At 77.1% G+C, this 42,387-nt stretch carries 32 protein-coding genes, 1 tRNA gene and 2 pseudogenes; 15 read left to right on the top strand and 20 right to left on the bottom strand.

What is annotated here, in order from left to right:
- Window positions 1-251 precede the first annotated feature (251 nt).
- Window positions 252-1,277, top strand: coding sequence for a S66 peptidase family protein (locus VER05_RS11775; protein ID WP_324845541.1), 1,026 nt, complete (start codon window positions 252-254; stop codon window positions 1,275-1,277).
- Between the two features lie 39 nt (window positions 1,278-1,316).
- Entirely contained in the window at window positions 1,317-1,595 is a 279-nt protein-coding gene (yidD, locus tag VER05_RS11770; protein WP_324845540.1) for a membrane protein insertion efficiency factor YidD, read from the top strand.
- 8 nt (window positions 1,596-1,603) lie between these two features.
- On the opposite strand, the gene VER05_RS11765 is transcribed toward yidD, so the two are convergent.
- From VER05_RS11765 to VER05_RS11755, 3 genes are all read right to left on the bottom strand, one after another.
- Complete coding sequence (locus VER05_RS11765; RefSeq protein ID WP_324845539.1) at window positions 1,604-2,311, bottom strand: VOC family protein; 708 nt, start codon at window positions 2,309-2,311, stop codon at window positions 1,604-1,606.
- 54 nt (window positions 2,312-2,365) lie between these two features.
- Complete coding sequence (ppk2, locus tag VER05_RS11760) at window positions 2,366-3,274, bottom strand: polyphosphate kinase 2 (protein WP_324845538.1); 909 nt, start codon at window positions 3,272-3,274, stop codon at window positions 2,366-2,368.
- 67 nt (window positions 3,275-3,341) lie between these two features.
- Complete coding sequence (locus VER05_RS11755) at window positions 3,342-4,706, bottom strand: glycoside hydrolase family 30 protein (protein ID WP_324845537.1); 1,365 nt, start codon at window positions 4,704-4,706, stop codon at window positions 3,342-3,344.
- A 96-nt stretch (window positions 4,707-4,802) separates the two neighbouring features.
- Between VER05_RS11755 and VER05_RS11750 the strand changes: the two are divergent.
- The 4 genes and pseudogenes from VER05_RS11750 to VER05_RS11735 all read left to right on the top strand — a co-directional run.
- Window positions 4,803-5,336 (top strand): annotated as a pseudogene (locus VER05_RS11750) (sulfurtransferase); the annotation flags it as partial.
- A 292-nt stretch (window positions 5,337-5,628) separates the two neighbouring features.
- Entirely contained in the window at window positions 5,629-7,659 is a 2,031-nt protein-coding gene (locus VER05_RS11745; protein ID WP_324845536.1) for a hypothetical protein, read from the top strand.
- Window positions 7,660-7,742: 83 nt separating this feature from the next.
- Window positions 7,743-8,798: a sensor histidine kinase gene (locus VER05_RS11740; protein ID WP_324845535.1), complete on the top strand. Its 1,056-nt coding sequence runs from the start codon at window positions 7,743-7,745 to the stop codon at window positions 8,796-8,798.
- Window positions 8,774-9,448 carry a response regulator transcription factor gene (locus VER05_RS11735; protein ID WP_324845534.1) on the top strand — a complete coding sequence of 225 codons (675 nt, stop codon included), beginning with the start codon at window positions 8,774-8,776 and terminating at the stop codon, window positions 9,446-9,448. Before VER05_RS11740 ends, VER05_RS11735 begins: the two co-directional genes overlap by 25 nt.
- A gap of 44 nt (window positions 9,449-9,492) precedes the next feature.
- Here VER05_RS11735 and VER05_RS11730 read toward each other — a convergent pair.
- Window positions 9,493-9,579, bottom strand: a tRNA-Ser gene (locus tag VER05_RS11730).
- A gap of 64 nt (window positions 9,580-9,643) precedes the next feature.
- Here VER05_RS11730 and VER05_RS11725 point away from each other — a divergent pair.
- The 3 genes from VER05_RS11725 to VER05_RS11715 all read left to right on the top strand — a co-directional run bounded on the left by VER05_RS11725 (window position 9,644) and on the right by VER05_RS11715 (window position 12,710).
- Window positions 9,644-10,540, top strand: coding sequence for a Sir2 family NAD-dependent protein deacetylase (locus VER05_RS11725; protein WP_324845533.1), 897 nt, complete (start codon window positions 9,644-9,646; stop codon window positions 10,538-10,540).
- Between the two features lie 218 nt (window positions 10,541-10,758).
- A complete protein-coding gene (locus VER05_RS11720) occupies window positions 10,759-11,736 on the top strand; it encodes a carbohydrate ABC transporter permease (protein WP_414647611.1) in 978 nt (325 codons plus the stop codon).
- Window positions 11,736-12,710 carry a carbohydrate ABC transporter permease gene (locus VER05_RS11715; protein WP_324845532.1) on the top strand — a complete coding sequence of 325 codons (975 nt, stop codon included), beginning with the start codon at window positions 11,736-11,738 and terminating at the stop codon, window positions 12,708-12,710. The genes VER05_RS11720 and VER05_RS11715 overlap by 1 nt, the downstream gene beginning before the upstream one ends.
- A 76-nt stretch (window positions 12,711-12,786) precedes the next feature.
- Here the strand turns inward: VER05_RS11715 and VER05_RS11710 are convergent, their stop codons facing one another.
- The 9 genes from VER05_RS11710 to VER05_RS11670 all read right to left on the bottom strand — a co-directional run bounded on the left by VER05_RS11710 (window position 12,787) and on the right by VER05_RS11670 (window position 27,902).
- Window positions 12,787-14,823 carry a hypothetical protein gene (locus VER05_RS11710; protein WP_324845531.1) on the bottom strand — a complete coding sequence of 679 codons (2,037 nt, stop codon included), beginning with the start codon at window positions 14,821-14,823 and terminating at the stop codon, window positions 12,787-12,789.
- Between the two features lie 68 nt (window positions 14,824-14,891).
- A complete protein-coding gene (locus tag VER05_RS11705) occupies window positions 14,892-15,542 on the bottom strand; it encodes a D-sedoheptulose-7-phosphate isomerase (RefSeq protein WP_324845530.1) in 651 nt (216 codons plus the stop codon).
- Window positions 15,535-16,647, bottom strand: coding sequence for an ROK family protein (locus tag VER05_RS11700; protein WP_324845529.1), 1,113 nt, complete (start codon window positions 16,645-16,647; stop codon window positions 15,535-15,537). Before VER05_RS11700 ends, VER05_RS11705 begins: the two co-directional genes overlap by 8 nt.
- A 385-nt stretch (window positions 16,648-17,032) precedes the next feature.
- Entirely contained in the window at window positions 17,033-18,085 is a 1,053-nt protein-coding gene (locus VER05_RS11695; RefSeq protein ID WP_324845528.1) for a LacI family DNA-binding transcriptional regulator, read from the bottom strand.
- A 32-nt stretch (window positions 18,086-18,117) separates the two neighbouring features.
- Window positions 18,118-19,983 carry an MBL fold metallo-hydrolase gene (locus VER05_RS11690; RefSeq protein ID WP_324845527.1) on the bottom strand — a complete coding sequence of 622 codons (1,866 nt, stop codon included), beginning with the start codon at window positions 19,981-19,983 and terminating at the stop codon, window positions 18,118-18,120.
- Window positions 19,984-20,108: 125 nt separating this feature from the next.
- Complete coding sequence (locus VER05_RS11685; protein ID WP_324845526.1) at window positions 20,109-21,704, bottom strand: FAD-dependent oxidoreductase; 1,596 nt, start codon at window positions 21,702-21,704, stop codon at window positions 20,109-20,111.
- Window positions 21,701-23,599: a hypothetical protein gene (locus tag VER05_RS11680; RefSeq protein WP_324845525.1), complete on the bottom strand. Its 1,899-nt coding sequence runs from the start codon at window positions 23,597-23,599 to the stop codon at window positions 21,701-21,703. The genes VER05_RS11685 and VER05_RS11680 overlap by 4 nt, the downstream gene beginning before the upstream one ends.
- An 86-nt stretch (window positions 23,600-23,685) precedes the next feature.
- Window positions 23,686-25,077 carry a GH1 family beta-glucosidase gene (locus VER05_RS11675; protein ID WP_324845524.1) on the bottom strand — a complete coding sequence of 464 codons (1,392 nt, stop codon included), beginning with the start codon at window positions 25,075-25,077 and terminating at the stop codon, window positions 23,686-23,688.
- Window positions 25,074-27,902 carry a glycosyl hydrolase 2 galactose-binding domain-containing protein gene (locus tag VER05_RS11670; RefSeq protein WP_324845523.1) on the bottom strand — a complete coding sequence of 943 codons (2,829 nt, stop codon included), beginning with the start codon at window positions 27,900-27,902 and terminating at the stop codon, window positions 25,074-25,076. The genes VER05_RS11675 and VER05_RS11670 overlap by 4 nt, the downstream gene beginning before the upstream one ends.
- Before the next feature lie 135 nt (window positions 27,903-28,037).
- Between VER05_RS11670 and VER05_RS11665 the strand changes: the two genes are divergently transcribed.
- Window positions 28,038-28,511 (top strand): DUF6234 family protein, encoded by a 474-nt coding sequence (locus VER05_RS11665; protein WP_324845522.1) that lies wholly within the window; start codon window positions 28,038-28,040, stop codon window positions 28,509-28,511.
- On the opposite strand, the gene VER05_RS11660 is transcribed toward VER05_RS11665, so the two are convergent.
- The gene (locus tag VER05_RS11660) at window positions 28,508-29,365 is read right to left on the bottom strand and encodes a helix-turn-helix transcriptional regulator (RefSeq protein ID WP_324845521.1); all 858 of its coding nucleotides are present in this window, start codon (window positions 29,363-29,365) and stop codon (window positions 28,508-28,510) included. The two genes, VER05_RS11665 and VER05_RS11660, sit on opposite strands and share 4 nt — an antisense overlap.
- A gap of 176 nt (window positions 29,366-29,541) precedes the next feature.
- On the opposite strand from VER05_RS11660, the gene VER05_RS11655 reads away from it, so the two are divergent.
- Window positions 29,542-30,474 carry an SDR family oxidoreductase gene (locus tag VER05_RS11655; protein ID WP_324845520.1) on the top strand — a complete coding sequence of 311 codons (933 nt, stop codon included), beginning with the start codon at window positions 29,542-29,544 and terminating at the stop codon, window positions 30,472-30,474.
- 32 nt (window positions 30,475-30,506) lie between these two features.
- Here the strand turns inward: VER05_RS11655 and gtfA are convergent, their stop codons facing one another.
- The 4 genes from gtfA to VER05_RS11635 are packed head-to-tail and all read right to left on the bottom strand — an operon-like array spanning window position 30,507 to window position 35,219.
- Window positions 30,507-32,042: a sucrose phosphorylase gene (gene gtfA / locus VER05_RS11650; protein WP_324845519.1), complete on the bottom strand. Its 1,536-nt coding sequence runs from the start codon at window positions 32,040-32,042 to the stop codon at window positions 30,507-30,509.
- On the bottom strand, window positions 32,039-32,761 hold the full coding sequence (locus VER05_RS11645; RefSeq protein WP_324845518.1) for an aspartate/glutamate racemase family protein: 723 nt from the start codon (window positions 32,759-32,761) through the stop codon (window positions 32,039-32,041). The genes gtfA and VER05_RS11645 overlap by 4 nt, the downstream gene beginning before the upstream one ends.
- A complete protein-coding gene (locus VER05_RS11640; RefSeq protein ID WP_324845517.1) occupies window positions 32,746-33,630 on the bottom strand; it encodes a hypothetical protein in 885 nt (294 codons plus the stop codon). Before VER05_RS11640 ends, VER05_RS11645 begins: the two co-directional genes overlap by 16 nt.
- The gene (locus VER05_RS11635; protein ID WP_324845516.1) at window positions 33,627-35,219 is read right to left on the bottom strand and encodes an FGGY-family carbohydrate kinase; all 1,593 of its coding nucleotides are present in this window, start codon (window positions 35,217-35,219) and stop codon (window positions 33,627-33,629) included. Before VER05_RS11635 ends, VER05_RS11640 begins: the two co-directional genes overlap by 4 nt.
- Before the next feature lie 76 nt (window positions 35,220-35,295).
- On the opposite strand from VER05_RS11635, the gene VER05_RS11630 reads away from it, so the two are divergent.
- From VER05_RS11630 to VER05_RS11620, 3 genes are read left to right on the top strand one after another with little or no spacing between them, the layout of a single operon-like run.
- Window positions 35,296-36,081: a DeoR/GlpR family DNA-binding transcription regulator gene (locus VER05_RS11630; protein WP_324845515.1), complete on the top strand. Its 786-nt coding sequence runs from the start codon at window positions 35,296-35,298 to the stop codon at window positions 36,079-36,081.
- Complete coding sequence (gene otnK, locus VER05_RS11625) at window positions 36,078-37,409, top strand: 3-oxo-tetronate kinase (protein WP_324845514.1); 1,332 nt, start codon at window positions 36,078-36,080, stop codon at window positions 37,407-37,409. Before VER05_RS11630 ends, otnK begins: the two co-directional genes overlap by 4 nt.
- Window positions 37,406-38,134, top strand: a complete 729-nt coding sequence (locus VER05_RS11620) for a class II aldolase/adducin family protein (RefSeq protein ID WP_324845513.1) — start codon at window positions 37,406-37,408, stop codon at window positions 38,132-38,134. Before otnK ends, VER05_RS11620 begins: the two co-directional genes overlap by 4 nt.
- A gap of 7 nt (window positions 38,135-38,141) precedes the next feature.
- Here VER05_RS11620 and VER05_RS11615 read toward each other — a convergent pair whose 3' ends face one another.
- Entirely contained in the window at window positions 38,142-38,387 is a 246-nt protein-coding gene (locus VER05_RS11615; protein WP_324845512.1) for an STAS domain-containing protein, read from the bottom strand.
- A gap of 259 nt (window positions 38,388-38,646) precedes the next feature.
- On the opposite strand from VER05_RS11615, the gene VER05_RS11610 reads away from it, so the two are divergent.
- On the top strand, window positions 38,647-41,682 hold the full coding sequence (locus tag VER05_RS11610) for an alpha-mannosidase (RefSeq protein ID WP_324845511.1): 3,036 nt from the start codon (window positions 38,647-38,649) through the stop codon (window positions 41,680-41,682).
- Window positions 41,683-41,738: 56 nt separating this feature from the next.
- On the opposite strand, the pseudogene VER05_RS11605 reads toward VER05_RS11610, so the two are convergent.
- Window positions 41,739-42,387: pseudogene (locus tag VER05_RS11605) on the bottom strand (hypothetical protein); the annotation flags it as partial.

The raw sequence follows: 42,387 nt of genomic DNA, 5'->3' as shown, positions 1-42,387 counted from the left end.
GGCATCGGCGTCGGCACACATGGTCGCCGCCATGGCCGCGGCCGAGCAGGCCTCGATGCAGGGCTGCATCGCGGTCATGTCCATCCCCGTCGTGCCCGCCGGCATCGACTTCATCATGTCCATCATCATGCTCACGGCAGTTCCACCTCTCGTGCGATCGGCTGGTGCTCCGGCACGGACGACGCTACGCCGGGGGCGCGCGGGGCCACCAGGGGGTGGCCCCGCACCCGTGCACTGCCAGACTGCGGCGCATGATCCGGTACCCGCCCCCGCTCGCCCCGGGCGACGTCATCGGGGTGGCGTCCCCGTCCGCGGGCGTCGCCGCCCGGCACGCCCGGCGGCTGGACGTCGCCGTGCGGCACCTCGCCGACCGCGGCTTCGACGTCCGGCTCGGCCCGCTCGTGCACGGCGACGGCGTCGCCAGCGGGTCCGCGGACGCTCGCGCCGCGGAGCTCACCGACCTGCTCACCGACCCGGCGGTGCGCGCCGTCGTCCCGCCCTGGGGCGGCGAGATCGCGCTCGACCTGCTCGACCGCCTCGACTGGGACGCGCTCGCCGCGGACCCGACGTGGTTCGTCGGCTACTCCGACATCTCCACGCTGCTGCTGCCGCTGACGCTCCGGACCGGCGTGGCGACGCTGCACGGCCAGAACCTGATGGCGACGCCGTTCCGGGTGCCGGCGCCGATGCTGCCGTGGCTCGACGTCGTCCGCGCCGAGCCCGGGGCCACGCTGGTCCAGGGCGCCGCCGCGCGGTACCGGTCGTCGGGCTTCACGGACTTCGCGGTCGACCCGGAGGCCACCGAGGAGCCGCTGGACGCGCCGGGCGGCTGGACCCGGCTCGACGACGGCGACGGCGACCTCCGCGTCACCGGTCGGCTCGTGGGCGGCTGCCTGGAGACGGTCGCGCACCTGGCGGGGACCCCGTACGGCGACGTCGGGGCCTTCGTCGCCGCGCACGCGCCGGAGGGCACGATCGTCTACCTCGAGGCGGCCGCCGCCGACGCGACCGACGTCGTCCGCCGGCTCCTGGGCCTGCGGTACGCGGGCTTCTTCGCCGGGGCGAACGCCGTGCTGCTCGGCCGGACCCGCGGCGCCGACGTCCCCGGGCTGACGCAGCACGAGGCCGCCCGGCACGCCCTCGCCGACCTGGGCGTGCCGGTGCTCGCCGACGTCGACTGCGGGCACGTCCCGCCGCACCTCGCGCTCGTCAACGGCGCGCTGGCGACGGTGGAGCACGGCGGCGGCCGGTCGGTGCTGACGCAGGTGCTGCGCTGACCGGTCGCCGACCCCAACGCCCGCGCCTACCGTGACGCGATGAGCCTCGCCGCCGTCGCCGCCGACCGCCTGATCCGGGTCTACCAGCGCCGCATCTCGCCCCGGAAGGGCTACTCGTGCGCGCACCGCGTCGCGCACGGCGGGACGTCCTGCTCCGAGGACATCCGGCGCACCGTCGTGGCGCGCGGGGTCCTGCGGGGCGTCCGGCCGACCGTCGCCCGGTTCGTCGCCTGCTACCAGGCCGCGGGGATGCTGGCGCAGTCGGACGTGCGCGGGGTGTGCTGCTGCGGCGGCATCCCGATCCCGTTCCGGTTCTGACCGGGACGTCAGCCGCCCGCCCCGGCGACGACCTCGCGCGCGTGGGCGAGGTCCGGCGCGACGGCCTCCGCCTGGGCGGCCGTGAGCGGCAGGCCCTCCGCGTCGGCCAGCGCGGCGGCGGCGTCCCCGGCTCGCCCCAGCCGGACGAGCAGCTCCGCGCGGTACGCGAGTGCCCGCGCCCGGTCGTCGGCGGGCGCGTCGTGGTGCCTGGTCAGCCCGGCGTCGAGAGCCACGAGCGCCTGCGCGTCGTCGCCGCGCGCGTCGCCCTGCCGCGCGGCGACCTCGACGGCGCGCGCCAGCCCGGTCGCCGCGGGCTCCGGCTCCCCCACGTCGGCCTCGCGGTAGAACCGGAGCCAGTTCCCGCCGACGTCCACCACCGTGAAGCCCGTGGTCGTGCCCTGCTTGCGCCGCGGCCGCAGGAGGCGCGGGACGCCGGCGGCCGGCAACCGCCCGAGGTGCGCGCGCAGCCCGTCGGCGAACTGCCGGTAGAGCGCCTCCGCGTCCGGCACGACGACGATCACGCTCGCGTAGGACGCCTCGGGGTCGAAGCCGTCGATGCCCGCGAGGTGGAGCTGGATGTCCTCGCACCGCACGACCGCGTGCGGGTTCGGCCGCCGCTGCCGGTACGTCGGGTGGAACCCGAGCGCCTCGTAGAACTCGACCGCGTCGTCGACGTCGGGGCAGGGCAGGATCGCGTACGTCCGTTCGCCGGCCATCCGACCAGGGTCCCCGACGGCGCCCGCCCGCGGCAACGTCCGCTGCCGACGCCCCTACTCGTCCGCCGGCTCGTTCTTGCTGCGGATGACCAGCAGCGGGTCGGGCCGCCCGACGACCTCGGGGTCCTTGCCCTCGTAGTCGAACTGGTTGAGGAAGAACCGCATCGCGTTGATGCGCGCCCGCTTCTTGTCGTTGGACCGGATGATCGTCCACCGGGCGTGCCGCTTGTCGGTGCGGCGGAACATCTCCTCCTTGGCCTGGGTGTACTCCTCCCAGCGGTCCAGCGAGGCCAGGTCCATCGGCGACAGCTTCCACCGGCGCACCGGGTCCAGCTGGCGGATCGCGAACCGGGTGCGCTGCTCCTTGCGGGACACCGAGAACCACAGCTTCGTCACGTGGATGCCGGAGTCGGCGAGCATCTTCTCGAACACCGGCGCCTGGGCCATGAACGCCTGGTACTCCTCGTCGGTGCAGAAGCCCATCACGCGCTCGACGCCGGCGCGGTTGTACCAGGAGCGGTCGAACATGACGATCTCGCCGGCCGTCGGCAGGTGCTGCACGTAGCGCTGGAAGTACCACTGACCGCGCTCGCGGTCGCTCGGCTTCGACAGCGCCACGACGCGCGACGTCCGCGGGTTGAGGTGCTCGGTGAACCGCTTGATCGTGCCGCCCTTGCCCGCCGCGTCGCGCCCCTCGAACAGGACGATCGCCCGCTTGTCGTTGTCCTCGAGCCAGTACTGGAACTTGAGCAGCTCGACCTGGAGGCGGTACTTCTCCAGCTCGTAGGCGTCCCGGTCCATCAGGTCGGGGTACGGGTACCCCTCCTGCCACGTCCAGACCGGGTTGCCCTCGGGGTCGATGAGGTCCGGGTCGGGCGTGTGGCCGTCCCGCACCGTGTAGCCGCTGTCGCGGAGGAACTCGATGTACTCGCGCAGGTCGCGAGGCGGGTTCACGACGGTCATGCGACCACTCTCGGGGCGCCCGGGCCGGCGCGCCAGTGCGTCCGCCGGCCCGGTTGCCCCGGGAGCCTCAGACCTCGAGGACGAACGTGTTCAGCGAGTCGGCGGGCAGCACCGGCGAGACGACCTGGTCGCCGACGAGCACCGACACCGGCATCTCCTCGGAGGTGTCGTTCTGCATGACGACGACCAGCGAGCCGTCGGGGTTGCGGAACGCGACCTGGTTCTCGTAGCCGGCGTAGCTCAGCGTCGGCACCAGGCGCGCGCCCGGGCGCACGAAGTGGCTGACGTGCTTCAGCACGTGGTACTCGTGCGTGTACTCGAAGGTGCGCGTCTCGGGGTCGACGACCACGAGCGAGTTCTGCGACCAGCCCCAGCGGCTCACGCCGCCGCGCTCCAGCGACAGGTTCCAGTACTGGTAGGCGTTCGCGCCGTTGTTGAGGAAGTCGCGCATCAGGCGCCACGCGTAGCGGGCGTACCGCCAGTCGTTCTTGCCGTCGCCGCACTCCTGCTCAGTCTGGTAGAGCCGGAGGTCCGGGTGGTCCTTCCGCAGGAACGGCACGATCGACTTGCCGTGCCACTGCACGCCGATGCCGGTGACCGCATCGGCGGCGGCCGGGTCGGCCAGGACCTCGTCGACCAGGGCCTCGTTGGGCCGCTCGACGGTGCCGAGGAACACCTCGACGCCGCGCTCGCGCATCTGCGGCCCGAGGTGCCGGAGGAACGCGGCCAGGCCGGCCGGGGTCCAGGTGCAGCTCGGGTACGGCTGCGCGGAGTTGAACTCGTTCTGCGGCATGACCATGCCGATCTCGATGCCGAGCGCGCGGTACGCGTCGACGAACCTGCCGAAGTACGCCGCGTAGGTGGCGAGGTGCCGCTCCTCCTGCGTGAACGAGTCGGTGCCCTCGGCCTGGACCTGGTCGGGCCGCAGGCCGTTCTCGACGCCGTTGATCCACGGCTGCACCGAGGCGTAGTGCCCGTTGGTCTTCATCCACTGCGGCGGCACCCAGGGCGACGCCCACAGCTTCAGCGACCCCTGGTGCTCCAGCGCGGACCGGATGTACGGCACGAGGGTCTCGTGGTCGTTCGCGATGCTGAAGTGCTCGAGGTCGAAGTCGCCCGGCACGTCGTCGTACGAGTAGTAGTCGCGGGCGAAGTCGTTCGCCCCGATCGGCATCCGGCCGATCGTGAAGCTCCCCCCGACGCCGGGGGCGTACAGCTCGCGGAAGATCTCGGCGCGCTGCTCGTCGGTCAGGTGGGCCAGCGAGGTCCAGCCGAGCTCGTTGAACGTCGCGCCGAAGCCCTCGATCTCCTGCCGCTCGTCGTCCAGCTGCACGAACACGTCGGGGATCCGGTCGACCGCACCGGGCTCGACGGTCCCGAGGTCGCTCCAGCGCTCGTGCTCGGTGGTGCTGGTCCAGCTCGCGATGCGCATCGCACACTCCACTTCGTCGTCCCGGGGACCACGGCGGCCCCGGGTCGCGGCAGGGGCGCGCGCCGGGACGGGCTGCTACCTACCGCTTACTAGGTAGTGCGAGGCTACCGTGATTTCCCGACCGACCGGACGGTATTGCCCCGGCGCACGCCGCGGCCGTCACACTCGTCCGCCCGCCGGGCCGCGCCCGTCGGACCCGCCGCGGCCGGACGCAGCGTCGCGGAGCAGCGCGCACCCGCGTCCCGGCGCGCGACCCCGCCCCGAGGAGGACCTCATGGTTCCCGCACTCCCCGCACTCGTCAGCCCCGAGGCGCTGGCCGCTGCGCTGGAGGCGCCCGCCGATCGCCCGGTCGTGCCCGACGCGTCCACCTCGCTGGTCACGCACGGCGAAGCGAGCCGTACACCGCCGGACCGCTGCGCGAGCACTACCTCGCCGCCCACGTGCCGGGCGCCGCGTTCGTCGACGTCACCGGCGAGCTGTCCGACCCCGCCGGCCCGTACCCGTTCACGCTGCTGGCGCCCGAGGCCCTCGCGGCGTTCGGCGCGATCGGCGTCGGCGACGACACGCACGTCGTCGTCTACGACACCGTCGGTTCCGCCTGGGCGACGCGGGCCTGGCGGCTGCTGCGCCGGCTCGGCCACGACCGCGTCTCGGTGCTGGACGGCGGGCTCGCCGCGTGGCAGGCGGCCGGGTTCGGCACCGCGTCGGGCGGGTTCGACGACGACACCGCCCGGGCGACCGCCACTACCCTGACCCCGGACGTGCGCCCCGAGCTGCTGGCGACGCTGCCGCAGGTCGAGCGGATCTCCTCGGGCACGTGGGCTGACGGGGCCACCGCACCACCCCTCGGGCGACTCCCCTCTTTCGGCCGTACCGGTCGGTCCCTTCGGCCGTACTGGCCCTCCCGGCCGCGGAGACATTGTGGATGTGTTCACAAAGTCCACCGCACCCGAGGAGCCGACCGAGATGCACGTCCGCCGCACCACCACCGCCACCGTCGCCACCACGCTCGCCCTCGCTGTCACCGGGGTGTTCGCCGGGGGCGCCGCCCACGCCGCCGAGGCGCCGGACACCACCGTCACCACCCCGGCCCCCAAGGCCGAGGCCGCCGTCACCGACCCGGCGACCGGCCCGGCCGACGCGATCGTGGCCCCGCTCCCGGAGCCCGCCGCCGACGCCGCGCCGGCCGGGTCCGACGAGGCCCCCGCGCCCGAGCCCGCCACCGACGAGGCCCCCGCGCTGGTCGAGCCCGCCCCGGCCGAGCCCACCCCGGCCGAGCCCGCCCCGGTCGCCGCCGAGGCGGGCGAGGCCGACGTGGTCGACGACGCCGCGCCGGTCGCCGACGCCCCGGTCGCCCCTCTCGCCCCGGCCACCGCCCTCGCCGCCGCGCCGGCCGCCGTCACCGCTGCTGCCGCCGACCAGCTCCGCGCCGCCGACGAGACCGCCCCTGCGTTCGACCAGTTCTGGATCGACAACGGGTGCGACTACTGGTACTTCCTCGAGACGCCCGGCGCCGAGTCCGGCCGGGCCTGGGAGGGCTGGAACGGCCAGCCGCAGATCCACTTCCTGTTCCACGAGCTGCAGGACGCCGACGGGGCCACGCGGATCGTGTACGACCGCGACATCATGAACTCCTGGTACCACCCGGGGACCGACGGGCAGGTGGACGAGAACGGCAGCTGGGTCCAGCTGCCGACCGTCGGCCGGGACGTCGACGGGATGCACTGGGAGAACGGTCCCGCCCAGCAGACCGTGGTCTTCAACGGCTACAAGGGCGCCGACGACGCGCTGGCGTTCTTCCAGCGCGCCGGCGTCGAGGTCCCCGAGGTCGTCTACAGCCCCGAGCTCCGGGACGCGATCCGCTCGTGGGGCTACACCGACGCCCAGATCGACCAGATGCAGCGGGAGGACAACCAGCGGGCCGTGGGTCGCGCCGCGTACGAGGCGACGCAGTTCGCGGTCTGGTACTTCTCGACCGGTCACGACGTGATGGGCCTGTTCTTCCAGGTCGACGAGGACGGCCACGTGCAGCTGACCGACAAGGCGCTGGAGCAGTTCGCCCCGGACGCCGACGGCACCGACTGGACCCGGAACTGGGGCGACAGCGAGGACCGGATGCCGACCCTGCACGCCGCCGCGTGGCTGATCGAGAACGCGCTGAGCACCCACGTCGTCGCGCCGCAGCCGGGGTTCGTCCCGGCGGGGTACACGACCGACGCCGACGGGTCGACCCGGTACGGGTTCGCCGTGACGCTGGTCGGCGGCGCCGGCAGCGTCGACGTCGAGCTGCGGACGGCCGACGGCAGCCCGCTGCCGGCCGGTGTCACCCTCGTGGACCGCGCGGGCGCGCCGGTCACGACCGCGCGGCCCGGTGAGCTGGTCTACGTGCGGGTGCCCGCGGGCGTGGACGTCGCGTCGCTGCCTGCCTTCCAGGTCTGGGGCTCCGCGGTCGGCACCCAGCAGGGGACGCCGGACTACTTCGTCGGCCAGGACCACAACCACCACAGCGTGTGGGACGAGGAGACCCAGCAGTGGGTCGAGGGCCCCGGCTCGCTGCACCACCTGATCGGCCTCGGCTCGCTGGACCAGCCCACCGTCGGCCGCGACTGGATCGCCGTCGACCTCCGGACCCAGGAGCCCGCCGACCCGACCGACCCCACGGGCCCGACCGACCCCACGGACCCGACCGACCCCACGGACCCGGTCGGCCCGACCGACCCCGCCCAGCCCGCCCGCCCGGTCCAGCCCGCGACCGACCCGGTCGTGGCCCCCGTCTCCGCGACCGCCGCGCAGCTCCCGGCGAGCGACCCGACCGACCCCGCCGATATCGGCGCGGCCTCTCTGGCCCGGACGGGTGCCGACGCCGGCGCGCTGATCGGGGTGTCGTTCCTCCTCGTCGCCGCGGGCGCCGCCGGCCTGGTGATCCGTCGCCGGGCGACCGCCACCCGCTGACGCGCGTCCGCACCACCCGCAGGGCCGCCCGCACCCGGGCGGCCCTGCTGCGCGCCCCGGACCGGGACCGCTACCGTCGGGTGATGCGGGTGACGCGCACCGATCTGGTCGTCGCCGCGTCCTGCGCCGTCGTCGGCCTGGTCCTGGTCGGTCTCCGCGCCGGCGAGGGCCCTGGGTGGGCCCCGGCGGGCGTCGAGGCTCTCGCGCAGCTGCTGGCCGCCGGCGCCGTCCTGCTCCGGCGCCGCGCACCCGTGCTCGTCCTCGTGGTGTGCGGCGGCCTGTCGTTCGTGTCCCCGGCCATCGCGACCCTCGCCGCGGAGCACGCGCTCGGGACTGAGGACCGGTCCGCCGTCCGGGGCGCGGTGGCGACCGCCGGGGCGGCGCTCGTCGCCTACCCGGCCCTGCTCGTCAGCTCCGCTCCGCTCAGCCCGGGCGCCGTGTGGCTGGCGCTGGTGCTCGTGGTGCTGGCGTACCTGGCCGGGCGGCTGCAGCGGACCCGCGCGCAGGAGGCCGAGCAGCGCGAGCACGCCGCGATCGGGCGGGAGCGCGAGCGCCTCGGCCGCGAGCTGCACGACGTCGTGGCGCAGCGGCTCAGCTACATCGTGATCGAGGCCGGGCTGATCGGCACCACCGCCACCGACCCCGAGGTCGTCGGCCTCGCGGGACGGGTCGCCGGCACCGGCCGGTCGGCGCTCGCGGAAATGCGCGCCGTGCTCGGGGCCCTCGACGGCGGCGCAACCCCCTCCCCGCCGGCCGCCGGACCGCGCACCGACCTCGCCGTGCTGGTCGCGCAGGCGCGCGCCGTGGACCAGCCCGTCGACGTGGACGTCCCGCCCGACCTGCGCCTCGACGGCGTCGCGGGCGGCACCGCCCTGCGGGTCATCGGCGAGGCCCTGACCAACGCGGTCCGGCACGCGCCCGGCGCCCGCACCCGGGTGCACGCGGCGGACGAGCACGGGACGCTCGTGGTGCGGGTGACCAACGGCCCGGCGGCACGGCGCCCGACCGGCCTCAGCGGCGGCGGCCACGGCCTCGACGCGCTCCGGCGCCGGGTGGGGCTGCTCGGCGGCCGGCTCGAGGCCGGCCCCGACGACGGCGGCTGGGAGGTGGCGGCGTGGCTCCCGAGCCCGACGAGGTGATCGGGGTCCTGGTCGTCGACGACGAGGCCCTGCTCCGCTCCGGCATCGCGGCGCTGGTCGCCGCCGCCCCCGACCTGCGGGTCGTCGGCGAGGCGGGCGACGGGCTGGAGGCGGTCGAGCGGGCCACCGCCCTGCGGCCCGACGTCGTGCTGCTCGACATGCAGATGCCCGTGATGGACGGGCTGGACGCGCTGGACGGCATCCGCCGGGCGTCGCCCGACACCACCCTGGTCGTGCTCACGAGCTACCTGACCGACGACTACATCCTGCCCGCCCTCCGGGCCGGCGCCTCCGGCTACCTGCTCAAGGACTGCACCCCGCAGGAGCTGCACGACGGCATCCGCGCGGCCGCCGCCGGCACCGTCACCCTGTCGCCCGCCGTCAGCCGCCTCCTGCTCGCCGCCGCCGGGGGCGACGCCCGGGGTCACCGCGCCGCCGCGGTCCGCCGGCTCGCGGTGCTCACCCCGCAGGAGCGGGCCGTCGCGGCCGGGCTCGCCGGCGGCCGGTCCAACGCCCAGATCGCCACGGCCCTGTTCCTGGCACCAGCCACGGTGAAGTCCTACGTCGCGAGCGCGATGGCGAAGCTCGGTGTCGAGAACCGCACACAGGTCGCGATCCTCGCGCACGAGGCGGGGCTGCGGGCGGGCTGAGACGCACGAGAGCCCCGCCGGACACCGGCGGGGCTCTCGTCGAGCGGTAGCGGTGGGATTTGAACCCACGGTGGACTTTCACCCACACACGCTTTCGAGGCGTGCTCCTTAGGCCGCTCGGACACGCTACCTCGGGCCAGAACAGTACCGGATGCGAGGCGGAACTCCCGCATCGGGAGTCGTACCGTGGTGCACGTGACACCCCCGCGCCTGCCGATCCCCCTCCACGACGCCGTCCGGCCGAACCCGGGGACGGTCGACGACGCGGTCCGGCTGCTCCGCGGCAGCCGCCTCACGGTGCTCACCGGGGCGGGCCTGTCGACCGACTCCGGCATCCCCGACTACCGGTCGCCGGACTCGCCGCCGCGCAACCCGATGACCTACCAGCAGTTCGTCGGCGACGCGGGGTTCCGCCGGCACTACTGGGCGCGGAACCACGTCGGCTGGCGGTACGTGCACCGCACGCACCCGAACGCCGGGCACCGCGCGCTCGCGTCGATGGAGGCGCACGGCGTCGTGCTCGGGGTGATCACGCAGAACGTCGACCTGCTGCACGAGCAGGCCGGGTCGCGCCGGGTCATCGACCTGCACGGCCGGTACGACCGGGTGGTCTGCCTGCGGTGCCACCGCACGGTGACGCGCACCGAGCTGGCCGAGCGGCTGGAGGCGGCCAACCCCGGCTTCGCCGAGTCGGTCGGCGCGGTCGGCGACGTGGAGATCGCGCCCGACGCGGACGCGGTCATCGAGCAGACGTCGCACTTCCGGGTCGTCGACTGCTGGCTCCCCGACCCCGACGGCGGCGACGGGCCGTGCGGCGGGATGCTCAAGCCGGACATCGTCTACTTCGGCGAGACGGTGCCCGGACCGCGGGTCGCGGAGGCGTACGCGCTCGTCGACGAGGCGGACGCGCTGCTGGTCGCCGGGTCGTCGCTGACGGTGCAGTCGGGGCTGCGGTTCGTCCGGCACGCGGCCGAGGAGGGCAAGCCGGTCGTCATCCTCAACCGGGGGGCGACCCGCGGGGACCCGCTGGCCACGCTGACCCTGGACGCGGGGGCGTCGGAGACGCTGACGGAGCTGGCCGACCGGCTCTGACCGCCGCGGGCGGCTCCCGCCGCACGGGAGGCGGCCGACCCCGGACCGTGCCACGCTCCGGACATATCGCCCGTGCAGGACAGCCGCGGGCACCGCGGGAGCCTTGCGGCGGCCGCACCCGACACCTATAGTCGCGGCATGTGGCATCGTTGCCACATCGTCGGGCGAGGGAGCTGGGCAGGCCTCCCGCCGGCGTCCACGGTCGACTGGAGGCCTCGATGACGCAGCTGAGAGCCGACGCCGCTCCGGCCGTCGCACCCTCGTCCCGCGCCGCGCGCAAGCGCCGCACGCCCAAGGTGCCCTACAACCGGCGCGAGGCGCTGGCGGGGTACCTGTTCATCTCGCCGTGGATCGTCGGGTTCCTGGTCTTCACGGCCGGCGCGATGATCTACAGCCTGGTGATCTCGTTCAGCCACTACAACCTGGCGACGAACACGGCCCGCCCGGCGGGCCTCGACAACTACGCGCAGCTGTTCTCCGACCCGCGGGTCGCGACGTCGCTGGCGAACACGCTGTTCTACGCGGTGCTCGCCGTGCCGCTCGAGATCCTGGTCGCGCTCGCCCTCGCCTCGCTGCTCAACCAGGCGGGCCGCGGCGCCGGCTTCTTCCGGACGGTCTACTACCTGCCCAAGATGACCCCCGCGGTCGCGACGGCGGCGGTCTTCTTCCTGCTGCTCAACGGCAACACCGGCGCGATCAACCAGTTCCTGCGGATCTTCGGCATCGAGGGCCCGCAGTGGCTGGTCGACCCGGCGTGGATCAAGCCGTCGATCGTGATGATGACCCTCTGGGGCGTCTCCGGCACGATGGTGATCTTCCTCGCGGCGCTCAAGAACGTGCCGCGCGAGCTCTACGAGGTCGCCGAGCTCGACGGCGCCGGCGTGTGGCAGCGGTTCCGGAACATCACGCTGCCGATGATCTCCAGCGCGATCTTCTTCAACGTCATCGTGCTGTCGATCGCCGCGTTCCAGGTCTTCGACCAGGCGTACCTGCTGTTCTGGCGCGACCAGTCGAACGCGTCGCCCGAGGCGTCGCTGTTCTACGCGATCTACCTGTTCCAGCAGGCGTTCCGGCAGTTCAACTTCGGGTTCGCCGCCGCCATGGCCTGGCTGCTGTTCCTCATCATCATGGTGATCACGGCCATCCAGATGAAGTTCGGCAACCGGTTCGTCTACTACGAGGGGGGCAGGGACTGATGGCCAGCACCGGCACCACCAGCACGCCCGTCCGCCAGGTCCCCGGCCTGCCGGAGGACGCCGCGGGGCAGGGCGACCGCCCGATCGACCCCAACCGGCCGCCCCTCGACGAGCGCCGCCCCGGCGGGCGCACCGGCCGCCGGGTCCGGCGCGGCCTCGTCATCGCGGCGCTGGTCGCGATGTCGTTGGTGTTCCTGTACCCGTTCGCCTGGCTGCTCGCCGCGAGCCTCAAGGGCCGCGGGCAGGTGTTCGACAACTCGCTGTGGCCCAGCGAGTTCCACTGGGGCAACTACGTCCGCGTGTTCGACGAGCTGCCGCTCGGGAACTGGATGATCAACAGCGTCGGCATCGCGGTGCTGGCGGCGGTCTCCGTCGCGGTGTCGTCGTCGCTCGTCGCGTGGGGCTTCGCGCACTTCCGGTTCCCGCTGCGCGGGTTCCTGTTCGGGCTCGTGCTGGCCACGATGATGCTGCCCGGCGCGGTCACGATGATCCCGATCTACCTGATCTGGAAGGAGCTCGGGTTCCTCGGCACCTGGGTCCCGCTGTTCGGCGCGAACCTGTTCGGGTCGGCGTTCTACATCTTCCTGCAGCGGCAGTTCTACCTGGGCCTGCCGCGGGAGCTGTTCGAGGCCGCGCGCATCGACGGGGCGAACCAGTGGCGCACGTACTGGCGGATCGTGTTCCCGCTGTCGCTGCCGTCGTTCATCATCGTGCTGCTGTTCGAGTTCCAGGCGTCCTGGAACAACCTGCAGGCCGCGCTGATCTACCTGAACGCGGGCAGCCCGGAGGACTTCACGGCGCCGCTCGGCATCGCGTACGCGATGACCCGGTACTCGCCGACGGCCGGCGGGCAGGGCGACTACCAGTACGTGATGGTCGCGGCGCTGCTCGTGACGCTGCCGATGCTCGCGCTGTTCGCGTTCGGGCAGCGGTACTTCATCGAGGGCGTGGCGACCCAGGGCCGCAAGGGCTGACGCCCGCGCGAGAGGGGCCGGACCGACGCGGTCCGGCCCCTCTCGTGTGCGCGGCGGGCGGCGGGGCGCGGCGCGGTCAGGCCGGGTCGGGCAGCAGCGCCGGGTCGGCCAGCGCCTGCTCGCAGGCCAGGAGCAGCGCTCCCCCGGTCCAGGCGTGGCTCAGCGTGAGCAGCATGCCCTTCGGCTGGAAGCACGCGGTCTGGTAGTACCGCTCCGAGGTCATGCCCCGGTACGCGTTGAAGTCGCCGTCGAACCGGGCGACCAGCTGCCGGAAGCAGGAGAGCGTCTCCGCGGCGCGGTCGGCGTAGTGCGGGTCGCCGGTCGCCGCGGACAGCTCCGCCAGCTCCTGCGTGCAGACCAGGCCGTAGGCGTGCAGGTGCTGGTTCGACGGCGAGGCGTTGTCGGCGCCCCGGGTCGCGAACCGGTACACGTCCAGCGGCGTCCCCTCGGGGAACCGGGTGTTGTACGCGTACCGGAACGTCAGCATCCAGTCCGCGGCCCGGCGGGCGAGGTCGAGCCACCGCGGGTCGCCCGTGCGCCGGTGCAGCGCGACGTAGGACATCACCGCGACGTACCCGTCCTCGGAGGTCGGGGCGAGGTCGACGTCCTCGGGCGCCCCGTGGATGAACTCGCGGTCCACGAAGCCGGCGTAGTGCTCCCCGGCCCGCACCGCGGCCGCGAGGTAGGCGCCGTCCGCGCCGTCGGGCCCGTCCCAGCGCTCGGCCTCGGCGAGCGCGGCCACCCAGGTCAGCCCGGCGGCGCCGTGCCAGGACAGCACCTCGCCCGTCTCGGCGTGGTGGGCGGAGCCGAGGTTGCCGTCCGGGCGCTGCCGGCGGACGACGACGTCGAGGTTCGACCGCAGGGCGGCGACCCAGCCGGGGTGCGCCGCGCGCACGTCCTCGCCCAGCTCGAGCGCCCGCGCCAGGAACAGCGACGCCTCCGCGAGCGTGCGGGAGTGCAGCGCGCCGCGGGTGCCCGACCAGCTCTGCGACCAGCCGTGCTCGGCGTACCAGACGCCCCAGAACGTGCCCGAGGGCGACAGGTGGTCGCAGATGAAGTCGACGACCCGGGCGGCGTCCGCGGCGACCGCGGCGGTGCCCCGGCGGCGCGCGTGCGCGAGCAGGGCGTAGGCCCACGGGATGCCGCTGACCCAGCCGACGTGCATCGCCTGCCGGTCGACGGACAGCCCGTCCCGGCCGGAGACCTCGCGGTCGAACCCGACGGTCTCCAGCAGGACGCCCGGCTCGGCGTAGTGCCAGCGGTGCAGCCCCTCGGCGGCCAGGTCGGCCGCCTCGGCGACCCCCACCCACGGCCGCAGCGGCGACCCCGCGCGGAGCCGCTCGTGCTCCTCGCGCAGGACGGGGGCGTAGGCGTGCCGGTCGGGGCCGGTCGCGTACACGGCGAACCGCAGCGTGACCCGCTCGCCCGCCGCCCAGCGGTAGGTCGTCGTCTCGGCGGGCCGCGGCGTCGCCGACCCGTCGTACGACACCGGCCCCTCCCGGAACGGGAAGGTCAGGTGCACGCTGCCGGCGCCGGTGGCGGCGTCGTGCGCGAGCCCGAGGCCGGTCATGCCCAGCGCGGTCGTCTCCGGGGCGACCAGCGCGACGCCGCCCGGGCCGGCCCAGGCGAGCACCGCCGGGGTGGCGGCGCGGTCCGCGCGGAGCTCCCAGCGGTCGCTGACCAGGCCGGCGGGGTCGTCGGCGCCCACCTCGAACCGCGGAAAGCGGCGGTCGCAGCCGACCGGCCGGTTCTCGCCGTAGAACGCGCCGGGCACCAGCCACCAGGGCGCCTCCGGCGCGGGCGGCAGGTGCACCCGGAACCGGATGCCGGCCTCGGTCGGCGCGTCGCCGCGGTGCTCGACGTCGAGCCGCACGTCGACGCGACCCGAGGGGGCCGGGGCCGCCCAGGTGGCGACGGCGCGGAACGGGCCGGCCTCCCCCGCGAGCGCACCGGGCCCGGCGGGGGTCGGCGGCGCCGGCAGCACGGTGCCGTCGGGGAGCACGACCTCGACGACGTGCGGCACGGTTGCCACCACGGGGCCGTCGTCGCCGGACCACGCCGGCCCCGCCGGCCGGAGCGACCCCGTCGGTCGCAGCAGGACGCCCTCGTCCACTCGGGTCCACCCTCCGCCGCGGTGCGGCCGTCGATCGGTTCGGCCGGGTCCGCCGGGTCGGCGGCCGGTCAGGCCGCGGGCGGCTCGCCGGCCGCCCAGGCGTCCACCATCTCGCTGATCACGTGGAGCACCAAGGTGTGCATCTCCTGGATCCGCGGCGTCGCCGCCGACGGCACCAGCAGCAGGTGGTCGGCGTGCTCGCGCGCGGGCCCGCCGTCGCCGCCGGCGAGCAGGAGGGTGGTCGCGCCGTTCGCGCGCGCGGCCGCCAGCGCGCGCACCACGTTCGGCGACCGGCCGCTGGTGGTGAACGCGACGACGAGGTCGCCCGGCCGGGCCAGGGCCTCGACCTGGCGGGCGAACACGTCCTCGTAGGCGTAGTCGTTCGCGATGCAGGTCATGGACGTCGGGTCGGTGCTCAGCGTGACGGCGGGCAGCGGGCGGCGGTCGCGCTTGTAGTGGCCGACGAGCTCGCCGGTCAGGTGCTGCGCGTCCGCGGCGCTGCCGCCGTTGCCGAACGTGTAGAGGGTGCCGCCGCGGGCGAACGTGTCGCGGACCAGCTCGCCGGCGGCGCGGATGCGGTCGGCGAGGCCGGTCATCGCGCCGGCGACGTCCGCGTGGGCGGCGAGGTGGGCGTGCAGCCAGTCGGCCGCGGGGGCGGGCGCGGCCGGCGCGGCAGGGGGCGCTGCCGGCGCGAGGATGGGGGCGGTGGGGTCAGACACGAGCGGCCTCCGTCGGCGCGTGGTCGTGCGGCGGGTGGGTGGGTGCGGGGGTGGTGCCCGCGGGCCCGGGAGCGGGCGGGGCGGGCGGGGCGGGCGCGGCCCCGGCGGGCAGCACGTCGAGCGCGATCGCCCCGGCCCCGACGACGCACACGACGTCCCCGAGCGCGGCGAGCCGCACGGTCGCGGCGCGCGCGGCGGGCGGCATGGCCTCCCGCGCGACGATCGCGCGCACCGGGTCGAGCAGCATCCCGCCGGAGCGGGTCACGCCCCCGCCGAGCACGACCAGCTCGGGCTCGAGGACGTTGACCAGGTCGGACACCGCGCTGCCGAGCAGGTCGACGGTCTCGGCCCAGACCCGCGCGGCCAGCGCGTCGCCCGCGGCCGCGGCGGCGCTGACGTCGGCCGCGGTCACGGCGGGCAGGCCGGCGAGCGACGAGGGCGCCTCGCCCGGGACCGGGTCCGCGAGGGCCTCGGCGGCGCGCGCCGCGATCGACGACCCGGACGCGTACGCCTCGATGCAGCCCCGCCGCCCGCACGAGCACGCCCGGCCGCCCCGGCGCACCGTGATGTGGCCGAGCTCGCCGCCGTTGCCGGCCGCCCCGCGGTGCAGCCGGCCGTCCAGGACGACGCCGCCGCCGACCCCGGTCGACACGGTCAGGTACACGAGGCTGTCGAGCCCCCGCCCGGCGCCGTAGCGGTGCTCGGCGACGGCGGCCGCGGTGGCGTCGTTCTCGAGCGCGAACGGGACGCCGAACGCGGCGGTCGCCAGCGGGCCGATCGGGATGTCGTCCCAGCCGGGCAGGTGGGGCGGCGACTGCAGCACGCCCGTGCGCGCGTCGAGCGGGCCGCCGCACGCGATGCCGACCGCGCCGACGGGCCCGAGCCCGGCCTCGGCGACCGCCTCGTGCCCCAGGGCGAACAGCCGCGCGATCACGGCGTCCGGCCCCTCCTCGCGGCGGGTCGGCCGGACACGCAGCCCGTGCACGGCCCCGTCGGGGGTGACCACGCCGACGGCGAGCTTGGTGCCGCCGATGTCGAGCGCGAGGACCGGCGTGCCGGTGGCCGTGCCGCCGCCCGCGGGCGCGGGCGAGCCGTCCGTCGTCATGCGTCCTCCAGACCCCCGGCGAGCGCGCGGCCGGGTGCGGCGGCGCGCGACGACCCCGGGTCCCCGACGGCGGCAGTGCCGGGGGATCGTCCTGGGATCGATTCCAGATCGAGCATAGGAGCGGGCGCGCAAGAGCGTCAAGCGCGGCGCGAGGAAACGATCCCTGGACGTGGGATCGAGTCCAGGTCCCGGGTCGGCTGGCCCGTGCTTGGCGGCCAGACAAGCCGTTCGCCGGCGGCCCGGCCGCCCGGTCGCCGCCGGGTCAGCCGCCCACGCCGGGCCCGTCGCGCCGAGCCGTCGGCCGGGAGTGGAGACGGGTGGAGCGTCCTGCCCGACACGCGCCGGCGTGTCGGGCAGGACGCTCCACCCGAGCGGTCGGCCGCGGTCAGGCGGCGGGCGGGGCCGCCGTCGAGCCGCGCTGCGCGATCGCCGCGGACAGCATCACGGTGCGCTTGGGCGAGTCCGGGCTCTCGATCCGCTCGAACATCTGCCCCACCGCGGCCTCGCCGAGCGCGACCGCGTCCTGCGCCACCGCCGTGACCCCGGGCGTCACCATCGTCATCCAGGGGGCGTCGTCGAACGACACCAGGCTGAGGTCGTCGGGGACCCGCAGCCCGAGCGCCTGCGCGGCGCGCCACACGCCCTCGGCGAGCACGTTGTTGGCCGCGAACACCGCCGTGGGCCGGTCGGGACCGCCGAGCAGGTCCCGCGCGACGCCGGTCGCGGCGCCGACGTCCCAGCCGCCCCGCACCACGAGGGCGTCGTCCAGCGGCAGGCCGGCGGCGAGGAACGCGGACCGGTAGCCGACCAGCCGGTCGCGCCCGGTCGTCCAGTCCATCTCGTCGATCAGCAGCGCGACCCGGCGGTGGCCCTGCTGGAGCAGGCCGGTGGTCACCCGCTCCGCGGCCGCCTTGTTGTCGACGACCACCGCGTCGCAGGCACCCTCGGCGAACTGCCGGTCGACCTCGATGACGGGGATCCGGTGCCGGCCCAGGTACTCGGTGACCTCGGCGGACAGCGGCGTGAGGATGACGCCGGCGACGCGGAGCGCGACGAAGGTCTCGGCGGCCTCGAGCTCGGCCTCGACCGACCCGGCGTCGTCGGCGAGCATCATCGCGTAGCCGCGCCGGCGGGACTGCGCGCTGACCCCGCTCGCGAGGTCGGCGTAGAACGAGTTGCGCAGGTCGGAGACGAGCACCCCGATGGACCGGCTGACCTGCTGGCGGAGGTTGCGCGCCATCGCGTCCGGCACGTAGCCGAGCGTCTGCGCGGCGCGACGCACCCGCTCGCGCACGGCCGGCGCCACGTAGCCGCGGCCGGTGAGCGCGCGCGAGGCGGTGGAGCGGGAGACGTCGGCGGCCTCGGCCACGTCCTTGATCGTGGCGCGGCGCCCTGCGGCGGTCACCGCGCCGCGCGTGCCCGGCGCGGCAGCCTCCATGCAGTGCTCCTCGTTCCCCGGGCCCGAGGGCCTCAGTCCGCCACGACGTCCACGAGCGCCTCGGCGTGCTGGCCGAGCCGCAGGTCGCCGATGCTGACGTCGACGGCCAGGCGCCGGCGGACCGCCGCGGGACCCGTGGGCACCACGTCCAGGTCGATCTCCGCGTGCCCGCCGGGCGGGAGCGCGACGACGGCCTCGTCGGGGTGCGCGCGCCAGCCTAGCGGCAGCACCGGGCGCACGGTCGCCTTCCGCTCCTCGGGCGCGGGGTTGCGCACCGTCACCGTGAACCGGGCGGGCCGGTCGGCGGGCACGGCCGACCGGTACGGGGCGATCCGCGCCATGCGGGTGTCCGAGCCGAGGTCGAGCTCGTCGAGCGGCAGCAGGTCGTGGTGGATCTGCACCAGCTCCTCGCCCTCGGCGTCGAGCATCGCGAGGTAGTCGTCGTCGACCCAACGCGGCTCCCAGTGCCCGGACACCATGACCCCCGGCGCCACCCGGCGGTAGAGCGCGGCGCTGTCCCGGTAGTCGGTGACCCGGAACAGGTTCCGGTACTGGTAGTTGAGGATCTCCCGCCGGTTGCCGGGGATGCCGAGCCCGTCCTGCTGGTCTCCGGTGACGAGCACCCGCACCCCGTCGACCTCGACCTCGAACGCCGCCGCGTACAGCGTGTGCCCGGGGAGCTCGTGCACGGTGATCTCGTACTCGTGCCACCGGACCGTCTCCCCCAGCGGCAGCACCCGGTCGACGGGGATCGGGTCGTACCACTGGCAGGGCAGGTCGTGCCGGAGCGGGTCCTCCAGGACGGGGGCGACGTTCGCCGGCGCCCACACCTCGGTGCCCTCGACCTCGCGCAGCAGGTTCATGCCCGCCACGTGGTCGTCGTGGTAGTGCGTGGGCAGCACCGCCTCGACCGTCGTGACGCCGAACTCCCGGCGCAGCGCCGGCAGCGACGCGAGCCAGGGCCGCCGGGACGCACGGTCGCCCCCGGACGCGAGCCCGGTCGTCATGTCGTAGCCGAAGTCCATCAGCATCGCGGCCCCGTCGCGGGACACCAGGACGTAGGAGCAGGCGTTGCTCGACAGGTTGAGCAGGAAGTGCTCGGTGATCCGCTGGAACGGCTCGGCCAGGCGCAGCCGCAGGTCCCACGGCTGCGGGCGCCGCGAGTCGACGTAGCCGCGCATCCGCGTCGCCAGCAGGCCGAGCGCGTGCTGCGGGTCGTCCATCGGGCACCCGTGCGAGGGCAGCAGCAGGTCCAGGCGCTCGGCCATCAGCAGGTAGCAGGACAGGACCGTCATCGCCGGCCCCTCGTTCTCGGTGTACGACCACTGGGTGGCGGCGAGCGACCACACCTTGCCGGGCGCGTAGACGAGGTCGCCGGTGAAGGCGAGCCGCCGCCCGTCGCGCTCGACGACGTAGGACACCGACCCTGTGGTGTGGCCCGGCGTCGGCACGACCTGCACCGGCACGCCGCCGTACACCCAGGTCCGGTACTCGGGCACGACGTCGGCGACCGGGACGGGGTCCAGCAGGGAGAACCGGTCCTCGCGCAGGTTGTAATCGTTGACCACCTGGCGGGTGCGCCACATCTCGTCGACCCGGTCGAAGAGGTCGCGCTCGACGGGCGGGACGTGGATCGCGATGCCCGCCGCGACGGCGCGGGGCAGGCCCTGGCCCTGGTCGCGGTGGTGGTGGGTCATCAGCACGTCGGTGATCCGGTCGACGCCCATGGCCTCGAGGTGGTCGAGCACGGCGCCGGAGCCGAAGTCGATCGCCACGGCGGTGCGGGTGCCGTCGGCGGCGGGCTCGGCGGCGCGGACGACGTAGACGTGGCAGGTGTCGGCGACGCGGAACACGCCGGGCGCGACCTCGGCGACCTCGGCGTCGGCAGTGGCGGGCATGGCTCTATGGTATCGATTCCAGATCGGGCGCCACAAGCGGTGAGACGGAAGAGAAGCGCTGCTCAGCAGCGGTTTCGGCCGCTATGCCGGGTTCGTCCCGCGCGGACGGGGTGCCGCGCGCGGCGTCACACCGCGAGGACCTGCCCCGCCGCCCGCAGGTCGTCCTGCAGCGCCGCCACGTCCACCGCCTGCACCGCCCGCCCGGACGCCGCCGCCCGCGCCGCCGCGAGCCCCGCGACGTGGCCGAGCATCTGGTACTGCGGCTCCATCCGGATCGACGAGAACGCGACGTGCGACGCGGACACGCAGACCGGCACGACCAGGTTGGTGCAGTCCGCCCACCGGGGCACCAGCGCGCGGTACGGGACCGGGTACGGCGGCACCGGCACCGAGTAGTACCCCTCGGTGACGACCATGCCGACCGGCCGCGGGTGCTCGTGCACCCAGCGCCAGGTGCGCTGCACCTCCCGCACGTCCAGGTGGTACGAGCCCATCGCCACGACGTCGTGCCACCGGGTCGGCCCCCGCAGGTCGCGCTCGGTCAGCACCACCTCGCCGACCATCCGGCGCGCCTCGCGGACGTAGAGCTGGTGCGGCAGGTGGCCGGTGTCGGCGAACTCGTCGGCGGGCAGCCCCCAGCCGGCGAGCGCCGCGCGCACCGGCGCCGGCACCTCGGGGTCGTGCGTGAGGAACCACAGCAGGTCCTGGGCGTGGTGCAGGTGGTGCCGGCGGATCTCCTCGCGCCGCTCCCGCCCCGCGGTCGGGTACTCCCACGCCGTCCCGTCGAGGACGCTCAGCGAGAACGGCCCGAGCGAGTTGCCGTCCGCCTTGCCGCCGGGCAGGTTCGGCTCGAGCCCGAGCAGCGACCCCGCCTCCGGGACGTGCCCCGCGCGGGCCCAGTACCGGAACAGCCGGCGGCCGAGCTCCCAGTGCGCGTCGTCGTAGCCCGGGCGGCGCTCGACCGGCACCCGGTCCGCCGCCGTCGTCAGGCAGAGCCGGTAGCCGTAGGACATGACGCCGCCGTCGCCCGACCCGACCGGCGCGAGGGGCACGTCGCGGACCTGCGGCAGCACGGCGCCGGCCGTCTCCCCCGACGGGTCGTCGACGAACGGCGACACCCAGCCCGGGAACGCGTGCCGGCCGGGGACGGGCTCGCGGCGGCCCGCGAAGGTCTCGCCGTGCAGCGTCCGGTCCTCGCGGCCGACGCGCCACGGCACGCCCGCGAGCGCCAGCAGGTCGCCCTCGTAGGTCGCGTCGACGAACGCGGCCCCGGCCCAGGCCCGCCCGTCCGCGGTGCGCACCGACCGGATCGCCCGGTCCGCCACGTCCGCCGACAGCACCGCCGCGCCGTGCTCCACCCGGATGCGCGGGTGGTCGAGCCAGCGCCGCAGGATCGCCTCCGCGACGTGCGGCTCGGGGCCGGCGTAGGCACCGACGGGCACGCCGTAGTGCGCCGCGACCTCCGCCCGGAACCGCGCCGCCATCCCGCCGAGCACCCGGAGGTCGCCCACGTCGGTGTACCCGAGGCCGCCGGACGTCATCCCGCCGACGTGGTCGCCGGGCTCGAGGAGCAGCACGGTGGCGCCGGCCTCCGCCGCGGCGACCGCGGCGCACACGCCGGCCGAGGTGGCGCCGACCACGACGACGTCGGCGCCGGCGGGCGGCGCGGCGGGCGCGGCGGCGGGCGGCACGGGTGCCGCGGACCCCGGGTCGGCGGTCACGCCCGCGACCCCGCGCGCAGCCCGGCCCGGTACGACGCCCACGACGCCGCCACCAGCGCCAGGTCCCCCGCGGTCAGCGGCTCGCCGGACCGGTCGACCCGCTCCGCGTAGTACAGCGCCGGCACGCCGCCCTCGGCCTGCGCCGCGACGTAGTCCCGCCACTGCGCCCGGTCGAGCATCGGCCACTGGTCGGTGTCGACGAGGTGCCCGGGCAGCGCGGCCCGCGCGATCGACCGGCGGACGCGCATCTGGTCGGCCAGCGGCACCACCGCGCCCGCCGTGTCCCGCTCCAGCACGTCGTTGAGCCGCACCATGTCGCACACGTCCGCGAACGCCGGGTGCGGGGTGTGCGTGACGACCAGCGCGTCGGGCTTGGTGGCCTTGGCGGCGCGGTACAGGTTGCCGAGCAGGGCGTGCAGCGCGGCGACGCCCCACGGCGCGTCGGCGGTCGACCCGCCGCCCGCCCCGCCCCCCGGGTGCCGGCGCACCGAGTGGCCCGCGGGCGCGCGCTGCGTGAAGTCGACCTTGAACCCGTCGGCGTCGACGCCGTCGGGCCCGAGCAGGTGCGCGACCGTGCGCCGGACCCGCTCGCGGTACGCGGGGCTCGCCGGGTCGACCGCGACGGGGCGCCCGGCGGCGTCCACCAGGCACTCCTCGGGCGGCAGCCCCTCGGGGTCCCAGGCCTTCCACCACAGCAGGACCCGCTGCCCCGCGGCGTGCCGCCCGGCCACCCAGGCGCGCAGGTCGGGCCAGCGGTCCGGGTCGACCTCGCCGGTGCCGTAGGCGCGCTGCCACTTGTCGTCGATCACGACCGTGCCGGGGACGACGTCGTGCGCGGCGAGGTGGGCCAGCAGCTCGTCGTACACGTCCTGCCGGGCGAGGTCGGGTGCGATCGGCAGCCCCGGCGGCACCACGGCCGGGCCCAGGTCCTGGAGGTGGTACGGGTGCGCGGCGGGCTCGCCCGGCAGCGGGGCGCGGGCGCACTGGGCGCCCCAGCCGCAGAACAGCGGCTCGGCCCACCAGTCCGCGGCCGGCGCGACCGGCCCCGCCGGCGCCCCGGCCGCCACCAGGTCCGCGCGGTGGTCCGCGAGCGCCGCCCACGGGTCGTCGGCCGGGCGCAGCACCAGCGCCGGGCTCCGCCAGGCGCCGTCGACCGCCGTGTGCGCGTCGTGGTCGAGCTCCAGCAGGAACCCGCCGTCGACGGGCTGGTAGCGCAGCTGGGTCAGCCGGAGGTCGGCGACGGGGGCGACCAGGCCGAGGGCCAGCCAGCCCGCCCCCGCCGGGACGTCGAGCGCCGACGCCCCGGGCTCCCGGCCCAGCACGAGGCACAGCGGCGGCGGCGAGAACACCGCGTGCAGCCGCCCCGGGGACGCGTCGCCCACCACCCCGAGGGTCGCCGCCGAGGCCGCGGGGCGGACCAGGTCGACCGGCTCCGTGGGGTTCGGCACGAACACCGACCGGTGCTCGGTCGACGACCGGAACGTCCCGCCCGCGCCGTTGCGCAGCACCGCCCGCCCGCCGAGCAGCCGGACGTCGGTGAGCACGCCCGCGCCCTCGACCTGGACGGTGAGCTCCAGCCGGTCGGGCAGGCAGCGCAGCGTGGTCCGCCGCCGGCCCCAGGCGGTGCTGCCGCAGTCGAGCCGGACCTCGGCGACCCGGGTGTCGAGGGGGTCCGCGCCGACCGGGGCGCCGGCCGCGTCGTGCACGGTCGGGGCCCCGACGTCGTACGACTCGTCCGCAGTGCCGACCACGTCCACCGAGGCCAGCAGGCTCAGGTGCGACCAGATGCGGCCGTCGGGGTCGGCGAGCACGGCGCGCGGCGGGTCGGCGCGGACCTCGAGCAGGTAGGCGTCGGCGTGGATCGTGCGGGTGCCGGGGGCGGCGGTGATGCGCATGGGTCCTCGGGGGTGGCGTCGGCGGCGCAGGGGCTGTGCGGGGGCTGTGCGGGGGTTGTGCGGGGAGCCGAGCGGGCGGCGGGTCGTCAGCCGAACGGGGCGATCGCGGGCAGGGCGTCGGGCAGCGTCCCGGTGCGGGCGATCTCCGCGTACACCCGTCCCGAGTCCTTCACCGTGCGCCGGCCGGTCGCGTAGTCGACGTGCACCAGCCCGAACCGCGGCCGGTAGCCGAGCGACCACTCGAAGTTGTCGAGCAGCGACCAGTGCAGGTAGCCGACCACCGGCGCGCCGGCCTCGATCGCCTCGTGCACCGCGCGCAGGTGGCCCAGCAGCAGGTCGGTGCGCCGGACGTCGTGCACCCGGCCGTCGTGGGTGGGCGCGTCGCCGAACACCCCGCCGTTCTCGGTGATCATCAGCGGGGTGCCCGGGTAGTCGCGGTGCAGCCGGAGCAGCAGGTCGCGCAGGGCGTCCGGCACGATCTCCCAGCCCTCGTCGGTGCGCCGCACGTCGCCCGCCGGCGGCACGACCTGCCACGGGAACGGGCGGTCCGGCCCGGCGGGAGCGGCCGCCATGACCCGGCGGGTGTAGTAGTTCACGCCGATCCAGTCCTGCCGGCCGCCGATCCGGTCCTCGTCGCCGGGCCGGATCACGTCGTCCAGCGACCGGCCGAGCGCGCGCTCGTAGTGGGCCCGCGTGTCCTCGGGGTAGCCGAGGCCGGCCAGCGGGTCGAGGTACCAGCGGTTCACGTAGCCGTCCGAGCCCCGCGCGGCCGCGGCGTCCTCGGCGGAGCCGGTCGCCGGGTCGCACGGGAACAGGCTGAGCGCGCACCCGGTGCGGGCGCCGGGCGCGTGGGCCCGGATCGCGTCCGCCGCGGCGCCGTGGCCGAGCAGCACGTGGTGCCCGGCGGCGACCGCGGCACCCAGGTCGGCGACGCCCGGCGCGTGCAGGCCGAGCTGGTAGCCGAGCAGCGCGATGATCCACGGCTCGTTCTGGGTGACCCACCACGTGACCCGGTCGCCCAGCCGCCCGGCGACCGCGTCGGCGTACTCGGCGAACGCGTCGACGGACGACCGCCCGGCCCAGCCGCCGTCCGCCATCAGCGCCTGCGGCATGTCCCAGTGGTTGAGGGTCAGCACCGGCTCGACGCCGCGGTCCAGCAGGGCGTCGATGAACCGCTCGTAGTGGTCGAGGCCGCGGGTCTCGACCCGCCCCCGGCCCTCCGGCACGACCCGGGACCACGCGACGGAGAACCGGTAGGCCCGCAGGCCGAGCCCGGTCACCAGGTCGACGTCCTCGCGCCAGCGCCGGTAGGAGTCGCAGGCGCGCGAGCCGTCGCCGCCGCCCTCGACCGCGCCGGGCCGGGCGGCGAACTCGTCCCAGACGGAGCGGCCACGGCCGTCGGCGTCGGGGCTGCCCTCGACCTGGTAGGCCGAGGTGGCGGCGCCCCAGAGGAAGCCGGGCGGGAAGGTGACGGTCACGGGCGGGCCTCCGGGGCGGTGCGGGGGGTGGGGACGGGGACGGGGGTGGGGCTCGGGCCGGGTGCGGACGCGTCGACGACCACGGCCGGGAGGTTCCAGGCCTCGAGGGCGAGCCGGCGGTCCGGGGTGGCGTCCCCGCTCGGCGGGTGCCAGCGGGCGCGGAGCGTGCGGGTGGCGCCCGGCAGCAGCGGGCGGGGGTCGCCGTCGAGCACCGCCCACCCGGGCGCGCCGGCCGGCCGCGCGTCCAGCAGCGCGAGCCCCACGACCGCCGGGCCGCCGCCGTGCGCGACCTCGACCACCACCGCGTCGGGCCCGTCGGGCCGCACGGCGACGGCGACCGCCGCGGGCGGGAGGTCGAGCAGCGGCGCGAGGTCGGCGGACGACGTCGCGACGACGACCTCGTGGTCGAGCTCCGCCCCGTCGGCCGCGGTCCACCGGACCTCCCACAGCAGCACGGCGGCCCGGGGCAGCGCCGGTACCGGGTGCCGGAGGTCGCCGACGGGGCGCGGCTCGCGCACGGGGTCGGGGACGACCCACCGGCGCTCGGCCAGCACCTCGCCGTCGGCGGTCCGCAGCCGCGCGACCACGGCCGACCCGGCCGCCGCTCCCCCGTCGGACCACAGCCAGACCTCCGCGGCGGCCTGCACCCGGCCGCCCCACGCCGTCGTCGCGGTGCGCAGGGTCGCGCGGTCGCGGGCGAAGGCGCGGGCGACCGCGTGGAACGCCGGCTTCGGGTCGCCGAGGTGGTCGACGACGGCCGTGCACCAGGTGTTCGGGTACGACTCGGCGAGCTGCCAGGGCAGCACCAGCGAGCAGCGCGGCCAGCGCCGCCGGTCCGCCTCGACCGCGTACGCCAGCCCGGTCGCCTGCAGGTGCTGGCTCGCGCGCCGGTAGCCGTCGACGTCCGCGAGCCGGCCGCCGAGGCACCGCTGCACCAGCGGCGCGTTGTCCCACCACTCGCCGAGGTGCCGGTGCACGGGGTTCGACCGGTCGAGCGGCCACACCCGGTCGGCGGGGACCAGGTGGTCGAGCAGCCGGCGGTTCGCCATCCCCTCGACGCCGAACTCGCTGTGCGCCAGGCAGGTCCCCGCGTCGGCGAGCGCGTGCTGCCCGGTCAGCCCCTGGTGCTCCCACGGGCCGTGCACGTCGTGCTGGTCGTCGGGGGCGGCGGCGATGACGTCGGCCCGGTGGTGGAACGCCGGACCGGTCGGGGACGTCGGCAGCCAGGCGCGGCCGGGGTCCAGCCGGGCGACCTCGTCGCGCAGCGCGGCCAGCACCGGCGACCGGTCCTCGTCCAGCGGGACCCCGTCGAGGTCGAGCTCGTTGCCGCCGCCCCACAGCAGCAGGCTCGGGTGGTGGGTGCGCGGCGGGACCACGACCGCGGCCTCCCGGCGCATCAGGTCGACGAACTCCCGGTCCGCCGCCGGCGCGCTCTGCATCCCCGACGACGACTGGGACAGCTCCTGCCACACCAGCAGCCCGGCGCGGTCGCAGGCGTCGAAGAACTCCTCCGTCTCGACCAGGCCGCCGCCCCACACCCGCAGCAGCGCGGCCCCGGACGCGGCGGCGAGCCCGACCAGGTGCTCGACGCGCTCGCGGGTGACCGTGCCGTGCTGCGCGTCGGCGGGCGCCCAGTTCCAGCCGACGAGCGGGAGGCGGACGCCGTTGACCTCCGCGGTGTAGCCGCGGGCGTCGCCGGGCGCGCCGGCGTTCGGCACCAGGCGCGCGGCGCGGAACCCGACGGTGCCGCGCCAGAGCTCGCGCCCGCCGGGGGCGGCGGCCACGCGGACGGTGTACGTCGTAGGGCTGCCGAGGCGGCGGGGCCACCAGAGGTCGGGGGCGGGGACCCGGAGGGCGACGTCCAGCGGCCGGGCCGCGGGCGCGCCGGGGGCGGCCGGGCCGGGGGCGCTGGCGAGGTCGACCCGCCGGGCGGCCACGACGGCGCCCGCGGCGTCGAGCACCTGGACCTCGACCGCGGCGTCCCCGCCGTCCCCCACCTCGACGGCCGCGCGCACCCGCACGACCCCGTCGGCCGCGGCGCCGAGATCGGTGCTCCCGGCCGAGATCGGTGCGTCTGACCACCGATCTCGAGCCGAACCACCGATCTCGCCGACCCCCGCGGCGCCCACGAGGTCCGCGCGCACCGTCACGTCCGCCAGGTGCACCCGGTCGACCACCACCCGCGCCGGGCGCCACAGCCCCTGGTGCGGCAGCCGCGGGCAGAAGTCCCAGCCCTCGGTCATCCGCGGCCGGTGCACGCGGACGCGCTCCGTCCGCCCGACCTGCGGCTCGTTCGCCGGCACCGGGTCGACGACGACGGCCAGCCGGTGCTCGCCCGGCGCCGCCGCGGCCGCCGGGACCTCCGCGCGCAGCCGGTGGTACAGCCCCTCGACCCGGCCGACCGGCTCCCCGTCCCAGAGCACCGTGCCCGACGGGTCGACGCCGTCGAGCTCGAGCACGGCCCGCTCGCCGGGCCCCAGCCGGGGGAGGTCGACGGTGCGGCGGTAGACCCAGTGCCGCGCGCCGGTCCACTCGGCCGCGCGGCTGTTCCGGTCGCGGTACGGGTCGGGCAGCTCGCCGGCGCGCGCCAGGTCGGCGACCACCGAGCCGGGGACGGCGGCGGGCCACCAGCCGGGGGTCGCGGCGGCGGCGCGGGCGGCGTCCGCGGCGTTGTTCCGGGCCGTGACCGGCGCGTCGACGTACCACCGCCAGGTGTCCCCGAGCGCCTCGCGGACCAGCCAGCCGGGGCCGGTGAGGTCGAGCACGCGCCCGCCCAACCCGCGTGCGGGGGCCGGGGCGTCGTCGCAGGTCGGCGGATGTGGCATCGATGCCATACGACTACGTAACCACACCCCGGCGCGGCGGGGCAACGCGCGGGCAGCCGGATCGCGTCGCCGGAACGCCCGCGCGCGCGGCCGGCGCGCTGCCACACTCGGCAGCACGACCGACGAGGGGGCGCGATGGCGGACGCACGGCTGGACGACGACCAGGGCGCCGCGCCCCCGGCGCCCGCGCCCGACGACCCCGGGGCCCGCGCCGCGCGCGACCGGCGCCGCTCCGACCGCGCCCGCGTCGTCGAGGTCGTCGCCCTGCTCGGCGGCGCGGCGCTCGTCCCGGTGCTGTTCTGGCAGTACCTCGACGTGTACCTGGCGTTCTTCGGCGAGCAGGCCGTCGCGAGCGCGGAGGACGGCACGCGGTACGTCGTCACCGCGACCGCGTGCGTGGTGCTGCTGCTGGTCGGCACGGGCGCGGCGATCGTCGGCGAGCACACCGGGGCCGTCGTGGCGGGCACGGTGCTGCTGGTCGTCGGGCTGGTCGCCGCGGTGCTGTTCGCCGTGCCCTCGGACCGGTTCGCCGTCGACCCGCCCGACAACCGGCCCGGGCCCGACTACGTCCCCTGCTACAGCGGCAGCGGGGACTGCCTGGGCGGCTAGCCCTCCGCGGGCGCGCCCAGCTGCTGCCGTCCCACGACCGCGAGCAGCCGCAGCTTCTCCGCGCTCTCGCTCCCCGGCACGGCGGTGTACACGAGCAGCAGGTGCGACTGGTCCGGATCCACCAGCGTCTGGCAGGCGACCTCCAGCGCGCCGACCTCGGGGTGCACGAACCGCTTGGTCGCCCGCGGCCGGAGGCCGACCTCGTGCCGCTCCCACAGCTCCCGGAACTCGGCGCTGCGGTCCAGCAGCAGCTCGGCGTACCGCGCCGCGCGCGAGCCGGGGCCGCGCCGGGTCAGGACCTCGCGCAGCCCGGAGGCGTACAGCCGGGACAGGAACGCGTGGTCCTCCGGCTCGTACCGCGCGCGGGCGCCCGGGTCGGCGAACCACCGGTAGCCGAGGCTGCGCGACGGCCCGGTGAACCGGGTGGTGTCGCCGGTCAGCGCGACGCCGGCCGGGGTCTGGCGCAGGGTCTCGCCCGTCTCGGTCACGACCTCGGCCGGGGTGTCCTGCAGCCGGTCCAGGATCCGCAGCAGCGCCGGGCCGACGTGCTCGCCGCTGGCGCCGCGGGCCGGCGGGTGGTGACCGGCCAGCCGGAACAGGTGGTCCCGCTCGCCGAGCGACAGGTGCAGGCCCTGCGCGATCGAGGCGATCATCTGCTCGGACGGCTGCGGGCCGCGCTCGCGCTCGAGGCGGGCGTAGTAGTCGGTCGACATGTGGCAGAGCACCGCGACCTCCTCGCGGCGCAGCCCGTCCGTGCGGCGGCGCGGACCCCGCGGCAGGCCGACGTCCTCCGGCTGCAGCGACTCCCGCCGCCGGCGGAGGAACTCCGCCAGCCCCGCCCGGTCGATCTCCATGCGCCGCCCTCCCGCGGTCCGGGACGGCGCGTGCGCGCGGCCCCGCCGTCGTTCCTACCGTGCCCGGCGCCCCGGAGCCACGGCCCGGCGATCCGTGGATCGGCGCGCCCTGGACCGGCCCGGCGGACCCGGCGACGGTGGGCGCACCACCACCCGCCGCACCCCGAGGAGCCACCGTGTCCCGAGACGTCGACATCACCGTCCCCGACCAGTCCGGCCGCCGCGCCGTCGTGACCGGCGGGAGCGACGGCATCGGGCTCGGCATCGCGACCCGGCTGGCCGCGGCCGGCGCCGAGGTCGTGCTGCCGGTCCGCAACCCCCGCAAGGGCGAGGCCGCCCTCGCGGCGATCCGCGCATCGGCCCCGGGCGCCGACGTGTCCCTGCGCCCGCTCGACCTGTCGTCGCTCGACTCGGTCGCGGCGCTCGGCCGCACGCTGCTCGACGAGGACCGCCCCGTGCACCTGCTGATCGGCAACGCGGGCGTGATGACGCCGCCGGACCGGCGCACCACCGCCGACGGCTTCGAGCTCCAGCTCGGCACCAACCACCTCGGCCACGCCGCGCTGGTGCTGCACCTGCTGCCGCTGCTCCGCGCCGGGCGGGCGCGCGTGGTGTCGCAGATCAGCATCGCCGCCGCGCGCGGCACCGTGCACTGGGCGGACCTGAGCTGGGAGCGGTCGTACGACGGGATGGCGGCGTACCGGTCGTCCAAGATCGCGTACGGCCTGTTCGGGCTGGAGCTGGCCCGGCGGAGCGAGGCGGCCGGCTGGGGCGTGACCAGCGTCCTGTCCCACCCCGGCGTCGCCCCGACCAGCCTGCTCGCGGCGCGGCCCGAGGTCGGCCGGGCGGCGGACACCCGCGAGGTCCGGCTCATCCGCCGGCTGTCGGCGTGGGGCGTCGCCGGGACGCCCCGGACCGCCGGCCTGCCGGCGCTGCACGCCGCCACGTCGCCCGACGTCGCGAGCGGGCGGCTGTACGGGCCGGGCGGGCTCGGGCACCTCGCGGGCGCCCCGGCCGAGCAGCGGCTGTACCGGTCGCTGCGCAGCGCCGACGAGGCCCGCCGGGTGTGGGCGGAGACGGAGCGGCTGGTCGGGGTGCGCGCGGCCTGACGGCGCGGCGGCCGGGCCGCGCGGCCCCCGGCTCAGCCGCGCGCCGCCCCGCCGGCCGCCCGGTCCGCGAGCGCCGCCAGGTCGGCCACCGACGCGTACCGCGCGGTCCCCTCCGGCCCGCCGGCGACCTCGACCGCGAACGCCGGCGCCCCGGGCGCCAGGTCCACGGTCAGCACCGCGGTCGCCCCCGCGCCGTCGTCCCAGCCGAGCACCAGCCGCCCCGGCCCGTCCTCCCGCGCGGCGAAGGTCCCGCCGAACGCCGGGTGGTGCGTGCGGAGCGCGACCAGACCGAGCTGCGCCCGGGTCACCTCGCCCGCGAGCGCGGCGGCGAGCTCGGCCGCGTCGTAGGCGTGCCGGTTCACCTCGCGCCCCTGGCCCGTGCGGGCGAACCGGTCCATGTCGTCGGTCCCCGCGAGCAGGCCGACGTAGTAGATCTGGGGCCGGCCCGGCACGAACAGCTGGACCGCCCGGGCGAGCAGGTACGCGGCCGGGTCCTCGCCCAGCACCGAGTAGAACGTCGCGTTGACCTGGTGCGGCATGGCGGCCCAGGCCGGCGTGGTCGACGCGAGCGCCGAGCGGCCCGCGGTCCGGCGCGCGGCCTCGGCGAACACCGCCGCCATCTCCTCGGTCGACAGCAGGCCGGGGCGGTCGCCGGACGGGCCCGCGTCGATCACGCCGATGCCGTCGTGCGTGTCGAGGACGGTGATCGCGTTCCGCGGCCGGATCGCCAGCCAGTGCGCGAGCCGCGCGGTCTCCCCCGTCGCCAGACCGTGCAGCAGCAGCGGCGGCAGCGCGAAGTCGTAGACCAGGTCCACCAGCGGGGCGATCGCCGCCTGCTGGCTGTGGTGCGCGTGCACCTCGACCAGGACCTGGAGCCCCTCGGCGTGCGCGAGCGCGGTGATGTCCTCGACGAACGCCAGCGTCTGCTCCGTCATGAACGAGTCGGTGCCCGGCGTCTTCACCGCGTAGCCGACCGCGTCGAGCCGCACCGTCCGCACCCCGCCGTCGGCGAGCGTCCGCAGGGTCCGGCGCAGGTAGTCGCGCGCCGCCGGGTGGTGCACGTCCAGGTCGACCTGCGTCGGCATGAACGTCGTCCACACCAGGCGGCGGGTGCCGTCGGCCCGCTGGTACGGCGTGAACGGCAGGCCGAGCCGGGGGCGGTAGAACGCGGTGATCTCCCGCTCTCCGGCGCCGTCGGGGAACACCGCGTCGTAGGTGAGGAACATCCCGTCGGCCGGCGACCCGGCGCCGCGCGCCAGCCAGTCGCGGAACTCGGCCGAGTCCGCCGACACGTGGTTGACGATCAGGTCCGCGGTCACGTGCACGCCGTCGGCCGCGAGCGCCCGCACGTCGTCCCAGGTGCCGAGGCGCGGGTCGACGGCGTTGTGGTCGACCGGGTCGAAGCCGGCGTCGTCGCCGTCGAACGGCACGAAGAACGGCAGCAGGTGCACCCCGCGGAACGCGGCCAGCGGCCCGTCGCGGAGCAGCGCGCGGACGCCCGCGAGGTCGCGGCCGAGCCGCTCGGTGTACGCGAGCAGGTGCACGCCGTGGTCGTCGTCGCCGGTCACCGCGCGCCTCCCGCCAGCGCGCCGACGAGCGCCGCGAGCCCGCCCGCCGGCGAGGTCAGCACCGGCACGGCGGCGTCGGCCCGGGCCGCGGCGCCGGCCATCGACGCCTGCGCCAGGACCACCGCGTCGGCCCCGGCCGCGGCCTCCGCGACCGCCCGGGCCACGAGGTCGTCGGCCCGGTCGCCGTCGCCGGACTCGCGCGCGGCGGCGGCCCCGTCGACCACCCGGGCCTCGACCCGGACCGCCGCGCCCGCCTCCGCCGCGGCGCGCTCCACCAGCCGCCCGGTCGGGCCCAGCGTCGAGGCGAGCGTGGCCAGCACCGCGACCCGGCCCCGGGCGCCCGGCGCCGCCGCGCGGGCCGCGGCCTCCCGCGCCATCGGGGCGTCGACCCGGAGCACCGGGACGTCGACGCGCTCCGCCGCGGCCTCGGCCGCCTCCCCGACGGAGGAGCAGGTCACGAGGACGGCCGACGCCCCCGCGGCGGCGAGGTGCCGCACGTGGGCGAGCACCGCCGCCTCGACCTCGGGGGTCACGCCGGACGCGACCGCGGTGGCGAGCAGCCAGCCGTCGACCACGTGCAACCGGCGCAGCCCCGGCGCCGCGGCGTCGAGGTCCGCGTCGAACCGGGCGGCGAGCGCCGGGACGGTGTGCAGCAGCCCGGCGGTGCCGGCCGCGCCGGGAGCCCCGCCCGGCGCCGCGCCGGTCACGCCGCGGTCCACGGCCGGGCCTCCGCGTCGACGATCTCGACCAGCCGCTCCAGCCGCGGCACCGACACCTCGGCCAGCGCGGCCGGGACGTCCGGGCGGCCGACGACGTCGCTCCACAGCGCCCGCCCAGCCAGGAACCCGCTCGCCCCGCCCCGGCACGCCGCGCGCACGGCCCCGGCGAAGTCGTCCCGGTGCACGCCCTGCGAGAGCACGACCCACGGGCCGGTGATCGCCTCACCGAGCGTCGCGCACGCCCGCTCGAGGTCCGCGGGCGCCGCGCGGCCGCCCAGCGGGACCTGCACCTTGTAGAGGCTCGGGCCGAGCGCGGACAGCTCGCGGGCGGCCTCGGCGATCGCGGCCTCCGTGTCCCAGGTCCCCGCCGCGGTCTCGTCGGGCGTGGCCCGGACCACCGGCTCCAGGACCGACAGCACCCCGCGGGCGGCGGCGACCTCGACGAACCGGCGCGCGAGCTCGACCCGCTGCTCCCGGCGCGCGTCCCGGCGCCAGATGACCAGCAGCTTGATCGCGACCGCGCCGTGCAGGTCGGACCCGGGGGCGACGACCACCTCGTCCAGCCCCGTCTCCTCGACGGGCCCGCCCGGCTCCTGCTCCAGCGCGTCGGCGGCGAGGATCAGCCCGCACGACGGCGGCAGCAGCGGGGCCGCGCGCTCGACGCCGTACTCGCGGTCGATCAGGAACCCGGAGGCCAGCGGGCCGAGCGCGCGGGCGACGTCGAGCTTGAACGCCACCATGCGCTCGTCGTCGACGCGGCCCGCGCCGGCCTGGTCGAACATGTGGCGCAGGCTCTCGCGCTGGTCCATCGCGACCATCGCGAGCCCGCCGGACGGGCGGGCGATGGCGTCGAGCGTCGGTGCGGTCACGGGTGGCCTCCAGAGGTCGGTGCGAGGGAGTCGGGGTCGCGGGCGGCGCGGACGAACCGGGCCAGCGCCGCGTCGGCGCCGGGGCGCGGGGCCGGCAGCGGCTCCCCGCCCGGCAGCCCGGGCAGGGCCGGCAGCACCGGCGGGTCGTCGGGGTCGAGCAGGCCGGCGCGGTGCAGGGCGAGCAGCGCGGCGCCGGCCGCGACCGGCTCGGCGCAGTCGACCAGCCGCACCGGCACCGGGCTCAGCTCGGCCTTGGCGCGCATCCACCCGGCGTTCCGGGTCGCCGGGCCGCCGAGCACGACGAGCCGGTCCGGGCGGAGCGCGGGGTCGGCCGCGCGGCCCAGGGCGAGCTGCGCGTCGAGCATCCACCGCGCCTGGAGCGCCAGGCCGTCGACCATCGCGGCGGCGAGCGCCACCGGGTCGTGCGCGGCGCGGTCGCCGAGGACGCGGACCCGGGCGGCCGGGTCGGGGTCGGGGGTCTGCCGGCCGGCGACGTACGGCAGCACGACGGGCCCGGCGGCGCGGTCGGGGCGGGCCGCGTCGGGCAGCGCGGCGACGGCGGCGAACAGGTCCTCCGCGGTGCGGCCGGCCGCCTCGTGCTCCAGCCACCAGCGCACCATCGCCCCGGCGCTGGAGGACCCGGCGAGCAGGGCGGGCCGGCCGGCGACGGTGCGGACCAGGCTCATCCCGGCGCGGGCGACGTCGGCGCGCACCGGGTCCGCGGGCAGCACGGTGCACAGCGCCTCGGCGGTGCCGATCGAGTCGGCGGTGCTCCCGGGGTCGCGGACGCCCGCGGCCCAGGCGCCGACCGCGTGGTCGTGGCCGGCGACGGAGACCGGGGTGCCCGCCCGCAGCCCGGCGGCGACCCACGGCTCGGGCCGCACGGTCCCCGCGACGGCGCCGGGCGCGGCGACCCGGGGCAGGTGCTCCGGCCGCAGGCCGACCTCGGCGAGGAGGTCGGCGTCGAACGCGGCCGGCAGCGCGTCGCCGGCCGGCGGCAGGCGGTAGGCCATCGAGCGGCCGGCGAGCGTGTGGTCGGTGACGAGGTCGCCGGTCAGGCGCAGCGCCGCGAGGTCGGCGACCCCGGACCAGCGGGCGAGCACCGCGCGCCGGCCGGGGTCGTGCGCGGCGAGCCAGGCCAGCGTCGCGAGCGGCACCTTCGCGCTGGGGCGGACCCCGGTCGCCTCGAACAGCGCCGTGGCGCCGAGCCGGTCGGCGAGCGCGGCCGCCTCCGCCGCGGCGCGCCGGCCGTCCCAGCGCAGCCAGGGTCCGACGGGGCGGCCGTCGGCGTCGAGCGGGACCCCGGTCTCGGCCATCGAGGCGACGCCGACGGCGAGGGGCGCGCCGACGCGGGCGCGGGCGCCGGCCGCGGCGCCGGCGGCCGGGGCCTCGGACCGGGCGGCCGCCGCCAGCGCGCGCGTCGTCAGCTCCCGCAGCACCCGGTCGAGCGCGGCGGGTCCCGGGGTCGGCGCGGACGCCACCGCGAGCAGCGCGACGGTCCCGTCGGCGGCCGACCTCGGCGCGGCGACGAGCGCGACCTTCGTGTTCGTGGTCCCGACGTCGATGCCGAGGCCGAGGAGGCGGCTCACGGGAGCAGTCTTTTCGGCGTCGAACACTTTGGTCAACCGTGTGCGCTCGTTGACATCTGCGGCGGACGACCGTTGGATGGCGACCGTGCGCTACTCCGCCGCCCCCCGCCGCCGGGACGAGCTGCTGCGCCGGCTCGAGGAGTCCGGCTACGTCTCGTCCAGCACCGCCGCGGCCGAGCTCGGCGTCTCGGAGATGACCATCCGCCGCGACCTCGGGCAGCTCGCCGCCGAGGGCCGGGTGCGCCGCGTCGTCGGCGGGGCCTCCCTGGTCGACGGCAGCACCGCCCCGCCGTTCGAGCTCCGGCGCGCCGAGGCCGCCCGGGAGAAGGACGCCGTCGCCCGCGCCGCCCTGCCGCTGCTCGCCGACGCCGGGGTGGTGGCGCTCGACGCCGGGACCACCGTGGCGACCCTCGCGCGCCGGCTGCCGCAGGGGCTGACGGTCGTGACGCACTCGGTCCCCGTCATCACCGCCTGCACCGGCCGGGACGACCTGGAGGTGGTGGCGCTCGGCGGGACGTTCCACCGCGCCACGCGGTCGTTCGCCGGGCCGGCGACGCGCGCCGGGCTCGCCGACCTCGCCGTCGACGTCGCGGTGCTGTCCGCGACCGCCGCCGGCCCGGGCGGCGTCTACTCCGCGGACCCGTGGGACGCCGACACCAAGCGGGCGATGGCCGCGATCGCCGACCGCGTCGTGCTGCTGCTCGACCACCGCAAGCTCGCGGCCCGCGCCCCGATGCGCGTCCTCGGGCTCGAGGAGGCGCACGCCGTGGTGGTCGACGACGAGGCCACGCCCGCCCAGCTCGCCATGCTCCGCGAGCGGTGCGAGCGGGTCGTCGTCGCGGACACCGGGTCGGCGGCGTGACCGGGCCGCGGCTCGGGGTCGTCGCCGACGACGTCACCGGTGCGTGCGACCTCGCCGACGCCGTCCGGGACGCGGGCGGGTCGGCCGTCGTGGTGCTCGGCGCCCCGGGCCCCGGTGTCGACCTGCCGCCGTGCGACGCCGCCGTCGTCGCGCTGCGCACCCGCGCGGCGCCCGTCGCGCGGGCGGTCGCCGCGTCGGTGGCGGCCGCGTCCTGGCTCCTCGACCGCGGGGCGGCGGCGGTCTACCAGAAGTACTGCTCGACGTTCGACTCCACCGACGAGGGGACGATCGGGCCGGTCGCGGACGCGCTGCTCGACCTGCTCGGGCCGGGCGCCGTCGCGGTCGGGACCCCCGCGACGCCGCGGGCGGGGCGGACGCAGTACCGGGGGCACCTGTTCGTCGGCGACCGCCTGCTCTCGGAGTCACCGCTGCGCCACCACCCGCTGACGCCGATGACGGATCCGGACCTGGTCCGGGTGCTCGGGCGGCAGACCGCGCGGGCCGTGGCGCTGCTGCCGTGGGAGGCGCTGCGCGGGGCGGACCCGGCCGGGGCGCTGGACCGCGTCGTCGGCAACGGCGCGACGCACGTGCTCGCGGACGCGCTGGCCGACGAGGACCTGGACGCGCTGGCGCGGGCCGTCGGGGCCGGCGGGGCCGGGGGCGCCTCCCCGGGGGCCGGCGGGCCGCGGGTCGCCGGGCGGCCGGCGCTGCTCGGCGGGGCCGCGGGGTTCGCCGCGGCGCTCGCCCGGGCCTGGCCGCGGGGCGCGGCGGGGCCGGGGCCGCGGCCGGAGGACGCCGTCCCGCGGGGCGGCGGCGGCCGGGCGCTGGTCGTGTCCGGCTCGTGCTCGGCCCGGACGCGCGAGCAGGTCGACCGGTTCCCCGGGCCCCGCGTGGCGCTGGACGCCGACGCCCTCGCGGCCGACCCGGGCGGGGCGCTCGACGCCGTGCTCGCCGCACTGGCCGCCGCCTACGCCGACGGGCCCGGCCCGGTGCTCGTGTCCTCCTCGGCCGACCCCGACGCGGTGCGCGCGACGCAGCAGCGGCTCGGCGTCCGGCGGGCCGCGGAGGTGCTGGAGCGTGCCGCCGGCGAGGTCGCCGCGCGCGCCGTCCGGGACCTCGGCGTCGGGCGGCTGCTGGTCGCGGGCGGCGAGACGTCCGGGGCGGTCGCGGCGGCGCTCGGGCTCGGCGTGCTGCGGGTCGGGCCGGCCGCGGCGCCGGGCGTGCCGTGGATGACGCCCGTCGACGGGCCCGCCGTGGCCGTGCTGCTGAAGTCGGGCAACTTCGGGGGCCCGGACCTGTTCACGACGGCGTGGGAGACGTGCCCGTGACCGCGGGGCCCGGCGCGGGCGCGTGGGACCCGTGGGCCGTGGCGCCCGGCCCCGTCGGCCTCGAGCTCGAGCTGCTGACGATCGACGCCGCCCGCGAGCCGCTGGTCGCGGCGTGCCGGCACCTGGCCGGCCGGGGGCTGTCGCCGGGCGGGTCCGGCAACGTCAGCGTCCGGGTCGGGTCGACGCTGCTGATCACGCCCACCGGGTCGAGCCTGTCGCGGGTGCGCCCGGCGGAGCTCGCCGTCGCGACGGTCGAGCCGGGGCCCCCGAGCGCGGACCCCAGCGACCCCGTCCCGTCGAAGGAGCTGCCGCTGCACCGCGCCGTGTACGCCGCGCGGCCCGACGCGGTCGCCGTGGTGCACCTGCACTCCCCCGCCGCGGTCGCCGCGTCCTGCCTGGAGCCCGCGGCGCTGCCGCGCGAGACGGCGACCGGCCCGCTGCCCGCGGTGACGCCGTACCAGGTGATGCGGCTGGGCGACCTGCCGGTCGCGCCGTTCGCCCTGCCCGGCTCGGCGGACCTGGCCGCGGGGGTCGCGGCGCTGGCCGCGGACGCGCCGGCGATGCTGCTGGCCAACCACGGCTCGCTCGTCGCGGGGGCGCACCTGCCGGCCGCGCTCGACCTGGCGGAGGAGCTGGAGGCGGCCGCGCAGGTCGTCCTGCTGCTCGCGGGCGTGCCGCACCGCCGCCTCACCGCCGCGCAGGTGGCGGCGCTCCGCGCGCGCTGACGCCGCGTCAGGCCGGCAGCCGGACCTGCCCGCCGAACTCGCGGCAGTGCCGCTGCACCGCCTCGAGCGTGCGCCGGCCGGCGTCGTCGACGACGTGCACCGCGGTCGCGTCGACCGTCAGCTCCTCGCCCGCCGCGCCCAGCAGGCAGTGCAGCGCCTCGCGCAGCGCCGACGCGCTGTGCACGTCGAGGTCGCCGCGCACCGCGATCACGGACGGCTGCGCCGGTCGCCCCAGGTCGATCGTGACGTCCACGGTCCCGCCTCCCGGACTTCGCGCGGGCCGCCGCTGCTGCACCCCGCGCTGCGAGGGTAGAAGCGGTTCACCCGCCGCGCGCGGGGAAGTGGTCCCCGGCTCGTCGTCACCACATCGGCGCGACCCCTGGTGTGCGAACTCGCACATCCTCTAGTGTGGCAACGTTCCTACATCCGTCCGGCGTCGCACGGTGCCCGCGCGCGGCCCGCCCCTGGGCCGCGCGCGGGGGAACCGCTGCGGCACCACGCCGAGGAGAGCCGTGCACCGCACCCTGTCCGACCTCACCGCCCGCATCGACCGCGTCCTGACGGACCGCGTGCTCCCGGTCGTCCACACGCACCGCGCCCCGCTGGAGGTGACGGTCGCCCACCTGCCCAGCGAGCCCGTGCCGTTCGCCGAGGCCGTCCGACTGCCGTTCGCCCCCACGGCCGTCGGCGAGCCGTGGGGACGCGCCTGGTCCACCAGCTGGTTCCGCCTGCGCGGCGTCGTCCCGCCGGAGATGGCCGGCCGGCGCGTCGAGGTGCTCGTCGATCTCGGGTTCCGCACCGGCGGGCCCGGCTTCGAGGCGGAGGGGCTCGTCTACACGCCCGACGGCGTCCCGCTGAAGGGGATCGAGCCGCGCAACCTCTACGTCCCGGTCGCGGACCCGGCGCGCGGCGGCGAGGTGGTCGACCTGTACGTCGAGGCCGCGGCCAACCCGTCGATCGGCGGCTCCCCGACCACCGACCTCGGCGACCTGGCCACGGTCCCGGACGTGCTGCTGTACCGGCTCGCCCGCGCCGAGGTCGCCGTGCTGGACGAGGAGGTCCAGGCGCTGGCGCTCGACGTCCAGGTGCTGCACGAGCTCGCCCTCCAGCTCCCCGGGAACGACCCGCGCCGCGAGCGCGTCCGGGCGGGGCTGGAGCGGGCGGTGGACGCGCTGGACGTCCGGGACGTGCCGGGCACGGCCGCCGCCGCCCGGGCCGAGCTCGCGGAGCTGCTCGCCGCCCCCGCCGCGCCGAGCGCCCACCGGGTCTCGGCCGTGGGCCACGCGCACATCGACTCCGCCTGGATGTGGCCGGTGCGGGAGACCATCCGCAAGTGCGCGCGCACGTTCTCGAACGTGGCCTCGCTCGCGGACGCCTACCCGGACCTGCGGTTCGCCTGCTCGTCGGCCCAGCAGTACGCCTGGGTGCAGGAGCACCACCCGCACGTGTTCGCCCGGATCAGGGAGAAGGTCGCGGCGGGGCAGTTCGTCCCGGTCGGCGGCATGTGGGTCGAGTCCGACACCAACCTGCCCGGCGGCGAGGCGCTGGCCCGCCAGCTCGTCCAGGGCCGCCGGTACTTCGCCCGGGAGCTCGGCGTCGAGGAGCAGCCCGAGGTGTGGCTGCCCGACTCGTTCGGCTACACCGGCGCGTTCCCGCAGCTCGCGCGGCTGGCCGGGGCGCGGTGGTTCCTGTCGCAGAAGATGTCCTGGAACACCACCAACCGGTTCCCGCACCACACGTTCTGGTGGGAGGGCATCGACGGGTCCCGGGTGTTCACGCACTTCCCGCCCGCCGACACCTACGGCGCCAAGCTCTCGGGCGAGCAGCTGGCGTACGGGGTGGCGAACTTCGCCGACGCCGGCCCGGCCAACCGCAGCCTGCTGCCGTTCGGCTACGGCGACGGCGGCGGCGGCCCGACGCGCGAGATGATGGAGACCGCGCACCGGGTCGCCGACCTGGAGGGCTCGCCGCGGGTGGTCGTCGAGACGCCGGCCGAGTTCTTCGCCGCGGCCGAGGCGGAGTACCCGCAGGCGCCGGTGTGGTCCGGGGAGATGTACCTGGAGTTCCACCGCGGCACGTACACCAGCCAGCTCGCGATGAAGCAGGGCAACCGCCGCACCGAGCACCTGCTGCGCGAGGCCGAGCTGTGGGCCGCGACCGCCGCCGTCCGCGCCGGGTCCGCCTACCCGTACGAGCACCTGGAACGGCTGTGGCAGGACGCGCTGCTGCTGCAGTTCCACGACATCCTGCCCGGCAGCAGCATCGCCTGGGTGCACCGCGAGGCGCGGGACACGTACCGCCGGCTGGCGGGCGAGCTCGAGACGCTGGTCGCCGGGGCGCTCGCCGCGGCGGCCGGGTCCGGCGACGTCGACCTGCTGGCCAACGCCGCGCCGCACGACCGGGACGGGGTGCCGGCGCTGGCGGCGGAGGTCGCCGGGGCGGCGCCCGGCGCCGCGCGGGTGGCCGTGTCCCGCGCGGGCGACGCCGTCGTGCTCGACAACGGGCTGCTGCGGGTGCGGGTCGACGCCGACGGCACGATCGGGTCCGTGCGGGACCTGGTCGCGGACCGCGAGGTGCTGGCGCCCGGAACCAGCGCGAACGTGCTGCAGCTGCACCCGGACCAGCCCGTCCGGTTCGACGCCTGGGACGTCGACGAGTTCTACCGGCACCGGGTCCGCGAGGTCCGCTCGGTGGCGGCGCTGGACGTCGACTCCGCCGACCCGGCGCGCGCGGAGGTGCGGGTGACGCGGCACGACGGCGACTCCGCGTACGTGCAGACGATCGCGCTGGCCGCCGGCGAGCGGCGGGTGGACCTGGCCCTCGACGTCGACTGGCACGAGCGCGAGACGCTGCTCAAGGCGGCCTTCCCGCTGGCGGTGCACGCGGAGCGGTCGACGGCGGAGACCCAGTTCGGGCACGTGCACCGGGCGACCCACACCAACACGTCCTGGGACGCGGCGCGGTTCGAGATCTGCGCGCACCGCTGGCTGCACGTGGCGGAGCCGGGCTACGGCGTCGCGGTGGTCAACGACTCGACGTACGGGCACGACGTCGCGCGCCCCGGGCCGGGTGACGCGCGGGGCGCGGGGTCGACGACGGTCCGGCTCTCCCTGGTCCGCGCGCCGCGGTACCCCGACCCCGAGACCGACCAGGGCCGGCACACGATGCGGTACGCGCTGGTGCCGGGGGCCGGGGTCGACGAGGCCGTGCGCGAGGGGTACCGGATCAACCTGCCCGCGCGGCGGGTGCGGGGCGCCGGGCCGGTCGCCCCGCTGGTCGCGGTGGAGGGCGCCGTCGTCGAGGCGGTGAAGCTCGCCGACGACCGGTCCGGCGACGTCGTGGTGCGGCTGTACGAGGCCCGCGGCGGGCGGGGCAGGGCGGTGGTCCGGCCGGGGTTCGCCTGCGCCGGGGCGTCGGTGCGCGACCTGCTCGAGCGGGAGGACCCGGAGGTGGCCGCGCTGGCGCCGCTGTCCGACGCGGGCGACGGGGCGGTGGCACTGGAGCTCGGGCCGTTCCAGGTGGTGACCCTGCGCCTGGCCCGCGCCTGACGCCGTGTGCGGCGCGGGCGGCGCGGGGCGGCGCGGGGCGGCCGCGCCGGCCCGCCTCAGCGCGCCGGCGGCAGCAGGCGGGCCAGCACCGCGTCCAGCGCGGCCCCGCCGTCGTCGGTGAGCAGCCAGCGCGCGGCGCCGTCGCTCGTCAGGAACGCGGCAGCCCGCGCGGCGGGCGCCGCCGCGCCCGTGGTGAGCGGCGTCCCCGCGGGGACCTCGACGAGCACCGGGTGCGGCTCCGGCTCCGGCGCGCGGGCGAGCACCCGGGCGCCCGGCACCGGCTCGCACCAGGTCAGCCGCCCGGCGCCCCGGTGCACGACCACCTCGCGGCCGTCCTCGCCCACCAGCCGGTCGCGGTCGAGCAGCACCCCCGACGTCGTCGCGACCCCCAGCGTCAGCAGCCGCCCCCAGGCGAGCACCGGCACGGCGGCCGCGGCCAGCGCCTCGGCGGCGGCCGCGGGGGCCTCGGGGGTGAGCGCGACCAGGTCGACGTCCGCGTCGTCGGCGGGCGGCCAGGTCGACGCCACCCGCACGTCGAGCCCGCGCGACCGCAGCCAGCCGGCCGTCGCCTCGTCGCCCGCGGACGGCTCGGCGCCCGTGACCAGCACCGCCCGCCGCCCCGTCCCGGCCCCCTCGTCCGCCGGGCGCGCACGGTCCGCGCCGAGCGCGGTCCCCGGGGGCTGCCCGCCCGCAGCGTGGCCCGCG

The sequence above is a fragment of the Cellulomonas sp. genome (assembly GCF_035634735.1).
Classification (GTDB): Bacteria; Actinomycetota; Actinomycetes; order Actinomycetales; family Cellulomonadaceae; genus Cellulomonas.
Note: the sequence above shows the minus strand (reverse complement) of the source record. Positions and strands in the feature narration are given on the sequence as shown.

What these genes read in the sequence shown, in the direction of transcription:
- VER05_RS11670 (WP_324845523.1), bottom strand. Translation starts at nt 27,902, where the DNA reads ATGCCACATCCGCCGACCTGCGACGACGCCCCGGCCCCCGCACGCGGG.
- ppk2 (WP_324845538.1), bottom strand. Translation starts at nt 3,274, where the DNA reads ATGACCGTCGTGAACCCGCCTCGCGACCTGCGCGAGTACATCGAGTTC.
- VER05_RS11700 (WP_324845529.1), bottom strand. Translation starts at nt 16,647, where the DNA reads ATGACGACGGACGGCTCGCCCGCGCCCGCGGGCGGCGGCACGGCCACC.
- VER05_RS11720 (WP_414647611.1), top strand. Translation starts at nt 10,759, where the DNA reads ATGACGCAGCTGAGAGCCGACGCCGCTCCGGCCGTCGCACCCTCGTCC.
- VER05_RS11740 (WP_324845535.1), top strand. Translation starts at nt 7,743, where the DNA reads ATGCGGGTGACGCGCACCGATCTGGTCGTCGCCGCGTCCTGCGCCGTC.
- VER05_RS11660 (WP_324845521.1), bottom strand. Translation starts at nt 29,365, where the DNA reads ATGGAGATCGACCGGGCGGGGCTGGCGGAGTTCCTCCGCCGGCGGCGG.
- VER05_RS11715 (WP_324845532.1), top strand. Translation starts at nt 11,736, where the DNA reads ATGGCCAGCACCGGCACCACCAGCACGCCCGTCCGCCAGGTCCCCGGC.
- VER05_RS11690 (WP_324845527.1), bottom strand. Translation starts at nt 19,983, where the DNA reads ATGCCCGCCACTGCCGACGCCGAGGTCGCCGAGGTCGCGCCCGGCGTG.
- VER05_RS11665 (WP_324845522.1), top strand. Translation starts at nt 28,038, where the DNA reads ATGGCGGACGCACGGCTGGACGACGACCAGGGCGCCGCGCCCCCGGCG.
- VER05_RS11630 (WP_324845515.1), top strand. Translation starts at nt 35,296, where the DNA reads ATGGCGACCGTGCGCTACTCCGCCGCCCCCCGCCGCCGGGACGAGCTG.
- yidD (WP_324845540.1), top strand. Translation starts at nt 1,317, where the DNA reads ATGAGCCTCGCCGCCGTCGCCGCCGACCGCCTGATCCGGGTCTACCAG.
- VER05_RS11695 (WP_324845528.1), bottom strand. Translation starts at nt 18,085, where the DNA reads ATGGAGGCTGCCGCGCCGGGCACGCGCGGCGCGGTGACCGCCGCAGGG.
- VER05_RS11755 (WP_324845537.1), bottom strand. Translation starts at nt 4,706, where the DNA reads ATGCGCATCGCGAGCTGGACCAGCACCACCGAGCACGAGCGCTGGAGC.
- VER05_RS11765 (WP_324845539.1), bottom strand. Translation starts at nt 2,311, where the DNA reads ATGGCCGGCGAACGGACGTACGCGATCCTGCCCTGCCCCGACGTCGAC.
- VER05_RS11775 (WP_324845541.1), top strand. Translation starts at nt 252, where the DNA reads ATGATCCGGTACCCGCCCCCGCTCGCCCCGGGCGACGTCATCGGGGTG.
- VER05_RS11680 (WP_324845525.1), bottom strand. Translation starts at nt 23,599, where the DNA reads ATGCGCATCACCGCCGCCCCCGGCACCCGCACGATCCACGCCGACGCC.